This window comes from Brachybacterium sp. GPGPB12, assembly GCF_038396325.1.
GTDB lineage: Bacteria > Actinomycetota > Actinomycetes > Actinomycetales > Dermabacteraceae > Brachybacterium > Brachybacterium conglomeratum.
The window spans coordinates 57,672-115,342 of the sequence record NZ_CP149573.1; the positions used below are offsets into that span (position 1 = coordinate 57,672).

At 68.9% G+C, this 57,671-nt stretch carries 39 protein-coding genes, 22 pseudogenes and 1 other annotated feature (2 of these 62 cut by a window edge); of the genes and pseudogenes, 27 read left to right on the top strand and 34 right to left on the bottom strand.

The genetic code is table 11. The annotated features are described in order from the left end of the window. Positions 1-1,825 (top strand): annotated as a pseudogene (aspS, locus tag WKH84_RS00320) (aspartate--tRNA ligase) (it extends 4 nt beyond the left edge of the window). Between the two features lie 69 nt (positions 1,826-1,894). Here the strand turns inward: aspS and WKH84_RS00325 are convergent. Continuing rightward, positions 1,895-2,488 (bottom strand): DUF3043 domain-containing protein, encoded by a 594-nt coding sequence (locus tag WKH84_RS00325; protein ID WP_341855273.1) that lies wholly within the window; start codon positions 2,486-2,488, stop codon positions 1,895-1,897. Positions 2,489-2,612: 124 nt separating this feature from the next. On the opposite strand from WKH84_RS00325, the pseudogene WKH84_RS00330 reads away from it, so the two are divergent. The 7 genes and pseudogenes from WKH84_RS00330 to WKH84_RS00360 all read left to right on the top strand — a co-directional run. Next, positions 2,613-3,984: pseudogene (locus tag WKH84_RS00330) on the top strand (dipeptidase); the annotation flags it as partial. 140 nt (positions 3,985-4,124) lie between these two features. After that, positions 4,125-4,340 (top strand): hypothetical protein, encoded by a 216-nt coding sequence (locus WKH84_RS00335; protein ID WP_341855274.1) that lies wholly within the window; start codon positions 4,125-4,127, stop codon positions 4,338-4,340. A 163-nt stretch (positions 4,341-4,503) separates the two neighbouring features. Then, positions 4,504-4,862: pseudogene (locus tag WKH84_RS00340) on the top strand (iron-sulfur cluster assembly accessory protein). 396 nt (positions 4,863-5,258) lie between these two features. Beyond that, complete coding sequence (gene coxB, locus WKH84_RS00345) at positions 5,259-6,197, top strand: cytochrome c oxidase subunit II (protein WP_341855275.1); 939 nt, start codon at positions 5,259-5,261, stop codon at positions 6,195-6,197. A 68-nt stretch (positions 6,198-6,265) separates the two neighbouring features. Continuing rightward, positions 6,266-7,907, top strand: a pseudogene (gene ctaD, locus WKH84_RS00350) (cytochrome c oxidase subunit I). Between the two features lies 1 nt (position 7,908). Beyond that, complete coding sequence (locus WKH84_RS00355; protein ID WP_341855276.1) at positions 7,909-8,325, top strand: cytochrome c oxidase subunit 4; 417 nt, start codon at positions 7,909-7,911, stop codon at positions 8,323-8,325. 575 nt (positions 8,326-8,900) lie between these two features. Further along, the gene (locus tag WKH84_RS00360) at positions 8,901-9,155 is read left to right on the top strand and encodes a hypothetical protein (RefSeq protein WP_010552349.1); all 255 of its coding nucleotides are present in this window, start codon (positions 8,901-8,903) and stop codon (positions 9,153-9,155) included. 632 nt (positions 9,156-9,787) lie between these two features. Here the strand turns inward: WKH84_RS00360 and WKH84_RS00365 are convergent. Together WKH84_RS00365 and WKH84_RS00370 are read right to left on the bottom strand one after the other, a co-directional pair. Next, a complete protein-coding gene (locus WKH84_RS00365) occupies positions 9,788-10,966 on the bottom strand; it encodes an IS3 family transposase (protein WP_341855277.1) in 1,179 nt (392 codons plus the stop codon). A 61-nt stretch (positions 10,967-11,027) separates the two neighbouring features. After that, positions 11,028-11,493 (bottom strand): annotated as a pseudogene (locus tag WKH84_RS00370) (transposase); the annotation flags it as partial. Positions 11,494-11,692: 199 nt separating this feature from the next. On the opposite strand from WKH84_RS00370, the pseudogene WKH84_RS00375 reads away from it, so the two are divergent. Further along, positions 11,693-12,977: pseudogene (locus WKH84_RS00375) on the top strand (IS3 family transposase). Between the two features lie 30 nt (positions 12,978-13,007). Beyond that, positions 13,008-14,231 (top strand): annotated as a pseudogene (locus tag WKH84_RS00380) (IS3 family transposase). Further along, positions 13,278-13,411, top strand: a sequence feature (AL1L pseudoknot). Its footprint overlaps the pseudogene before it by 134 nt. A gap of 28 nt (positions 14,232-14,259) precedes the next feature. On the opposite strand, the gene WKH84_RS00385 reads toward WKH84_RS00380, so the two are convergent. Further along, positions 14,260-15,204 carry a cation diffusion facilitator family transporter gene (locus WKH84_RS00385; RefSeq protein ID WP_341856720.1) on the bottom strand — a complete coding sequence of 315 codons (945 nt, stop codon included), beginning with the start codon at positions 15,202-15,204 and terminating at the stop codon, positions 14,260-14,262. Positions 15,205-15,375: 171 nt separating this feature from the next. Between WKH84_RS00385 and WKH84_RS00390 the strand changes: the two genes are divergently transcribed. Continuing rightward, positions 15,376-15,744: a metalloregulator ArsR/SmtB family transcription factor gene (locus tag WKH84_RS00390; protein WP_029361046.1), complete on the top strand. Its 369-nt coding sequence runs from the start codon at positions 15,376-15,378 to the stop codon at positions 15,742-15,744. 366 nt (positions 15,745-16,110) lie between these two features. On the opposite strand, the gene WKH84_RS00395 is transcribed toward WKH84_RS00390, so the two are convergent. Continuing rightward, positions 16,111-17,334: an IS110 family transposase gene (locus tag WKH84_RS00395; RefSeq protein WP_341855278.1), complete on the bottom strand. Its 1,224-nt coding sequence runs from the start codon at positions 17,332-17,334 to the stop codon at positions 16,111-16,113. 232 nt (positions 17,335-17,566) lie between these two features. Here WKH84_RS00395 and WKH84_RS00400 point away from each other — a divergent pair. From WKH84_RS00400 to WKH84_RS00420, 5 genes and pseudogenes are all read left to right on the top strand, one after another. Then, positions 17,567-17,933: pseudogene (locus tag WKH84_RS00400) on the top strand (transposase); the annotation flags it as partial. Positions 17,934-18,093: 160 nt separating this feature from the next. Beyond that, positions 18,094-19,317: an IS21 family transposase gene (locus WKH84_RS00405; protein ID WP_341855279.1), complete on the top strand. Its 1,224-nt coding sequence runs from the start codon at positions 18,094-18,096 to the stop codon at positions 19,315-19,317. Positions 19,318-19,396: 79 nt separating this feature from the next. After that, a complete protein-coding gene (locus WKH84_RS00410; protein WP_341855280.1) occupies positions 19,397-19,756 on the top strand; it encodes an ATP-binding protein in 360 nt (119 codons plus the stop codon). Then, a complete protein-coding gene (locus tag WKH84_RS00415; RefSeq protein WP_341855281.1) occupies positions 19,749-20,201 on the top strand; it encodes an ATP-binding protein in 453 nt (150 codons plus the stop codon). The genes WKH84_RS00410 and WKH84_RS00415 overlap by 8 nt, the downstream gene beginning before the upstream one ends. 64 nt (positions 20,202-20,265) lie before the next feature. Next, positions 20,266-20,394 (top strand): annotated as a pseudogene (locus WKH84_RS00420) (IS256 family transposase); the annotation flags it as partial. A 345-nt stretch (positions 20,395-20,739) separates the two neighbouring features. Here WKH84_RS00420 and WKH84_RS00425 read toward each other — a convergent pair. The 11 genes and pseudogenes from WKH84_RS00425 to WKH84_RS00475 form a co-directional block, all read right to left on the bottom strand. Beyond that, on the bottom strand, positions 20,740-21,567 hold the full coding sequence (locus tag WKH84_RS00425; protein ID WP_341855282.1) for an NlpC/P60 family protein: 828 nt from the start codon (positions 21,565-21,567) through the stop codon (positions 20,740-20,742). Positions 21,568-21,903: 336 nt separating this feature from the next. Continuing rightward, positions 21,904-22,687: pseudogene (locus WKH84_RS00430) on the bottom strand (cytochrome c biogenesis protein CcdA). A gap of 53 nt (positions 22,688-22,740) precedes the next feature. Continuing rightward, entirely contained in the window at positions 22,741-23,340 is a 600-nt protein-coding gene (locus WKH84_RS00435; protein ID WP_341855283.1) for a TlpA disulfide reductase family protein, read from the bottom strand. Positions 23,341-23,389: 49 nt separating this feature from the next. Beyond that, positions 23,390-23,902 (bottom strand): vitamin K epoxide reductase family protein, encoded by a 513-nt coding sequence (locus WKH84_RS00440; protein WP_341856721.1) that lies wholly within the window; start codon positions 23,900-23,902, stop codon positions 23,390-23,392. A 140-nt stretch (positions 23,903-24,042) separates the two neighbouring features. Beyond that, positions 24,043-24,324, bottom strand: coding sequence for a DsbA family protein (locus WKH84_RS00445; RefSeq protein ID WP_341855284.1), 282 nt, complete (start codon positions 24,322-24,324; stop codon positions 24,043-24,045). A gap of 454 nt (positions 24,325-24,778) precedes the next feature. Then, positions 24,779-26,812, bottom strand: a pseudogene (locus WKH84_RS00450) (cation-translocating P-type ATPase); the annotation flags it as partial. Next, a complete protein-coding gene (locus WKH84_RS00455; RefSeq protein ID WP_341855285.1) occupies positions 26,809-27,186 on the bottom strand; it encodes a metalloregulator ArsR/SmtB family transcription factor in 378 nt (125 codons plus the stop codon). The gene WKH84_RS00455 and the pseudogene WKH84_RS00450, both read right to left, overlap by 4 nt. 207 nt (positions 27,187-27,393) lie before the next feature. Continuing rightward, on the bottom strand, positions 27,394-28,953 hold the full coding sequence (locus WKH84_RS00460) for a heavy metal translocating P-type ATPase (RefSeq protein WP_341855286.1): 1,560 nt from the start codon (positions 28,951-28,953) through the stop codon (positions 27,394-27,396). Between the two features lie 541 nt (positions 28,954-29,494). After that, a pseudogene (locus WKH84_RS00465) lies at positions 29,495-29,668 on the bottom strand (heavy metal-associated domain-containing protein); the annotation flags it as partial. Continuing rightward, positions 29,665-30,120: a cytochrome c oxidase assembly protein gene (locus WKH84_RS00470; RefSeq protein WP_341855287.1), complete on the bottom strand. Its 456-nt coding sequence runs from the start codon at positions 30,118-30,120 to the stop codon at positions 29,665-29,667. The pseudogene WKH84_RS00465 and the gene WKH84_RS00470, both read right to left, overlap by 4 nt. Further along, positions 30,117-31,142 carry a cytochrome c oxidase assembly protein gene (locus WKH84_RS00475; protein ID WP_341855288.1) on the bottom strand — a complete coding sequence of 342 codons (1,026 nt, stop codon included), beginning with the start codon at positions 31,140-31,142 and terminating at the stop codon, positions 30,117-30,119. Before WKH84_RS00475 ends, WKH84_RS00470 begins: the two co-directional genes overlap by 4 nt. Positions 31,143-31,756: 614 nt before the next feature. Between WKH84_RS00475 and WKH84_RS00480 the strand changes: the two genes are divergently transcribed. Together WKH84_RS00480 and WKH84_RS00485 are read left to right on the top strand one after the other, a co-directional pair. Next, on the top strand, positions 31,757-31,909 hold the full coding sequence (locus WKH84_RS00480; protein ID WP_341855289.1) for a hypothetical protein: 153 nt from the start codon (positions 31,757-31,759) through the stop codon (positions 31,907-31,909). A gap of 380 nt (positions 31,910-32,289) precedes the next feature. Beyond that, entirely contained in the window at positions 32,290-32,559 is a 270-nt protein-coding gene (locus WKH84_RS00485; RefSeq protein ID WP_341855290.1) for a hypothetical protein, read from the top strand. On the opposite strand, the gene WKH84_RS00490 is transcribed toward WKH84_RS00485, so the two are convergent. After that, positions 32,528-32,911: a BlaI/MecI/CopY family transcriptional regulator gene (locus tag WKH84_RS00490; RefSeq protein ID WP_029361023.1), complete on the bottom strand. Its 384-nt coding sequence runs from the start codon at positions 32,909-32,911 to the stop codon at positions 32,528-32,530. The two genes, WKH84_RS00485 and WKH84_RS00490, sit on opposite strands and share 32 nt — an antisense overlap. A gap of 103 nt (positions 32,912-33,014) precedes the next feature. Here WKH84_RS00490 and WKH84_RS00495 point away from each other — a divergent pair, with 103 nt between their 5' ends. Together WKH84_RS00495 and WKH84_RS00500 are read left to right on the top strand one after the other, a co-directional pair. Next, positions 33,015-33,647, top strand: a complete 633-nt coding sequence (locus tag WKH84_RS00495) for a DUF5134 domain-containing protein (protein WP_341855291.1) — start codon at positions 33,015-33,017, stop codon at positions 33,645-33,647. Between the two features lie 45 nt (positions 33,648-33,692). Further along, a pseudogene (locus WKH84_RS00500) lies at positions 33,693-35,035 on the top strand (PepSY-associated TM helix domain-containing protein). Between the two features lie 224 nt (positions 35,036-35,259). Here WKH84_RS00500 and WKH84_RS00505 read toward each other — a convergent pair. The 4 pseudogenes from WKH84_RS00505 to WKH84_RS00520 all read right to left on the bottom strand — a co-directional run. Continuing rightward, a pseudogene (locus WKH84_RS00505) lies at positions 35,260-35,457 on the bottom strand (IS3 family transposase); the annotation flags it as partial. 183 nt (positions 35,458-35,640) lie between these two features. Then, positions 35,641-36,615, bottom strand: a pseudogene (locus tag WKH84_RS00510) (IS1380 family transposase); the annotation flags it as partial. Positions 36,616-36,686: 71 nt separating this feature from the next. Then, positions 36,687-37,938, bottom strand: a pseudogene (locus WKH84_RS00515) (IS256 family transposase). Between the two features lie 123 nt (positions 37,939-38,061). After that, a pseudogene (locus tag WKH84_RS00520) lies at positions 38,062-38,454 on the bottom strand (transposase); the annotation flags it as partial. A gap of 220 nt (positions 38,455-38,674) precedes the next feature. Between WKH84_RS00520 and WKH84_RS00525 the strand changes: the two are divergent. Together WKH84_RS00525 and WKH84_RS00530 are read left to right on the top strand one after the other, a co-directional pair. Beyond that, on the top strand, positions 38,675-39,943 hold the full coding sequence (locus WKH84_RS00525; protein WP_341855292.1) for an IS256 family transposase: 1,269 nt from the start codon (positions 38,675-38,677) through the stop codon (positions 39,941-39,943). A gap of 104 nt (positions 39,944-40,047) precedes the next feature. Then, a complete protein-coding gene (locus tag WKH84_RS00530) occupies positions 40,048-40,221 on the top strand; it encodes a hypothetical protein (RefSeq protein WP_192808033.1) in 174 nt (57 codons plus the stop codon). 820 nt (positions 40,222-41,041) lie between these two features. On the opposite strand, the gene WKH84_RS00535 is transcribed toward WKH84_RS00530, so the two are convergent. From WKH84_RS00535 to WKH84_RS00555, 5 genes and pseudogenes are all read right to left on the bottom strand, one after another. After that, entirely contained in the window at positions 41,042-41,455 is a 414-nt protein-coding gene (locus WKH84_RS00535; RefSeq protein ID WP_341856722.1) for a cytochrome b N-terminal domain-containing protein, read from the bottom strand. Next, positions 41,451-42,065: pseudogene (locus tag WKH84_RS00540) on the bottom strand (cytochrome b N-terminal domain-containing protein); the annotation flags it as partial. The gene WKH84_RS00535 and the pseudogene WKH84_RS00540, both read right to left, overlap by 5 nt. Before the next feature lie 4 nt (positions 42,066-42,069). After that, positions 42,070-43,131: pseudogene (locus WKH84_RS00545) on the bottom strand (Rieske 2Fe-2S domain-containing protein). An 8-nt stretch (positions 43,132-43,139) separates the two neighbouring features. Next, positions 43,140-43,940, bottom strand: a complete 801-nt coding sequence (locus tag WKH84_RS00550) for a cytochrome c (protein WP_341855293.1) — start codon at positions 43,938-43,940, stop codon at positions 43,140-43,142. Between the two features lie 85 nt (positions 43,941-44,025). Beyond that, the gene (locus WKH84_RS00555; protein WP_341855294.1) at positions 44,026-44,652 is read right to left on the bottom strand and encodes a heme-copper oxidase subunit III; all 627 of its coding nucleotides are present in this window, start codon (positions 44,650-44,652) and stop codon (positions 44,026-44,028) included. A gap of 346 nt (positions 44,653-44,998) precedes the next feature. Here WKH84_RS00555 and trpD point away from each other — a divergent pair, with 346 nt between their 5' ends. Then, positions 44,999-46,081: an anthranilate phosphoribosyltransferase gene (trpD, locus tag WKH84_RS00560; RefSeq protein WP_341855295.1), complete on the top strand. Its 1,083-nt coding sequence runs from the start codon at positions 44,999-45,001 to the stop codon at positions 46,079-46,081. Positions 46,082-46,091: 10 nt separating this feature from the next. Here trpD and WKH84_RS00565 read toward each other — a convergent pair whose 3' ends face one another. The 4 genes and pseudogenes from WKH84_RS00565 to WKH84_RS00580 all read right to left on the bottom strand — a co-directional run bounded on the left by WKH84_RS00565 (position 46,092) and on the right by WKH84_RS00580 (position 50,076). Next, a complete protein-coding gene (locus tag WKH84_RS00565) occupies positions 46,092-46,373 on the bottom strand; it encodes an Lrp/AsnC ligand binding domain-containing protein (RefSeq protein ID WP_010550590.1) in 282 nt (93 codons plus the stop codon). 50 nt (positions 46,374-46,423) lie between these two features. Next, complete coding sequence (locus WKH84_RS00570; RefSeq protein WP_341855296.1) at positions 46,424-46,780, bottom strand: hypothetical protein; 357 nt, start codon at positions 46,778-46,780, stop codon at positions 46,424-46,426. Beyond that, positions 46,738-48,084 (bottom strand): DEDD exonuclease domain-containing protein, encoded by a 1,347-nt coding sequence (locus WKH84_RS00575; protein WP_341855297.1) that lies wholly within the window; start codon positions 48,082-48,084, stop codon positions 46,738-46,740. The genes WKH84_RS00570 and WKH84_RS00575 overlap by 43 nt, the downstream gene beginning before the upstream one ends. A gap of 181 nt (positions 48,085-48,265) precedes the next feature. Then, positions 48,266-50,076: pseudogene (locus WKH84_RS00580) on the bottom strand (long-chain fatty acid--CoA ligase). Between the two features lie 168 nt (positions 50,077-50,244). On the opposite strand from WKH84_RS00580, the pseudogene WKH84_RS00585 reads away from it, so the two are divergent. After that, positions 50,245-51,181, top strand: a pseudogene (locus tag WKH84_RS00585) (ROK family protein). A 102-nt stretch (positions 51,182-51,283) separates the two neighbouring features. On the opposite strand, the gene WKH84_RS00590 reads toward WKH84_RS00585, so the two are convergent. Together WKH84_RS00590 and WKH84_RS00595 are read right to left on the bottom strand one after the other, a co-directional pair. Next, positions 51,284-51,808, bottom strand: a complete 525-nt coding sequence (locus WKH84_RS00590) for a hypothetical protein (protein WP_341855298.1) — start codon at positions 51,806-51,808, stop codon at positions 51,284-51,286. Beyond that, entirely contained in the window at positions 51,805-52,578 is a 774-nt protein-coding gene (locus tag WKH84_RS00595; protein ID WP_341855299.1) for an alpha/beta fold hydrolase, read from the bottom strand. The genes WKH84_RS00590 and WKH84_RS00595 overlap by 4 nt, the downstream gene beginning before the upstream one ends. Before the next feature lie 72 nt (positions 52,579-52,650). On the opposite strand from WKH84_RS00595, the gene WKH84_RS00600 reads away from it, so the two are divergent. Further along, positions 52,651-53,391, top strand: coding sequence for a lysophospholipid acyltransferase family protein (locus tag WKH84_RS00600; RefSeq protein WP_341855300.1), 741 nt, complete (start codon positions 52,651-52,653; stop codon positions 53,389-53,391). A 149-nt stretch (positions 53,392-53,540) separates the two neighbouring features. Then, positions 53,541-54,889: pseudogene (locus WKH84_RS00605) on the top strand (3-deoxy-7-phosphoheptulonate synthase class II). Between the two features lie 113 nt (positions 54,890-55,002). Here WKH84_RS00605 and pknB read toward each other — a convergent pair. After that, the gene (pknB, locus tag WKH84_RS00610; RefSeq protein ID WP_341855301.1) at positions 55,003-57,057 is read right to left on the bottom strand and encodes a Stk1 family PASTA domain-containing Ser/Thr kinase; all 2,055 of its coding nucleotides are present in this window, start codon (positions 57,055-57,057) and stop codon (positions 55,003-55,005) included. Positions 57,058-57,173: 116 nt separating this feature from the next. On the opposite strand from pknB, the gene WKH84_RS00615 reads away from it, so the two are divergent. Continuing rightward, positions 57,174-57,527 (top strand): Rv2175c family DNA-binding protein, encoded by a 354-nt coding sequence (locus WKH84_RS00615; RefSeq protein WP_341855302.1) that lies wholly within the window; start codon positions 57,174-57,176, stop codon positions 57,525-57,527. Between the two features lie 51 nt (positions 57,528-57,578). On the opposite strand, the gene WKH84_RS00620 is transcribed toward WKH84_RS00615, so the two are convergent. Further along, positions 57,579-57,671: the 3' portion of a polyprenyl synthetase family protein gene (locus WKH84_RS00620; protein ID WP_341855303.1), read on the bottom strand. The gene runs 1,083 nt beyond the window's last position; the window shows 93 of its 1,176 coding nt (coding positions 1,084-1,176); its start codon lies off the right edge, out of view; its stop codon occupies positions 57,579-57,581.

The following is a 57,671-nucleotide window of genomic DNA, read 5'->3' on the forward strand; positions in this document are numbered from 1 at the left end:
CGCGCACCCACACCGCCGGTGAGCTCCGCCAGGAGCACATCGGACAGACCGTCACCCTCACCGGCTGGATCGGCCGTCGCCGTGACCACGGCGGCGTGACGTTCCTCGATCTGCGCGACGCCGCGGGCGTCACCCAGGTCGTCGTGCGCGAGGACGAGGCGATGCACCTGCGCAGCGAGTACGTGCTGAAGGTGACCGGCTCCGTCGACCGCCGCCCCGAGGGCAACGAGAACCCGCAGCCGCCCACCGGCGAGATCGAGGTCACCGCGACCGAGGTCGAGGTGCTCAGCACCTCCGCGCCGCCGCCGTTCCAGCTCGACGAGCACAGCGAGGTGGGCGAGGAGACCCGCCTGCGCTACCGCTACCTCGACCTGCGCCGGCAGGGTCCGGCCGCCGCGATGCGCCTGCGCTCCGAGGTCAACCGCGCCGCGCGCGACACCCTCCTGGACCAGGGCTTCGTCGAGGTCGAGACCCCGACCCTGACCCGCTCCACCCCCGAGGGCGCCCGCGACTTCCTGGTCCCCGCGCGCCTCGCCCCGGGCTCCTGGTACGCGTCGCCGCAGTCCCCGCGGCTGTTCAAGCAGCCGCTCATGGTGGGCGGCATCGAGAAGTACTTCCAGCTCGCCCGTCGCTACCGCGACGAGGACTTCCGCGCCGACCGCCAGCCCGAGTTCACCCAGCTCGACGTCGAGATGAGCTTCGTGGACCAGGAGGACGTGATCGCGCTGGCCGAGCAGATCCTCTCCGCCGTCTGGGCGAAGGCCGGCCACGAGATCTCCGGCCCCTTCCCGCGCCTCACCTACGCCGAGTCGATGCGCCGCTACGGCTCGGACAAGCCCGACCTGCGCTTCGACCTCGAGCTGGTCGAGATGACCGAGTACTTCTCGGACACGCCCTTCCGCGTGTTCCAGGCCCCCTACGTCGGCGCGGTCGTCATGGCCGGCGGCGCCTCCCAGCCCCGGCGCCAGCTCGACGCCTGGCAGGAGTGGGCCAAGCGGCGCGGCGCGAAGGGTCTCGCCTACGTGCTGGTCCAGGAGGACGGGACCCTCACCGGCCCCGTCTCCAAGAACATCTCCGAGCAGGAGAAGGCAGGTCTGCTCGAGAAGACCGGCGCGGCCCCCGGCGACTGCGTCTTCTTCGCCGCCGGCGAGCCGAAGAGCTCCCGTGCCCTGCTCGGCGCGGCCCGGAACGAGATCGCCGAGAAGCTCGGGCTCATCGACGAGGACGCCTTCGCCTTCGTGTGGGTCGTCGACGCGCCGATGTTCGAGCCCGCCGCGGACGCCCGCGCGGCCGGTGACGTCGCCGTGGGCGGCGGCGCCTGGACTGCGGTCCACCACGCCTTCACCTCGCCGAAGCCCGAGTTCCTCGGCACCTTCGACACGGACCCCGGCTCCGCGCTCGCCTACGCCTACGACATCGTCTGCAACGGCAACGAGATCGGCGGCGGCTCGATCCGCATCCACTCCCAGGACGTGCAGCGCAGCGCGTCTTCGAGGTGATGGGGATCGGCGCCGAGGAGGCGCAGGAGAAGTTCGGCTTCCTGCTGGACGCCTTCCAGTTCGGTGCCCCGCCGCACGGCGGCATCGCCTTCGGCTGGGACCGGATCGTGGCGCCGCTGGCCGGGGAGGAGTCGATCCGCGAGGTCATCGCCTTCCCCAAGACCGGCAACGGCTACGACCCCCTGACCGCGGCCCCCGCCCCGATCACGCCGCAGCGGCGCAAGGAGGCGGGCGTCGACGCGAAGCCGTCCGCGAAGGACGCGCCGAAGGATTCCTCGAAGGACGCGCCGCAGGGCGAGACGGGCCCCGCCTCCCCGAAGGCCTGAGCCCTCTGCACACGAGAACGGCCGACGCGAGCGATCGCGTCGGCCGTTCTCGTGGTCCCGGGGAGTCGCTCAGCGAGGCGCCTCGCCGTGCTTGATCTGCGGCTTCGGCAGGCGGAAGCGGCGGATCTGGATCGCTCGCATGATCCCGTAGCCGACCAGGCCCTGGCCCACCGAGCCGAAGCGCTCGGTGAGCTTCGCGCGCAGGGAGCGGCGCAGGACGAGGCTGTCGATCACGCACAGCGCGATGCCGCCCCACAGCACGACGATCATGCCCGTGCTCATCGCGGTGGTGATCTCCGGACGGATCAGCGGCGACGACCAGCGCCACCAGCATGAACACCAGCGCGATCGGGAAGAAGTACTCGGCGACGTTGCGGCGCGAGTCCACGACGTCGCGCACGTAGCGGCGCTCGGGGCCGCGGTGCGCGCCGGCATCTTCCGCTCGTCGCCGGTCACCAGCGCCTGCCGCGCCTCCATGCGCTCCTGGGAGGCGCGCTCGCGATCGCGCTTGCGCGCCTCCTTGCGGTCGTCGACGACCAGCGGACGGCGGCGCGCCGCCTCGGCCTCCTTGCGGGTGCGCGTGGGGCGACCCTTGGTGCCGGGGCGGGAGGGGGCCGGGGACTGCTCGGCGGGATGCGGGGGCTCGGACTTGCGGAAGATCACCGGGGCATTCTAGGCGACGGGGACGGGAGCCGCCTGGGACCCCTGCGAGGGCCTGCCCCGTACTCGGGTCCGTCGCCCGGCGTACTCGGGTCCGTCGCCCGGCCGCGGCGGTACCGTGAGGGCCATGAGCCTGAACGAAGACCCCGTCTCGCCCACCGCCGACGCCGCGTCCCCGGAGGAGGTGCAGGCGCCGCGCGAGCGCCTGGATCCCCTGCTCCCCGCCGCGATCGAGGACCTGAAGGATCTGGTGCGGATCCCGTCGATCGCCTTCGAGGGGTACGACCAGGAGCCCGTGCGCCGCGGCGCCGAGGCCGTCGCCGAGCCGCTGCGCGGCGCCGGCATGGAGCAGGTGGAGATCGAGTCCGTCGCGGGCGGGAGCCCCGCGGTCATCGGACGCGCCCGGCCGCCCCGGGTCGCCCGACGGTGTCGCTCTACGCGCACCACGACGTGCGCCCCACCGGCGAGGTCTCCGACTGGAGCAGCGACCCCTTCGAGCCCGTCGAGCGCGACGGCCGCCTCTACGGGCGCGGCGCGGCCGACGACAAGGCCGGCATCATGGCCCACGTCACCGCGCCGCGCCTGGTCGGGGAGGAGCTCGCGGCCGACGGCATCGGCGTGAGCGTCTTCGTCGAGGGGGAGGAGGAGGCGGGCTCCCCGACGTTCCGTCCCTTCATCGAGGCGCACCGCGACGCGCTCGCGGCGGACCTCATCATCGTCGCGGACTCCGCGAACTGGGCGGTGGGCACCCCCGCCCTGACCACGAGCCTGCGCGGACTGGTCGACCTCGTGGTCGAGGTGCGGGCCCTGGACCACGCCGTCCACTCCGGCCTCTTCGGCGGCCCCGTGCTCGACGCCCTCACCCAGCTCAGCCGCCTGCTCGCCACTCTGCACGACGAGAACGGCACGGTCGCCGTCGAAGGCCGCGCCGCGCTGAGGACCCGAGCGTCGAGATGGAGGAGGCCGACTACCGCCGCGACGCCGGCGTCGTCGAGGGGGCCGAGCTCTCCGGCGAGGGGCCGCTGACCGCGCGACTGTGGACCCGTCCGGCGCTGTCGGTGATCGGCATCGACGCCCCCTCCGTGCGCGACGCGTCGAACACTCTCGTGCCCGTGGCCCGCGCGAAGGTGTCGCTGCGGATCCCGCCGGGCGAGGACCCCGAGCGCGCCATGGAGGCGCTGACCGCCCACCTCGAGTCCCACGCCCCGTCCACGGCGAAGGTCACGATCCACCGCGGAGAGCTGGGCCGCCCCTTCAGCGCCGCGCAGAGCTCGGCCGCGATGGACCTCGCCCGCCGCTCCTTCGCACGAGCCTGGGACACCGAGGCGGTGGACACCGGGCTCGGCGGCTCCATCCCGTTCATCGCCGACCTGCTCGAGGTCTTCCCGCAGGCCGAGGTGCTGGTCACGGGGGTCGAGGACCCCGAGTCCCGTGCGCACGGCATCGACGAGTCCCTCCACCTCGGGGAGTTCGCGAAGGTCTGCCTGGCCGAGGCGCTGCGCTGCGCGGCGCCGGCGCGCTCGCGGAGAGCACCTCGCAGATCCGCGACGGGGACGGGGCATGAGCGGCCAGGGACCGGGCCGCCAGAGCGCCGGGGCCGGCCGGGGAGCGGGCAGCGCCCGCGCCGGTCTCCCCGCTGATGATCCCGCCGCTGGTGCTGGGCCTCGCGATCGGCTTCTTCTCCGGCTACTTCCTGCTGGGGTGGGGCGCGCTCGTGGTCCTCGGCGTGATCGTGGCGGCCGTCTCGCTCGTGCTCAGGGGCCGCAGCCGGGACGGCGCCACGGGCGCGATCGCCGGCGTGCTCCTCGGGTACGCGGGCGTGATCCTGGTGGCGCTCTTCCGCGGCGCGCTGTGACAGCGACCGGGAGGGGGAGCGGCTCCGCGCCCGCCGGCCGCGGCGGCAGGGGGCGTTCCCGTCGGCCGGTGCACGGACGTGAGGCGGCTCGCCGCCGGCGGTCCTCCCCGTTCCCGGCGGCCGAGGCGTATCCTGGGGGGAATCGAGCTTCGAGGAGGACCGCATGACCACGACCACCACCGAGCGTCCCGCCGCGGCGCACGGCGTCACCCTCACGTCCGGCGCCGCGCAGAAGGTCACGAGCCTGCTGGAGCAGGAGGGCCGTGACGACCTCCGCCTGCGGATCGCGGTGCGCCCGGCGGTCGCTCCGGGCTGATCTACCAGCTCTACTTCGACGAGCGCCTGATGGACGACGACCAGGTCGTCGACTTCGAGGGCGTCGAGGTGATCGTCGACAAGATGAGCGACCCCTACCTCAGCGGTGCCGTCATCGACTTCTCCGACACCATCGAGAAGCAGGGCTTCACGATCGACAATCCCAACGCGGGCGACTCCTGCGCCTGCGGCGACTCCTTCTCCTGAGTCCCGCCCCGCCGCGCCGAAGGGCCCGGGCCACGTCCTGACGACGTGGCCCGGGCCCTTCCGCATGCGCTCCGCGCCCGGTGACCCCGCCCTCCCGGGGCGCCGCGGGTGTGATCGTCGCGACGTGCAGATCACGGACCGGTCACGGCGCCGCGAAAGGGGAGGTCCACGGTGGGTCGAAGTGCCCGCACCACCCGTCGGACGCCGTATGATGACGAGGTGCCGTCAAGTGACGGGCCTTCCCGGGTCCGCCACGGCTCGCTCCTCAGGGGCGGGCGCGGCACTGTGGGTGTGTTCAGCCCACGTCAGTACCAGCTCCGCGCCGCGGAGCCGCCCCGGATCCTCCGTCCGGGTCGGCGACGAGGGCAGGAGACGACGAGCGGAAGGTCATTCCCTGTGATCCCCCAGGTCCCCAAGCGCGCGCGGCGCGGCCGCCGCGCGCGGCGACCGGCCTCGCCCTGGCCACACTGGTCCTCGCCGGTTGCACCCAGGCGCAGCGAGCGCGGGTTCCTCCCCGGCCCCGACGACGGCCAGGAGGTCACCAACCAGACCGAGAGGATCACGAACCTCTGGGTCGGCTCCTGGTCCGTGCTGATCCTCGTCGGCCTCATCATCTGGGGCCTGACCATCTGGTGCGCGGTGGCCTACCGCCGCCGGAAGAACGACAAGGGCTTCCCGATCCAGCCGCGCTACCACGTGCCGCTCGAGCTGATGTTCACCCTCGTGCCCGTGGTGATGGTGCTGACGCTCTTCTACTTCACCCAGCGAGATACGCGCGAGGTGGAGATGCACGTCGCCGAGCCTGATGTGACCGTCAACGTCGTCGCCAAGCAGTGGAGCTGGGACTTCAACTACGTCGACGACAACGTCCACGAGCCCGCTGGGGTGCAGTCCTTCGCCACCGGCGAACCGGGCGCCGAGGAGTCGCTGCCCGTGCTGTGGGTGCCCGTCGACCAGACCGTCGAGTTCCGCCTCGACTCGCGCGACGTCATCCACTCGTTCTGGGTCGTGGACTTCCTGTACAAGAAGGACATGATCCCGGGGCGCACCACGAGCTTCCAGGTCACGCCGACACGCATCGGCGAGTACTCCGGCAAGTGCGCCGAGCTGTGCGGCGAGTACCATTCGGACATGCTCTTCACGCTGAAGGTCGTGTCCCAGGAGGACTACGACGCGCACATGGAGGAGTCGCGCCAGCAGGGCAATGAGGGCCAGCTCGGCGTGGACCTCAACCGCAACGAGGAGGAGTGGAGCATGCGCGAGAAGGTTGACGACGCCGGTCCTCGCTACACCGAGGAGACCGCGACCCGCGGCAACGAGGGAGACGACCAGTGAGCACCGACGTCACCGCCTCGCCGAGCACCACGGCGCCCGCGCGGTTCCAGGAGGAGCGCCCCACCAACCTGGGGAGCCAGTTCTTCAAGCTCCTGACCACCACCGATCACAAGCTGATCGGCATGATGTACATGGGCATGGCGTTCGCGTTCTTCGCGTTCGGCGGCCTGCTCGCGCTCGGCATCCGCGCCGAGCTGTGGGAGCCCGGGCCGCAGGTCGTGGTCTCCAAGGACCAGTACAACCAGCTGTTCACCATGCACGGCACGATCATGTCGCTGATGTTCGGCACGCCGCTGTTCAACGGCTTCGCGAACTACCTCGTGCCGCTCCAGATCGGCGCCGTGGACATGGCCTTCCCGCGGCTGAACATGTTCGCCTTCTGGATCACGCTGTTCGGCTCGCTCATCGTGGTGGCCGGCTTCCTCACCCCGCAGGGCGCCGCGTCCTTCGGGTGGTTCGCCTACGCGCCGCTGTCGGACACGACGTTCTCGCCCGGCCTGGGCGGTGACCTGTGGGTCTTCGGCTTGGCGTTGCAGGGCTTCGGCACGATCCTGGGCGCGGTCAACTTCATCACCACGATCATCTGCATGCGCATGCCCGGCATGACCATGTTCCGCATGCCGATCTTCACCTGGAACGCCCTGATCACCGGTGTGCTGGTGCTCATGGCCTTCCCTACGCTCGCCTCGGCCCTGCTGGCGCTCGGCGCCGACCGCCGCTTCGACGCGAACATCTTCGATCCCGCCAACGGCGGTCCGATCCTGTGGCGAAGACCTGTTCTGGTTCTTCGGCCACCCCGAGGTGTACATCCTCGCACTGCCCTTCTTCGGCATCGCCTCGGAGATCATCCCGGTGTTCTCGCGCAAGCCGATCTTCGGCTACAAGACCCTGGTGGGCGCGACGATCTCGATCGCGGCGCTGTCGGTCACCGTGTGGGCGCACCACATGTACACCACCGGCGCCGTGATGCTGGACTTCTTCGCCTTCATGACGATGCTGATCGCGGTCCCGACGGGCGTGAAGTTCTTCAACTGGATCGGGACCATGTGGCGGGGCTCGCTCACGTTCGAGACGCCGATGCTGTTTACCCTCGGCTTCCTCACCACCTTCATCTTCGGCGGTCTGACCGGCGTCATCCTGTCCTCGCCGGTGCTGGACTTCCCCCTCTCCGACACCTACTTCGTGGTCGCGCACTTCCACTACGTGATGGCCGGCACCGTGGTGTTCGAGATGTTCGCGGGCTTCTACTTCTGGTGGCCCAAGATGTTCGGCTACAAGCTCAGCGAGGGCATCGGCAAGCTCCACTTCTGGTCGCTGACCATCGGCTTCCACATGACCTTCCTGATCCAGCACTGGCTGGGCGTGGCCGGCGCACCGCGTCGGTACGTGAACTACCTCGCCGAGGACGGCTTCGACTGGATGAACCAGATCTCGACCGTCGGCGCGTTCATCATGGGCGTCTCCACCCTGCCCTTCCTCCTCAACGTGGTCCTGACCCACCTGAAGGGGAAGAAGGTCGAGGTCGACGATCCGTGGGGCTACGGCGCCTCGCTCGAGTGGGCGACGTCCTGCCCGCCGCCGCGCCACAACTTCCACTCGCTGCCCCGCGTGCGCTCCGAGCGCCCTGCCTTCGACCTCCACCACCCCGAGGTCGCGCCGCAGGACCACATGCTCGCGGAGGAGCCCGCCAAGAACCCGAGGACGAACTGACATGAGAGCAACCGCAAAGATCTTCTGGATCCTGGGCGCCTTCTTCCTGGCCGTCACGATTGCCTACGGACTGCTTACCGGTACCTTCGATCCGCTAGGCGTTGAGACGGTTGGCTTCCCTGTGATGGTTGCTCTTACGGGCTTGGCGTTCATGATCGGGATGGCTATGAGCCTCGCGGTGCGCAAGAACGACCTGGGCCCTTCAGAGGACATGTATGGCGAGGTCGAGGCGGACGCCGGTGTGCAGGGCGACTTCAGCCCTTACAGCTGGGCGCCGCTGTGGGTCGCGGTCGGAGCGGGTCTCTGCTTCCTTGGCGTCGCCGCCGGCTGGTGGATCTTCGCCTTCGGCGTCATCTTCGCGATCTACGGCATCCTTCTCTGGGTGCTCGAGTTCTCGCGGGGCCAGCATGCCCACTGACTGCTTTTCGGGGTACTTTCACTGATAGGTGACATCTGTTTTGGCTTCCCTGTTGGATCGCTTGGAGGGGTTTGCACTACGCCCGCTCCCTGCCCGGTAGAGCTCCACGCACATCTCGTGCGGGTGGCCCGTTCCGGTAAGGACGGAGTCAAGATCGCGACGAAGGGGACTGGTGCACGTGGGTGGCACATCATCTGTGGCGCTGAGCAGCATCGCAGGGAAGGATGTACATCATGCCTGCGCCCTATCTCCAGGAGTTCCGTGACAAGGTCCTGCGCGTCGGGAAGAATCGTGAACCTGGCTAGAAGCTTTCTCAGATCCCTCACGACTTCGGGATCCCCGAGTTTTGCCTGACGAACTGGGTGCGCCAGGCCGATGTCGAGGATAGAAACCGTTCGGGGAGGACTCGGGAAGAGTCGAGCGAACTGCGCGACCTTCGTCGTTGGAACCGGTAGCTCGAGCGAGAGAACGAGATCCTCCGCCACGTCGCGGCCTACCTCTCCCAGGCGAACCTGCCGGGAATAGGTTCTGCCTGCTCGTGAGCGAGCTTCGCTGGCGACGGGATTCCTGTCGCGGTGCCCCTTCGGGCCCTGAAGGGCTCTCGCCGACCCTACTACCGCTGGCGGAATCAGCAGGTCACCGAGGCTGAGCTGGTCGAGGCCTACCGCGCCAACGCCCTGTTCAACGAGCACCCCGACGATCGGACCTTCGGCTATCGACCTCTGGCGGACGAGGCCGCGGTCGCCGGGGAGGTGATGTGTCGGCGGACCGTGTGGCGGATTTGCCGGGACAACCAGTGGTTCTTGGCCTTCGGGAAGAAGCGGGGCTAGAGCGGCAGTCGCCCTGACCGCCCCACGATGGCCTCGTCCAACGCGATATCGCCGCCGATGATGTCAGGGAACTATGGATGACTGACATCACGGAACACTCGACCAACGAGGGCAAACTCTACCTCTGCGCAGTCAAGGACGTGTTCTCCGGCCGGATCGTTGGCTACTCGATCAGCGACCGGATGAAGGTCCGCCTCGTGATGAACACCCAACGTCACATCCCACCGTGGAGATGTTGCTGTGTGTACCGTACATTCGGACCGCGGGAGCCAGTTCCGGCTACTGGAGTTCGGGCATGCTCCGAACCGTCATCACCTCATCGGATCGATGGGGAAAAGTTGGTGTTGCCGGGGGCAACGCCGCAATGGAATCCTTTTTCGCACTCCTCTGGAAGGACGCCCTGCACCGCAAGCGGAGGCGGACCCGGGAAGAGTCGCGGATCGCGATCATCACTTGGAGCGAGCGGACCTACCACCGCCGTCGCCGACAGGCCCGCCTGGGCCGATTTCCCCGTTACCTTCCTCGTAGCCCCGATCGGAGGCAGGATCGGGGTGGCTGGCCTGTCGGGCCCGGCATGGTTCTTGCCTCCAGTCGTTGAGGGACTGCCGCACCAATAGGTGACAGTTGAGGTTTCAGGCCGCGAGGCTCACGGCCGGGTTCATAATGGTCTCGTATTCGGTGGGGGTCAATTGGCCCAGGCGGGCCTGTCGGCGACGGCGATGGTAGGTGCGTTCGACCCAAGTGATGATCGCGATCCGCGGCTCCTCCCGGGTCCGCCAACGCTTGCGGTTCAGGACGTTCTTCTGGAGCAGAGCGAAGAACGATTCCATCGCGGCGTTGTCGCCTGCAAGACCGACCTGACCCATCGACCCGATGAGGTGGTGACGGTTCAGGGCATGCACGAATTTCCGTGACCTGAACTGAGATCCGCGGTCCGAATGGACGATGCAACCGGCCGTCTCCCGGCGTCGAGATATCGCATTGTCCAGGGCATTCACCGCGAGACGGGCCTTCATCCGATCACTCATCGAGTAGCCGACGATCCGACCCGAGAACACGTCCTTGATCGCGCAGAGGTAGAGCTTGCCCTCATCAGTCCAGTGCTCGGTGATGTCGGTCAGCCACAGCTCGTTGACGTCGTCGGCGGTGAAGTCCCGCTGGACCAGGTCGTCGTGGACCGGTGGTCCTGGGCGCTTCCCGTTCTTGGCGCGCTTCTTGCCGAAGGCCGACCACCACTGGTTGTCGCGGCAAAACCGCCACGCGGTCCGCTCGCACATCACCTCGCCCGCTTCTGCGGCTTCCCCGACGAGGAACCGGTAGCCGAACTCGGGGTCGTCGCGGTGTGCGTCGAGCAAGCCGCGTTGGCTCGGTAGGCCTCGGCGAGCTCGGCCTCGGTGACCTGGTGTTTGCGCCAGCGGTAGTAGGGCTGGCGGGAGAGCTTCAGGACCCGCAGGGACACCGCGACGGGGATCCCGTCGCCGGCGAGCTCGCTCACGAGCGGGTAGAACCTTTTCCCGGCAGGTTCGCCTGCGAGAGGTAGGCGGCGCGCGACGGCGCAGGACCTCGTTCTCCTGCTCGAGCGACCGGTTTCGGCGGCGGAGCTCGCGCAACTCCGTGGAGTCCTCGCGTGTCTTGCCAGGACGGTTTCCGTCGTCGATGTCGGCTTGGCGGATCCACTTGTGGAGTGTCATCTCGTGGACGCCGAAGTCCTTCGCGATCTGCGCGATCGTGACGCCGTCCTCACGGGACCGGGCCACTCGCACGACATCGTCGCGGAACTCCTGGGGGTAGGGAGCGGGCATAGTGCACATCCTTCCAGGCCGCCCTACGGGCAAGCCAGATCAGATGTCACCTATCGGTGCGGCAGTCCGCATCCCCGTTCACTCCGGTCGCGAGCAGGACGACGGCGTTGATCACGCGCCTACCCTCACGGACCTTCATCGTCAGCGCGTCGGCGGAGACGAACGTGAACGGCCCGGCCTCGTTCCGGGGGACGGTGGCGGAACTGCTCGACGTGCTCGGCCAACGACTCCGCCATCCTGCTGACCTGCGACTACGAGAGACTGTTGATGCCCAGGGTCTTCACGAGCTTATTCATGCGACGCGTGGAGACACCGGCGAGATAGCAGTCCGCGACGACCGTGATTGGCGCGGTCTCGGCGCGCTTGCGCCGCTCGAGCGACCACTCGGGGAAGTAGGTGCCAGTGCGAAGCTTAGGAACGGCGACATCGCTCGTGCCGACGCGAGTGTCGAGATCGCGGTGGCGAAAGCCATTGTGTCGCGCAGAACGACCGGCGCTGGGCCGGTCGTACTCCGCGCCGGCAACAGCGTCTGCGTCCGAGACGATCACGACGGGCCACCGCGCTACACCACTATGCGGGACCCAACTACCCGCCTAGCCACTACGCCATCGCACGTCGGTGGCTGACGCGCCGCCAGCAGTCCACCGGAGCAAGAGCCCCCGTCTCCGCTTCAGCCAAGGTGAATCGGCCCAGGGTTTGATGCCGCCGCTGTTTGAGTCCGGAAGGATGGACAGCATGCCGAAGAAGATCGATCCCAGCGCGCGCGAGGTGCGTGCGGCTCGTGCGAGAGCACCAGCAGGAGTACCCCACCCTCACGGCGGCCACCGCCGCGGTGGCGCGCCAGGAGGCGTCTCGCGGGGGTCCGTGCGGCGCTGGCTGGCGCAGGCCGAGGTCGACGACGGGTCCCGTCCCGGCGTCACGAGCGAGGAGTCTGCCGAGGTCAAACGCCTCAAGAGCGAGGTCAAAAGGTTGCGGGAGGACAACGAGATCCTGCGCCGGGCGTCGATTCTCTTCGCGGGGGAGCTCGACCCCCGCAACCGCTGATCTGCGCGTTCATCGATGAGATGAGAGCCGACGGGTATGCAGTCGAGTCGATCCTCCGCGTCCTGCGCCAGCAGGGCTTGAGAGTTGCTGCACGCACCTACCGGGCGTGGAAACGTCCGGCCCGCATCGCAGAGCGCACGGTCACAGACGCCCTGGTGGAGGACAAGATCCGCGACCTCGCCTGGACAGTCAACCTCGTCACCGGGCGGCTGCAGATGACGCCGGAGGGCCTGTATGGGCGGAGGAAATGGGTCGCTCTGCTTCGCCGTCGCCCCGGCCTCGCTGGGACGTCTCGCGGGGCGGTGGACCGGGCGATGCACACTCTCCGCCTGGAGGGTGTGCGGCGGTCGAAGAAGCGCGCACCACGATCTCCGATCCGGACGGGAAGCGGGCTGGTGACCTGCTGAATCGGGACTTCACCGCTGCGGCTCCGAACCGGGTGTGGGTCACCGACTTCACCTACGTCCGCACCTGGGCGGGGTTCGTCTACGTCGCGTTCGTCGTGGACGTGTTCGCCCAACGAATCGTCGGCTGGCACGCCTCGACGAGCAGGAAGGTCGACCTCGTCATGACGCCGCTGCGCATCGCGCTCTGGCAACGCGAGAGGGAAGGAAACCCAGTCTCACCAGGGAACTTGATCCATCACAGCGACGCTGGGTCGCAATACACCGCCATTCGACTGACCGAGCACCTCGCCCTCGAGAGCATCGCCCCGTCGATCGGGACCGTCGGCGACGCGTATGACAACGCCCTGATGGAGACGATCAACGGGCTCTACAAGACCGAGTGCATCCGCACCACCGTCTTCCACTCAGACCCGTTCCGGACCCTCGCGGACGTCGAGTACGCGACCGCCGGCTGGGTCGACTGGTACAACAACCGGCGCCTCCACGGCTCCCTCGGGATGCTCACCCCGGTAGAGTCCGAGACGCTCCACTACGAGGCCCTCACCCGAGAGCCCGAACCCGCAAAGTAGCGGCAGAGAACCTGGGCCGATTCACGGAGCATGCCCAAGAAGTTCAGCCCAGAGTCGCGTGACCGCGCTGTGCGCATGGTCTACGACCGCCAAGCTCGAGAGGGTGGTCCCCGCGCAGCATCGATCCGCGCCGTCGCACCACAGCTCGGCGTCGGCACCGAAACCCTGCGGATCTGGTGCAACCATTACAGCCCCCACGGAACCGACCGGCTCCGGAGAGCCGCTCGAGGAGGAGAACCACCGCCTCCGGCGGAAACTCGCCGAGGCGAGACGCGCTAACGAGATCCTGAAAGCCGCCTCAGCGTTCTTCGCGGCGGAACTCGACCGCCCCACAACGAAATGACCGCGTTCATCGACATACATCGTGAGAAGTTCGGGGTCGAGGCCATCTGTCACATCCTTGGTGCGACAGAATGTGGGTTCATCACGTCCCGCGGTCGCCGCGTAACGAAAACGCGTCCCACCTCAGCCCGCGATCTCAGAGACGCCACCTTGCTCACCGAGTTCACGAAGATCCATCAGGAGAAATACGGTGTCTACGGGGTGAGGAAGATGTGGCATGCCAAGCGCCGGGCCGGCTGGGACGTGGGCCAAGACCAGGTCGCCCGACTGATGCGCCTCGCCCGACTGCACGGTGTTCCGCGAGGCAGTAAGCCAGTCACGACCTGCCCATCGGGGGAGCCGGGCCATCACCCGGACCTCGTGGAGCGGAAGTTCGCGGCCGAGAGCCCGCACCAGTTGTGGGTCGCGGACATCACCTATGTTCACCTTCCGACGGGATTCTGTTACACCGCGTTCATCACCGACGTGTGCACGCGCAGAATCGTGGGCTGGGCGGTAGCATCCAGCCTGCATACGGAATCACTTCCGCTCCTCGCGTTGGAGCAAGCGCTGATCTCCACCGGTGCTCATCGGGCACGGGATGGACTCATTCATCACTCGGACCGTGGCGTTCAATATTTTTCTCTCGCCTACTCCGACGCTCTCACGACTGCTGGCGTGAAGGCGTCAGTCGGAACCGCGAGAGGTAGCTACGATAATGCGCTGGCTGACGCGGTGGATGGTCTCTACAAGACCGAGCTCATCTACTCAAGGCGCGTCTGGGGCTCAGTCTCGGACGTGGAGATCGCGACGATGGCCTGGGCCCACTGGTGGAGCACACGCCGGATCCACGAAGTTCTCGGCTACCGCACCCCGGCCGAGGTCGAAGCGACCTACACTCACCCCGCGGCGACCGCGCCCGCGACCGTCTAACCACGGAACGAAACCCAGGGCGCTTCAGCTACGGATGTCTCACCGCGGCCTGCTCGTGATCACTGATGTGAGCGGTCTCGACTTGGAAGGTCGAGTGGTGCACGGCGATGTCGAAGTGGCTGGCGACGCATTCCTTGATGTCGTGGAGCACGTCGGCGGCATGGCCGTCGGTGAAGCATTCGTCCTCCACGACGATGTGCGCGGTGATCGTGGGTAGCCCCGTGGCGACCGTGGAGGCGTGCACGTCGTGGACGTCGGTGACGTGCTCCAGCTCCAGGATGTGCTGGCGGACCTGGTCAAGGTCGAGCCCTTTCGGGGTGAACTCCATGAGCACAGCCGTGGTCTCGCGCATGAGAGTGAAGGCACGCGGGACGATGAGGGCGGCGATGAACAATCCTGCGATGGCGTCGGCCTGCTGAAAGCCTGTGGTGGCGATCACGATCGCCGCGACGATCACACCGAGAGACCCCAAAGCGTCGTTGAGGACTTCGAGGAACGCCGCGCGCATGTTGAAGTTCGCGCCCCTACTGGAGGACAGGACGGCGATGGCGACGATGTTCGCGAGCAGGCCGACGATGCCGAAGATCAGCGGCTCGGTGGCGGGCACCTCCGGCGGCTCGAACAAGCGGCGGATGCCTTCGATCGCGGCGTAGGTGCCGACCACGAGCAGCAGGGTCGCCTGCCCCAGTGCGGCGATGACCTCGATCCGGCGGAAGCCCCACGTGCGCCGTGAGGTGGTGGGCTTGAGCATCAACGTGGCGGCGATGAGCGCGACGAGCAGGCCCGAGGCGTCAGTGATCGCATGCGCGGTGTCCGTCAGCAGTGCGAGGCTCCCGGTGAGGATCGAACCCGCGACCTGGGCCACGACGATAGTCGCGGTGATGCCGAAGGCGATCCACAGTCGCGCACGGAAGTCGCCGGGGTGTCCTCCCACCTCCTCGACTGCGGGCCCGTGACTGTGTCCAGTACTCATCTGGCACCCACTCCCGGAGTGAAGGCGAGAATGATTGTCATGCTGCTCGATGTCATCGTCATACAGCGATGTTACATAGACAACCCAACCATGCGCAACGTGCTCGACTTGGTGAACAGTCGTGACTATTATTGCCGAATGGCGATGACATCCCTGGAGGACCAGGTGCGGATGCACGGCATCGACCCCGGAGCCGTCACGGCGGATGCGATGATGCCGGCGGCGAGCCTTTTCCATAGCTTCAGCGACCCGAACCGGCTGATCATCCTCCATCATTTGCAGCTCGGTGAGCACCGCGTGGTTGACCTCACCCAGCACTTGGGTCTGTCGCAGAGCACGGTCTCGAAGCATCTGATATGTCTACGCGACACCGGTATGGTCACCGTCCGCCCCGAGGGGCGCGCCTCGGTCTATTCCCTCGCGCACTCGGAGGCGCTGATCGATCTGCTCTCCGCGGCCGAGAGGCTTCTCGGACTCACCGGCGACGGCGTGATTCTGTGCACGCTACACGGCTCGGATATCGTTTCGCCGCGCTCGTAGTCGGTACGCACGCGATCTGCCAAGCCGACGAGACCCCTGCTGTCGGCATGGCCTTTCGGCATCCCCGGGCCGAAGTGGGAGAACCACGGCATGAAGTGGAGGCGGCGACCATGTGGCGCTCTTCGAAAGGCGATCGGAGGCGCCCGGCGCCGAGGCGACGTCGTGGGACTGCGCATAGTCGGGCGCGGACCCGCTCTCGTCGCGGCGGCCGTCACGTTCGGCGCTCTCCGCGCCCGCAGCGATGCTCGTGCCAGTGAGAGTAGACCCGTTGGGACGGGACTGATGTCAGCTGGGGTTAGGTCGCCAGGCTGACGGTCGGGTTCATGATGGTCTCGTACTCGATGGGGGGTGTCCCTATGTTCCGAGTCAAGCCGCGAGGGCGGCTGGCTCGGGTGTCGGGGCGTTGGTGGGTGGCTGGTAGTAGGTGCCGTCGCGGAGCATGGCGAAGATGACGTTGCAGCGGCGGCGTGCCAGGCAGATCACGGCGGCGTTGTGGCGCTTGCCCTGGGCTCGTTTCCGATCGTAGTAAGCCTTGGAGATCGGGTCGTGGTTCGAGGCGACCCAGGCGGAGTAGAACCGTGCGTTCTTCAGTCGTTTGTTGCCTGATCGAGCGGGAAACTCCCCGCGGATCGAGGTTCCGGATCTTCGCGTGACCGGCGCGATGCCGGCATAGGCCGCGAGGTGGCCCGGGGTCTCGAACGCGGAACCGTCGCCAATGTTCAAGAGGATCTGAGCGGCGGTCTTGATGCCGATCCCCGGCATACTCATCAAGACCGAGGCGAGAGGGAAGTCCTCCAACATGCCCTCGACCTCCCTGGCCACGGTCGCTCGCTGTTCCTTGAGTTCCTTGACCTGACCAGCGACTCTGGGGATCACGAGCTCCACTGCTGCGGTCGCAGGAACGATGACGGTCTGCTCTCCGAGCGCCGTGAAGATCTGATCGACCAGTGCTTCGGGACTCCGGCGGGAATGGGACCGGGCGAACCGGAGAACCTTGCCACGGCCAGCAGTCTTGAGCCCGGTGGGGCCGCCGAACTTCTCCAGCAGATCCAGCACCAGTGTCGTGGAAAAGCCGCCACCGACGAAGACGCGCTCGAGTGCGGGATGGATCTGCGTGAGCAGCGACCGGATCCGATTCAGCGCCCTCGTGGTCTCGTGCGCGAGGTCTTCATCGAAGCCGGCCAGGACTTTCAGGGCGGAGAGGATCTCGTTGTCTCGATCGACCTGCCGCAACGTGTGAGGCATAGTCCGAGCGGTGTCGGCGATGATGAACGCGTCGCGTGCATCGGTCTTTGACCTGCCGGGATACAGATCCGCGGCTTTCTTCATCGCCAACCCGGCGAGGTAGGCGACGGTGCGACCAGTGTCTCGGGCGACGGCGATCGGTAGCGTCCCGATGGTGTTGGGCTGATCGACCACCATCAACACTTCGCCGTGGTTCTGCGGCTGAGTGAACAGCTCGCGGAGCTTGGTCTCGTCCTGCGGGAGGGGCTTATCGAACAGCTTGTTCCCCTCCGGGTCGAGCGCGCACGCGTGGTGAGCGGTCTTCCCGACGTCCAGGCCGACGACGACCGCGAATCGTGTGTTCATGATGCTGTCCTTCCTTGGAGCATCATCGCTGGTCGCAGTCCTGACACCCGATGCCGGCACCCACGTTACAAAGAGACCTCAGCAGTGCTGGGCCGTGTCCCTATCAGCGGTCAACGCGTGTCTCTCGACCGGGCGGCAACACCCCCGGACCATTGATGGCAGGGCAACATAGCCATACCCGGCCGAGCGACCAGACCCCGTCCATCGGGGTGCTCACAAGGTAACGGGCTTGCAGCGGTGCCGCAGGCACTACGCCGCGAACCTCGTGGCCGTGGCGCCGAAGAGCATGTGGTCGGCGGTGAAAGCGATCTTCGCACGGCGTCTATGACCAGCCCGACGCCGCAATGGTGAACGCCCAGTTCGACCGACTGCTGGACTATGTCAGCGAGAAGCTTTCGGCCGTGGCAGAGCGCCTCGACGCGGCCCGCGCGGACCTCCTCGCGTTCACAGTGTTCCCCAAGGACGTGTGGGGCCAGATCTGGTCGAACAACCCCACCGAACGGCTGAACAAGGAGATCCGCCGCCGCACGGACTCTGTCGGCATCTTCCCCACCCGCGAGGCGATCGTCCGTCTTGTCGGCGCGGTCCTGGCCGAACAGGTGATGACGCTCGCTGAAATTCCCCAGTTGTGCTCACCGAAATTCCCCAGTCTGGGTCGCTCCGTCGCATGAGGCGGGCCTCCCTGGATGCTGGTGGTCTCTGACCACTCACCAGCCTTCCAGGGAGGCCCAACGCTCATGCTCTCAGAGAGGAGCGAGCGTGGACATCCACGCTCTGCACCGGCAGGGAATCACGATCAGCGAGATCGCCCGACGCACCGGCCACGACCGCAAGACCATCCGTTCCTACCTCCGCGGCGACCGCGAACCGGGCGTCCGCAAACCCGCCGTCCCGGACGCATTCGGGCCCTTCACCGACTACGTCACCGCCAGGCTGATCGAGGATCCTCACCTCTGGGCCGTGACGCCGCTGGACGAGCCGCGGCCGCTGGGGTTCGAGGGCTCTTACCAGTCCCTGACCCGGCAGATCCGTGACCGGTCGTTGCGGCCGGCTTGCCAGGCCTGCGCCCACGTCACGAAGCGTCCCAACGCGGTGATCGACCATCCGCCCGGGGAGGAGACTCAGTTCGACTGGCTCGAGTCGCCCGACGCACCCGAGCAGTGGGCCTACCCCACGAAGCGAGCGTTCCTGCTGGTCGGCTCGCTCGCCCACTCCGGCGTCTGGCGGGCCGCGATCGCGCCCTCGATGGACCTGCCCCACCTGCTGGCCGCGATGACGACCGTGCTTTCCCTCCTCGGAGGGCTGACCAGGGTGTGGCGGTTCGATCGGATGCGGACCGTGCTGGACCCCGCCACCGGGGACCTGACCGCGATGTTCTCCGCGTTCGCGAAGCACCACGGAGTCCAGGCCGTCGCCTGCCGACCCCGCTCAGGCAACCGCAAGGGCGTGGTCGAGAAGAACAACCACACCGCCGCCCAACGCTGGTGGCGAACCCTGCCCGACGAGATCACGGCCGAGCAGGCCCAGACCTCCCTCGAACAGTTCGCGGCCCGGCAGGACGGCAGGCGCCGCGAGAGCCCGACCGGGACCACGACCGCCGCCCAGATGCGTGCTCAAGAGCGTCTCCGGCCACTACCGCCGATGGCGTTCCCGGTGGTGGTGACCGAACACCGGACTGTCTCGCGGCAAGCGCTGATCCACTGGCGCGGCAACCGATACTCCGTCCCACCCGAACTCGCGATGGCCACGGTCAATGTTCACCAGCACCTCGGCAAGGACCACATCGAGATCACCACCACCTCCGGCGCTGCGGTTGCTCGTCACCGCCTGGCCGAGCCCGGTCTGGGCATCACCCAGCGCACCGATCAGCACGTCACCGCGCTGGAGACCATCGCGCTGGCCTCGGCCCCGCCGGGACGGCCCCACCGCCGTAAGGAACGCATCCCACCCGGTGCCGCGGCGCTGGCCGCGCCCAGGTCTTGACCGGGCCGCCGGCCCCGAACGCCACCGTGATCGACCTGGCCGCCTATGAGCAGGCCGCGAAGAACAGGAACACCCTGACATGACCACCACACCCACTACCGCGACCGTCTATCAGCGACTCAAGGGCCACCTGGACGAGCTGAAGCTCGCCGACGCCGCCGAAGCCCTCCCCGGCATCCTGGACCAAGCCCAGGCCGAAGACTGGACCCTCACCCACGCCCTGGAGCAGCTACTGGCGATCGAGGTGAGCGCCACCGAGAAACGTCGCCTCGCGGGCCGGTTCCGGTTCGCGAACCTGCCCACCGGAGCGACGCTGAGCAACTTCGACCACGACGCCGCCTCCGGCATCGACCCCAACCTCCTCGCAGAGATCGGGACCTGCCGGTTCCTGGAGAACGCGACGAACGTCTTCGCTCATCGGCCCGCCCGGCGTGGGTAAAACCCACATCGCCACCGGCCTCGGCCACGCCGCGGTCAATGCTGGCTATCGGGTCTACTTCACCTCCGCCGCTGACCTCGCCGCCCGCCGCCACCGCGCCGCGATCGAGGGCAAATGGTCCACGATGATGCGGTTCTTCGCCGGCCCCACCCTGCTGATCATCGACGAGCTCGGCTATCTGCCACTGCCGGCCGAAGCGGCATCAGCACTGTTCCAAGTCATCAACCAGCGCTACCTGAAGACCTCGATCGTGATCACCACGAACAGGCCCGTGGGGGCCTGGGGAGAGATCCTCGGCGACACCACCGTCGCCGCCGCGATGCTCGATCGGCTTCTCCACCGCTCCGTCGTGGTGACCCTCGACGGCGCCTCCTACAGGCTCCGTCACCACGCCACCGCCGCCGAAGAAATCCGCCGCGCCACCACCGGCACCAACCTCCGCTAACCTAACCCCGCGACCCTGGGGAACTTCACCGAGCAACTCTGGGGAAAATCGATGAGCGCCATCACAGGCCGACGAGTGGGCCGAAGGACCCCGCTATCTCGGCCTCGACGTTCTCACTCGCTGCCGCCTCACTCTCGTCCCTGACACCAGCACCGAGGAGGTCACCACTAACCCCCTGCCCGCACTGACCGCCTGCCCTCTCAGCAAAGGATCGCTACACCACTTCCAGGGACTTGACCCGGCGGGTCCATAGTTGCACGGAGTTGGACGCGCTCGTCCGCGCTGAGGACACCAGGTGTGCGCTGGTCGGCACCGCCACCTTCATCAGGGCAAGAGCCCATTGGCGCGCCTTCGCTGGATCGAACGCCGCACCGCGATCGCCGGAGGCGTCTTCGCTGCATGCTTCCCGTTGCGTTGCCCGCGCCATGAACAGCCGCGATGGAGGCGCTGGACTTCCGCGTCTTCACCACCCGCAGAACCACGAGCGACGTACAGCCCGTCGTCGAAGGGGACTGCACGTCGCTCAGCGCTGTTGGGGTCAGCGGAAGGTGATGAAGGTGGGGTTGCCCCAGATCGTGCGCTCGGTGACGGCGCCGGGGGATCGACCCGCATCGACGACCTTGTCGCCGCCTGCGTAGATTCCCATGTGGCCGGGCCACACGACGATGTCGCCTGGCTGGGCCTCGGACTTGGAGATCTGGGTCGCCGCGGCGACCTGCTGGCCGGAGGTGCGGGGGAGGTCGATGCCGACCTGCTTGTAGGCGTACTGGGTCAGGCCGGAGCAGTCGAAGCTCACGCCCGGCTTGCTCGAGCCCCAGGAGTAGGAGGCGCCGATCTGGGTGCGCGCGGCGTCGACGATCGCCTCACCACTGCTGGAGGACGAGGATGCGCCCTGGGTCGGGACGGAGGTGCCTGCGCCGCCGACGGACGCGCCGCCATTGAGTGAGCCGCGGGTTTCGGGGCCTACGACGCCGTCGACCTGGAGGCCGTTGTCTCGCTGGTAGTCCTTCACCGCGCCGTGGGTGAGCTTCCCGAACTTGCCGTCCACAGCAAGCGAGGCGCCCTCCTTGTTCAGCGCGGACTGGAGCTTCTCGACCGAAGATCCCTGGGAGCCCCAGCGGAGCTTCTTCGAGGAATGGAGCGCCTTGGCCGGGGTCGGGGCGGCGGGCGCAGCGACCGGCGAGGCCACGGCGGGGGTGGACGCGGGGACAGCAGGGGTCGCCTGGGCGGTGCCGCCAGCGAAGGCGGAGCCGAGCGACGACGGTGCCGAGGACGGCCGCGCCTCCGGTGCCACGCAGGGCGCGTCCGCTGTGGCGGAGGGGGTGATTGCGCGGCCAGGCGCGCGGTGGGAATTGCTCGTGGCCATGAATGTTCTCCGTGATGATCCCCGAAGTGTTCGGGGAGATTCGGGCATTGGGTCGCGGCAACGCAAAAGCAGTGCAAGTATCGGGAAGAAACTCTCGTACCTCGTAACCGGTAAGACCAACATACCGACGGGCGCGGGCTTGGGGAACACTCGAGGGAGACCTTGGCTGATGACTTCACCAGTTCTTGAACCGAGGACGCATCGGCCCGAGTCTCCATACGTTCTCTTTACTTGAGTCCGGCGTCTCGGTGGTGTGTGTGTCACGTCGGTCGTCCGACGCCCGGGCTCTGTACTGCGAAACGTTCTCGGCAGGTGGCGCCAAAGGCTCCGCGGGGTTCACACGGCTGGCTGGAACGTGGCGATGGAGCCTTGCAGGTGATCCATCCAGGTGGCCCACGTCCCGGTGAGAAGAAGGAGTCCGATGGTGATCAACAGCGCGCCGGAGAGAATCCCGAGGAGTCGTCGGTGTCGCGAAAGGGCCCTGCTCACGCCCATCGCCTTGTCGAGAAGGAGGGCGCTGATCACGAAGGGGATGCCTAGGCCAAGGGAGTACGCGAGAGCTAGGACGGCACCGCGTGTCGCTCCGGAGCCCTCTGCTCCTGAGTCGAGGGAGAGGGCGATGATCGCGGCGTACGTGGGGCCGATGCACGGGGTCCAGCTGAGCCCGAAGACGAACCCGAGCAGCGGGGCGCCCAGGAGGCCTGCGTCGGGCCGTCTCTTCGTGACCCGGATGTTCCCTGAAAACCGAGGCAGGGCACCCATGAAAATGATTCCCATGAAGATGACGATGAGGCCGGCGATGCGGTTGATCCATTCGGCGTGAGCTTGAAGCAGGTATCCCATCGCCCCGGCGAATCCGCCGAGAGCCATGAAAACTACTGTGAATCCCGCAACAAATAGAGCAGCGCCTCCCAGCATTCGTCCAGTTCCCGCTCGGTAAGCCTCACCTCGAGCGGTTTTCCGGCCAGTACCTGGATCCTTGCGGGGTGATGCAGATATCCCCGTGTTCTGGCCCGCGAGCCCGGAGACGTAGCCGAGGTAGCCGGGCACGATTGGCGACGACGCACGGTGAGAGGAACGCGATCAGTCCCGCGATCGCCGCCACCGCGACTGCCAGCATGAGAGAGCCCGACAGGGCGATCGACTGGAAGGTCTCAGCGAGTCCGCCCCCGCTCACTCGGCGACCTCTTCGAGAACGCCGTCGAGCATCGCACGCAGGATCGAGGGATCGATCGCTCCGGAGATCCGGCCAGCGACCCGCCCATCGTGATCGAGGACGAGGGTCGTGGGGACGGCATTGGGTGCGACATGTCCACGAAGCTGGTACAGGATCTCGGACTGCTGATCGGGGATTGAGGGGTAGGTGATGCCGTAGTTCTCCTCGAAGGCCTGGGCGGGCCCCGCCTCGTCGCGGAGGTTGATGCCGATGAATACGACGCCCTGGTCGGTGTACTCCTCATGGATGGCTTGGAGGTCAGGTGCCTCGACCCGGCACGGTGGGCAGGAGGCATACCATACGTTCACCACGAGCACGTTGCCGAGGTGCTCGATCGAGTCGAACTCGTCGCCGTCGTAGGTGGTCCCGGAGAACTCCACTGGCTCCGTACGGTCGGCGGGAGCGATCTCTGTGGTGACACCGTTGCCGGAGACGTATCCGGAGTTCTCGGAGTCGTAGCGGTCGCTGGTGTCCTCGCTGCTGCAGGCCGTGGCCAGGCCGATGGGCGCAGCGAGCCCTGTGGCATGGAGCAGCCGCCGCCGAGAGCGGGAGCGCATGGACGTACTCCTTCCGGTCGAGGGGGACGGACAGATGAGTGGGGAGGGGTCAGAGCACCGTGGACCAGTAGTCCCAGAATCTCATTGCGATGAGAGACAAGATCACGAGGTACCAGGCCACGAGCACCGGGAGCCGGAACTCGATCAGTAGCGAAACGGTTCGACGCGTGACGGGTGCGGCCCCGCGGGTCCAGCGGCGCAGGTGGTGGAGGGTGGTGAACCAGAACAGGGGGATCGTCACCGCCCACACGACCATGCAGTAGGGGCATAGCGCCCCGATCTCGTACAGGCTCTGGCCGATCAGCCAATGCACGAACAGCATCGCGAACGTGACACCGACCTGAATGACCACGCTCATCCAGCGCGCCATGCGGGCACCAGCCAGGAAAGCTGTGCCTAGGGCCAAGACGGCGGAGAATCCGGCGATGCCGAGGATCGGATTGGGAATGCCGAAGGCCGAGGCCTGAGGGGTGGACATCACTGATCCGCAGGACAGGACCGGGTTGAGGTCGCAGGAGGGGACGTAGGCGGGGTCCTCGATCAGCGCGATCTTCTCGACCAGCGGCGACGACGGCCATCACCAGGCCTATTCCCCCGGTGATCGTGAACAACAGGCCGAGACCGAGGCGCGGCCGAGTTTCTGCATCGGTCACGATGTCCCCCCGTGACGCCTCTCCGGCGCCAGACGCGGTCGACACCGCCTCAGCCCTCGAGAGCGGTATCGAGAGGGTTCGTGAGGTCCTCGACACGGGTGGGCTCCAGCGGCTTCCCGTCGACGAAGAACGTGGGGGTGCCGGTCACGCCGAGAGCCTCGGCGTCCGCGGCGCTCTGTTCAATGCGCTGGGTCGTGGCGGGGTCGTCGTAGACCTGCTCGAACCGCTCCATGTCCAGCCCGATCTCCTCCGCGTAGGAGAAGAAGAGTTCACGCTGGGACGTCTCCTGGTGTCCCCACTCGGTAGCATTGTCGAACAGGGCCTTGTACATCGCCTCGAACTCGCCCTGCTCCTTCGCAGACCTCCGCGGCCTGGGCGACCTCGACAGAGTTTCCATGCAGTGGCAGGTACCGCACCACAAAGGTGACACGGTCTCCATACTCGGCGCGGAGCTCCTCGACGGTGGGGTACAGGGAAAGGCATGCTTCGCACTCGAAATCGAGGTACTCCACGAAGACGACGTCGCTGCTTCCCTCCGAGAGTCGGGGGCTGTCCTCTCGAACGAGCTGAGAGGTCGGTGCATCCGACGCGTCTTCATCCGCTGTCGTGTCGCGCCCGGTGTCGGGGACGATGAGGAATCCCGCGAGCATCAGCGCCGCGACGGCAAGCAGTCCGATGGTCAGTTTTGTCTTCGCGGCGCATTCGGCGGCCTCTCGGGTGGGGGGCGTCTCGCGGTTATCCTGCCCGGCGCGGCTGGGTGTCCCCTGCGAGTGCACTCCCTCGGCCCGCGCGGCGCGCATGCCGTTCGCGATGACGACCACCTCGGCCACCTCGTGCACAAGCACCACGGCAGCGAGTCCCAGCACTCCGAAGAGGGCCAGCGGGAACAGCACCACGATGATCGCCAGCGCGAGGCCGATGTTCCCCGTCATGATGCGACGTCCCCGACGAGCATGGGCCAAGGTCGCGGGGAGCTGGCGCAGGTCCGTGCCGGTGAACGCGACGTCGGCCGACTCCACCGCAGCGGCCGTCCCGGTCACTCCCATGGCGATGCCGACGCTTGCTGAAGCGAGCGCGGGAGCATCGTTGATGCCGTCGCCGATCATCGCGGTTGGGCTCTGTGCGGTCAGATGGCGGATATGGGAGGCCTTATCGGTGGGCGGCTGCTCTGCGTGGACCTCGTCGATCCCGGCTTCTGCGGCGATCGCCCGGGCCGTCAGCTCATTGTCGCCGGTGAGCATCACGGTGCGGATCCCCTGGGCGTGCAGGGCGGCAACGGCCTCGGCCGCATCAGCGCGCAACTCGTCGCGGATCCCGATCGCGCCGATCACCTGGGAGTCCTCCTCGACCATGACCACGCTCATGCCCTGGGAGGCCATGTCTCGAGTCTGGTCCCCGAGAGCACCTGGGGTGATCCAGCGAGGACTTCCCGCGCGCACCACGCCTCCCCGGATCGTGCCGGTGATGCCGTGACCGGGAATCTCCTGGACGTCGTCGGCCTGCACCGACGAACCGGAAGCGGCAGTGAGGATTGCGGTGGCCAGCGGGTGGGTGCTGACGGACTCAAGTGCCGCGGCGATTGCGAGAACATCAAGATCGCTGTGCCCCTCGGTGACGGCGACATCCACTACGCACGGCTGGTTGCGGGTGAGGGTGCCTGTCTTGTCCAGGGCCACGGTGCGGATCGTGCCGAGTCGCTCGAAAGCGGCGCCGGACTTGATGACCACACCGAGCTTGCTGGCAGAGCCGATCGAGGAAATGACGGTCACCGGGACGGCGATCGCGAGAGCGCAGGGAGAAGCGGCCACCAGCACCACCAGAGCGCGTTCGACCCAGGTCATCGGATCACCTGTGACGACGCCGACGAGGGCGACGAGCACGGCGACCACGAGCACCGTGGGAACCAGGGGCCGAGCGATGCGGTCGGCGAGGCGTGCCCGCTCGCCCTTGGCGGCGTGGGCCTGGTCGACCAGGCGCACGATCTGGGTGAGGGAGTTGTCGCGTCCGTCTGCCGTGGCCCGTAGCGAGATCGAGCCGGAGCCGTTCACGGAGCCGGCATGAACTTCATCCCCGGGCCCCACCTCGACGGGGATGGATTCCCCAGTGATCGCCGAGGTGTCCACCCATGAGCGACCGGTCTCGACAACGCCGTCAGTGGCCACGCGATCGCCGGCACCCAGCAGGAGCACATCCCCGGCGCTGACCTCTGCGGCGGGAACGGTCCGAGGCCCGTCGGGCCGCCGGACCCGGGCGGTCTCCGGCATCAGGGCGAGCAACGCGCGGAGACCCTGCTTCGCACGGTCCATCGAACGGTCCTCGAGCGCCTCGGCCAGGGAGAACAGGAACGCGAGAGCCGCCGCCTCACCGACGTGACCGAGCAAGACAGCCCCGCTTGCAGCGATCGTCATCAGCAGACCCACACCAAGCCGGCCCCGGCCGCGACCCTGCACAAGGCGCCGCAACGTGCCGGGCACGAACGTCCAGGCCCCGGCAAGGAGGGCCAGGACATGCACGACCAGGGCCGCCAGCTCGAAGTTCGCCCAGTCGATTAGCAGACCGGCGACCCACAGGACCCCGGCAGTAACGGGAAGCAGAAGGGAGCGGTCGCGCCACCAAGGCGTCGAACGCTCTACCTCAAGCGGCTCGCCGATTGGTGCCGGGGCAGTGCTCCCACAGCACGCATCCCCGTCCTCCGCTGGTTGCGACGCCGTTGCGGGGCCGCAGCAGGGTTCCCCATCGGGGGCCGGAGGTGGTGAGAAAGCAAGCGGAGTCCGGGTAGTAGCGGCGGGACGGGCGGGGCCGCAAGACTCATCGCTCATCTGGCGATCTCCTCAGCGGCGGGGATAGGGGAGTTGCAGCACAGAGGGACGTCACAGTCCGAGTCGGTGCAAGGGGCGCCGTCGTCGACGGCGAGCACGGTCTCGACCAGCGCGGAAAGCGCCCGGGAGAGGTGCCCATCGGCGATCTCGTAGCGGGTGCGCCGACCCTCAGGTGTCGCCACCACGATCCCGCATCCACGCAGGCAGGAGAGGTGATTGGAGACGTTCGTGCGGCTCAGCGACAGCTCATCGGCGAGGGTCGCTGGATAGCTCGGACGATCGAGAAGAAAGAGCAGGATGCGCGATCTCGTGGGGTCGGCCATGGCGCGGCCAAGCCGATTCATCACATCGAGCTGCGTAGCTATAGTCAGCATGCGGTGACCATACAGTGTGCAGTGACCAGTCAGCAAGCGATGACCAGTAGTGGCGACCTCTCTCCCCGCCGCCGCAGTTCTCATGTAGATGGCCGTGTTGCTGCGGCCCTCTAGCTTGGCCGGGCGATTCTCAGGATGAGCACGGTACACCGCGGCGGGTTACTCGCATGAATGATCGGATCTGGTGGAGTGGTCTAGTGCCCTTCCTTACCTTCGTGTCGGCCGGAGTGAGGTGACGTTCTGGAGTCGGAGGCTGTTGTGGACCACGAAGACGGAGGAGAGGGACATTGCAGCGGCAGCGATCAGGGGGTTCAGCAGACCGGCGGCGGCGATCGGGATGGCCGCGATGTTGTAGGCGAAGGCCCAGATCAGGTTGGTGCGGATGGTGCGGTGGGTGGCGCGGGCGAGGGTGATGGCGTCGGCGATCGAGTAGAGATCATCCCGGACGAGGATGATGTCGGCCGACTTCAGGGCGACGTCGGTGCCGGTGACGATCCCGAGCCCGAGGTCGGCGGCCGCGAGGGCGGGAGCGTCGTTGATGCCGTCGCCGACCATGGCGACCCGGTGCCCCTCGTCCTGGAGTCGCTCGATCACGGCGACCTTCTCCGTGGGGAGGACGCCGGCACGGACTTCCGGGATCCCGAGAGAGTCGGCGACCCGCTCGGCGGGCGCCGGAGTGTCTCCCGTCAGCAGTACAGTTCGCAGCCCGAGCTCGTGCGCCGCGGCGACGGCCTCCGCGGCGTCCTCCTTCATCACGTCGGAGAGCGTGATCACCCCGATCGCCTCCGTGCCCCGTGCGACCAGCGCGGTGGAGTGCCCTGCCCTTTCGGCATCTGCGACGGTCTGCGCCAGCGCTTCGCCGACGTGGGCGCCGAGCTCGCGCAGGAAGGCCCGGTCGCCGACAGCGATGCTCTCCCCGTCGATCGTGGCGCTAATCCCGTGGCCGGGGGAAACGATGTGATCGGTAGCTGTCGGGATGTCGGCGACCATGGTCGCGGCGCGGGTGCGGAGTGCTTCGGCGACGGCATGTTCGGAAGCCGCTTCGACGCCGGCGACCAGGCGCATGAGTCGCTCTGCGGTGACCCCGTCTGCATGGATGCTGACGACGCGCGGGGCGCCGAGCGTGAGGGTTCCGGTCTTGTCCAGGACGACGGTGGTGACCTTGCCGCTGGCTTCCAGCGCGTCCTGTCCCTTGACCAGGACCCCAAGCGGCGCGCCGCGCCCGACGCCGACCATGAGCGCGGTAGGGGTGGCGAGGCCGAGGGCGCAGGGACAGGCGATGATCAGCACGCTGATCCCGTTGGTCACCGCAGTGGACACGTCAGCGCCGGCGAGGAGCCAGGCGAGTGCGACGAGCACGGTGAGGATGAGGACGACGGGGACGAACACGCGCACCACCGCGTCGACGAGGTGCTGGACCTGGGCCTTGCGGATCTGCGCTTGCTCTGCGATCGCGGCCATCTGCGCGAGCTGTGTGTGGGCACCCACTCGAGTCGCCTCGAGGGCGAGGATCCCGTCCGTGGAGACGGAGCCGCCGATGACCTCGTCGCCCGGACCGACCGTGCGGTGGAGGGATTCTCCGGTCATGGCGCCCGTGTCGAGGGAGGCGGTGCCCTCGATGACCCGGCCGTCGGCGGCGATCGTCTCGCCGGGGCGTACGAGCACGATGTCGCCGGTGCGGAGCTCCTCGACCGGCACCATCGTCTCGACCCCGTCTCGTCGGCGGCGGGCCTCTCGTGCCCCGAGGGCGGACAGCGCGCTGAGCACGTCGCCGGCGCGGCGCCGGCGCGCGGGTCTCGAAGTAGCGGCCTGCGAGCTGGAAGGTCGTCAGTCCCGCGGCGACGTCGAGGTACAGGGCGTTGGCGCCGTCGGGGACCTCTCCGATGCCGAGCCACACGCCGTCGCTGGGCTCGATCCCGGCGATCATCGCGACGAGGGCCCAGCCGAACGAGGTGACGATGCCGAGGGAGACCAGGGTGTCCATGCTGACGGAGCGGTTCTGCAGGTTCCGCCAGGCGGCCCGGTGGAAGGGCCAGGCCGCCCACGTGACCACGGGGACCGCGAGGAGGACGCACAGCGGCTCCCAGCCGGGGAACCGCCACTGCTCCACGAGTGCGAGGGCGATGGTGAGGTCCATCAGCGGAACGGTGAGCAAAGCTGCGGTGATGAGCCTGCGCCGCAGGGTCACGATGCGATTCTCGTTGGCGCGGCGCGACCACTCGTCGTCCTGGTCGTCGTGCTCGGCCGCGTCGTAGCCGGCGCCGCGGATGACCTCGACCGCCTGAGCCGGGGAGGCGATGCCCGTGACGACGGCGCGCTCGGTGGCGTAGTTGACGGTGGCGCTGACGCCGTCGAGCTTGTTGAGCTTCCGCTCGATGCGGTTCGCGCACGCCGCGCAGGTCATCCCGGAGATGTCGAAGGTGTACCGCTCCTCCAGGGAGAGGGCTGGCGGGGCGGCCAGGGCGGTGGGGGTGTGGTTCATCGTGTGCGCTCCCTGTCCGAGAGTTTCTTGAGCATGTCGTTGTAGGCGTCGAACTCGGTGTCCAGGCCGCGGTCGAGGTGCCGATCCCGTCGGCGGGCCTCCTTGTCGTCCTGACGCGCCCATTGGATGCACAGTGCGACGATTGCGATGATCAGAGGGATCTCCCCGCCTGCCCAGGCCACCGCGCCTGCTGTCTGCTGGGAGCGCTCGAGGTCCGCCCAGGGCAGAGCCAGAGATCGGTAGTAGTTCTCTGCGAACAACGAAGGGGCCGAGATGATCGCGACGCCGAAGAAGGCGTGGAAGGGCATCGCAGCGAAGGTGTAGCCGAGCTTCCCGATGTGCGGCAGGGGCCGCGGGGGACGGTCCACGCCGATGATCAGGCTGTAGTACGCGTACCCCGTGGCCAGGAAGTGGAGGTTCATCAGCTGGTGTGCCCAGTGAACACTCATCATCGTCTCGAACAGGGGGTAAAGTACAGGCCGTAGTAGGAGCCGATGAAGATAATGAACACGAACGCCGGGTGGTACAGGACGCGCAGCAGTCGCCAGTGCAGGATCTGCGTCACCCAGGAGTGCACGCCCGCCCGCCGTCGATCCACGCGCGCGGTACGCAGGACCAGAGTGATCACCCCGCCCTGGACCAGGAGGATCGGAGCGAGCATGGACAGGCTCATATGCACCACCATGTGCACGCCGAAGTCCGGGGCGGAGTACTTCCCGAACCCGGAGCTCGTGGCCGCGAGGACGACCAGCCAGCCGCCGCACCACAACAGCACGCGGCTGATCGGCCAGCTCGTGCCGCGCCGGCGCAGGGCGATCACCATCGCGAGATAGAACGCGATACCGGCGACCGCGAGGACGGCGAACAGCAGGTTGAGCCGCCACGTGCTCATCAGCGTCCCGAGGGTTGGCGCATCCGGGACTTCGAACCCCATGAACACCTGCGGGATGCTCGTGGGCACGAAGTACTGCGGCGGCGGAATGCGAGTCATCGCCGCACCGATCGCCACCCACATGATGATCAGCAGGGCCGGGACCGCCATCCTGTGCACGCTCCGGCGCCGCATGACCACGAGCGCCACTATGAGCGCGACCAGCGGCGCCAAACGCACTAGAGCGAGGACACCGGTCACTGAGCCCCAAGGGGTGGTGCCGGCGAGCTTGAACCACGTCACCACCAGCTCCGTCACAAGCACGACAGCCGCCCCCACCAAGCCCATGCGGGAAACGCGTCCCACTAACAGGGGCGACCGTCCACCCTCGTCATGACGGATGACCTGCAATGCCGCAGTGACGAGGATCGGGCCCAGCAACACCCCACCCGCGATGACCTGAAGTGCACCAGCATCTCCACCGATGTCGTGGTCCGGGCCGACGAGGATCTGCCCCACCACCACCGGCGCCAATGCGCCGACGATTCCCGCCCACAGACCCGGCAAAGCAGCGTTGTCCAGCGTGTACCCCAGTAGGAGCACAGCCACAGGACCAGGGCCCCGACCAGTGTGACGGTCCATGCCCGGGGCATGTAGCCGAACATGTAGAGCGGCCCAAACGATCCCGGCTCCAAGAGACGGCCCATCCCGAGGCCGTTGGACTCGGGCGCCGAGACGATCACGTTCGCCGCCGCCAGTACGACCCACGCGCCCGAAGCCCAGGTAAGGAGGGTCAGGTCGGGGCCGAACCGCACACTGCTTGCCGAGCGGATAGAGCGCGGATGCAGAAACAGCACCGCGACGACGGCGCCCAGGGAGACCAGTGCTGCGAGATCGGCCGCGCCACGCAGACCTGCAGCTACCACGGCTGTCCCGAGCCCGGGGAACTCCCGGTGTATGTCCTCATAGACGGCCGGGCCGCTGAGCAGGTTCGCTGCCACCGCGGGTAGCGCCGCTAGGAGGAGCGAGCCCACCGCCAGGAGTACTACTCTCTGCTTCACCTCACCGAATCTACAAGATGTCGAGTACGCGAGACGAGATGGCCGCTCATGCTGTTGCTGACGTCTCCCGCACGCATCTCAACAGCGCTTTCGCTGCAGTCTCTGCCCCGGAAGGGAAGCCACCAGTACCCTCCCCTGCGGCAGAGGGTAAGTCCTGTGGAGCGCTCGAACGCGAGCGGCACGAACTTCCAGCTCGCGGGAGGGGGCGAGGTGATGGAGTGCGACGAGGGCGTCGTGCAGATGGGCGGGGCCGACCTTCTCGGCAGCGACATCGTCGGCCGCCAGCTCGGTGAGCGGCATGATCCGTGAAGCAAGCTCTCGTCGCAGCCGGGACCTCTTGGGCAGGCACGCTACGTGCCACGCTCCGACCCCCCTCACCAGCGCGTGAAGCTGATCGAGATGTCTTCGCTTCGTGGGCGAGAACCGCGGACAGGTAGGAGGGCGGAAGCGCGTGCCGAACGGCGCGCGAGACGAAGATCGACGGCGTCGCGCCCGGGACGGCCACCGCGACATAGCGAGAATCCTCGATCTCGACCACGGCAACAGCGCCGACCTGCCAGGAGTCCGTTCGGCGGCGCGAGAGCATTTCCGCGACGCTCGGCCGCTCGTCATCATCCTTGCCGGGATCGACCCTGCCCAGGTGGGCGAGCGATCCCACGATCCCTAGCCCCTCGAGACCGGCCCAGGCGATGAACGTGAGAGCAAGCCCCTCGGCCGCGGCGCTCGCGGAGCTCGCCGACAGGGAGAGCGCGGCCGCCAGGAGAATGGACGCGATCGCGATGACCAGCCCAACAACACCAACCGAGGCCCACACCATCAGCGCCCGCCGGGGATGGCGGATCTGCCACCTCCCACGGGATACGAGGTACGCGGAGAGCGGGCATGCAATCAGGCCAGCCAGCAACGGCCCGACCACGGTCCAGACCATCAGCGACCTCGGCGAGACCGCCGTGACGTGATCGCATCCATCACCAGATCAAGGTCGGACTCAGAGAGGTTGTCGGTGAACGCCATCAGCGCATCCTCACGATCGTGAGCGTCATCGAGGACCTCAACCATGTCCGCGGCATGCGCCTGCGCACTGCTCACGACCGCTTCGAAGGTCACGCGCCGAGGTGACCGGGCTCGGCGAGAAACCATCCCCTTCGCCTCGAGCCGGGAGAGCACTGTCAGAACCGTGGTCTGCGCTGGCGCGGGATCCTCAAAAGATGCCTGGATCGCTCTCGCGCTAAGGGAGCCGGTGGAAGTCCATAAAGCTCGCATCACCAGTGCCTCCAGTGCGCCGGAGGATCGAGACCTCACTCCCGCCATCTCGTCACCACTCCCTCCCCGTGTAACGCCTCAGTCCGAGTACCGTACCGCGCACGGGTGTCGCCGTACATCTCTAATTCTACTTCCTGTAGAGTCCAGTGCTGTGATCGAGTCTCCCTGGTCATTCGTGCTGACCGCCATCTTCCTCGCAACGGCCGTGTTCTGCGCAGTTCACCTCGCACAGAGCCGCGGCGCTTCCGCCGCAGTGATCACTGGGTCAGTGCATTCCTCCCATCATGGGCCGGTGGCGACGGCGGTGCACGTCAACCATCTCGTGATGAGCCTGGCGATCTTGCTGATGGTGTGGCGGCCGGTCGGCACGGCCGGGACCTGGATCCAGGTCGCCCTCTTCGCGCTCTTCACCGTCGTGATCTTGCTCGGCCTCCCCACTGTCCACGGGGTGAGTGAGCGCGTGGGGGTGGTTAACCACGTGGTGCTCAACTCCGTGATGATCTGGATCTTGCTGGCGATGCCCCTGCTGATGGGCCACGCCATGGGCGGCTCCGCCGATGCGCACGCCGGACACCACGGCGGCGGGACCGGGGACGAGATGGCGATGGAGATGGCGCCGGCCCCTGCCTGGGCGGAGGCAGTCAACTGGGGGGCCGTCGTGCTCAGCGCCGTGATCACCACGTGGTGGCTCGTGCGCTTGCTCCGCGATCCGGGGCACCGCGCCCACTCGGCCTGCCACCTCCTGATGGCCGCAGGAATGGCGCTCATGCTCGCCCTCATGTGAACCCGGCCCACGCCACCTCTCCGTCACAGCGAAAGGCTCGACCCGATGGCCACCCAAGCCTCGCCCCGCCCCACCGGTGGCAACACCTCTCGCCCGCGCCGACTGCGCGATGAGCCGCGAGAGCTCACGCTCCGCCTGCACTTCTACGTGGGGCTGTTCATTGCGCCGTTCCTCCTGGTCGCCGCGGCGACCGGGATCCTGTACGCGCTGACCCCGCAGATCGAACAGGTCGTCTACGACAAGGAACTCCACGCCAGTGCCCCGGCCGGGCGGCGCGGAGCGAGGTCACAGACGGCACGATCACGCAGATCCGTCCGCCCAAGGATGCCGAGTCCACCACGCGCGTCACGTTCGATTCCCCCTCGGCTCGCGAGGATCGCCAGCTCACCGCGTTCGTCGACCCCTATACCGGGGAGGTGACCGGCGTGCTGAACACCTTCGGGGAGTGGTCGCCGCTGCGGACCTGGTTCGACGATCTCCACCGCAATCTCCACCTCGGGGACGCCGGCCGCTGGTACAGCGAAGTCGCGGCCAGCTGGCTGTGGGTCCTCGCCCTCAGCGGACTCACCCTCTGGGTCACACGTAAAGTCCGCACTCGCTCTGCACGCGCCTACCTCCTGCCCCAGCGTAAGGGACCGCAGCGCCAACGCTCCATAAGCCTCCACGCCACCATCGGCGTCTGGGCCGCTATCGGAACGTTCTTCCTCTCCGCCACCGGACTGACCTGGTCCCAATTCGCGGGCGGCAACGTCAGCGCACTGCGCCAGAGCCTGAGCTGGTCAACGCCCTACCTCTCCTCCGAGGCGGCAACCACCACCCCGATCGCAGAAACCGAAGTGCCTGCCACCGCGCAGAGCGTGCTCGAGGCGGCCCGCCAAGAGGGCCTGACCGACCCGGTAGCGATCACCCCCAGCACCGACGGAGGAGCGTGGCTCGTCTCCCAGGTGCAGCGATCATGGCCCCTGAAGCAGGACTCCATGGCGATCGACCCCACCTCCGAAGCTGTCGTCGGGAGCGTGCGCTTCGCCGACTGGCCCGTTGCCGGGAAGCTCGCCGAAGCTGGGATTTCCTTCCACATGGGCATCCTTTTCGGCTGGCCCAACCAGCTCCTGCTCATCGCCATCGCCGGTGCGGTAATCGCGCTCATCGTGATCGGGTACCGCATGTGGTGGCGACGCCGCCCCAAGCCGCCACGCACAGGCCTCCCTCGCCCTCTCGGTCGTCGCGTCGACACCGCGGCGGCCTACGGCATCCTCATCGCGATCGCTGCGGTCGTCGGCCCCGCCCTCCCCCTCCTCGGAGTCACGCTCCTCGCCTTCATCGCGCTCGACCTCACCCGAAGGATCGTCCCGGGAATGGACAGCGCGAGAAAGAATGAGTCCGCATGAGCTCGCTCCCGGCGCGTTAGGACGTAGTCCGCACGCCCCATCCGCAGTCTGAGGGGATCTCACAGTGAATCGGCCCAGGTCTGGTGCCGCCGCTGTTTGAGTCCGGAAGGATGGACAGGCACCCGTGGAAGATCGATCCCCAGTCGCGCGCGAGGTGCGTTCGGCTCGTCAGGGAGCACCTCCAGGAGTACCGGGACTGATGCGCGATCAGGTGTCAGCTGGGGTTAGGCCGCCAGTCTGACGGTCGGGTTCATGATGGTCTCGTACTCGATAGGGGTCAATCGGCTCAGGCGGGCCTGTCGGCGACGACGGTGGTAGGTCCGCTCGATCCAGGTGATGATCGCGATCCGCAGTTCCTCTCTGGTCCTCCAGCGCTTTCGATCCAAGACGTTCTTCTGGAGCAGTGCGAAGAAGGATTCCATGGGTGTGTCCCTTAGCCTCGATCTTTCACGGTGCTCGCTGAGCGGCAGTGTCGGGCGTCGTGGCCGATGTCCGTAGCTGATTCTGGCATCGGGGTGTGACGGTCCGCCGCGTGTCGGTCGCGGTGGTCGGGCGTCCAGTGCCAGAGGTCCTCCGGGAGGGTGGTCAGTGACGAGTCGCGGGGTCTATCCAGCGGGGGCGCGCAAGTCAGCGAGGCGGGCGTGGCCGGCCTGGACGATCCCGGCCCAGATCGACCGGTCCGAGAGGTGCAGGACCCGCTGACGGGCATGACGTGCGATAGCCGCGGGGATCTGGAACAGGCGGTGGCGCAAACGCTTGGGCTCCCACCGCCGAGCGGGCTGGTCGGCGTAGCCGAGCGGCCCCATCCAGGCAGTGATCTCGCTGGCCAGAGCCACGATCTGGCACCAGATCCGGTTCTGCGCGAAGGACGTCAGGGGCAGGTTCCGCAGGCCCATATCCTTCGCGACGCGGATCCTGTCCTCGCAGCGGGCACGGCGGCGGTGCCGGACTTCGAGGTCCGCCAGCTGACCTTGCGTGGTGTTGGTCGCGAACGCCGTGAGCCGGTATCCATCGACGTCATCGAACCGTAGCTGAGCACCGGGATGCGGGCGCTCGCGACGGACAATCACTCGCATCCCCTCCGGCCAGTCCTCATCAAGATCGAGCGGCCTGGTCAGTTCAGCGACGTCCGCTCCCTCCCGCACCTCGCCATCAGAGTTGTAGGCGGGTTCCCAGACGTGCTTGGGGATCAGGCCGAACAGCTCCGGCGTGTTCGCGGGCAAGGTGAACCCGACCGAGTACGAGACCCGCCGCTTCACCAGCTCCTGGAGCGTCTTCTTCGTCCCGCCGGCCCCATCGATCCGGACCAGCACCTTCCGCCCCGGCCGGGATCCCATCCCCACCTGCGTCAGTGCATCGGCGATCACGCTCTTATGGTCCGCTGCGGTGTTCGAGCCAGCATTCCCGGGACGCAGGAGGCAGGTCAGCATCTCCCCGGACCCGTCGGTGCCATGGTCGACGAACGCGAGCAACGGATGGAATCCGAAGCCCTTCTTGAACGTTGGCCGCGCGAATTCCTTCTCGCTGTGAGACGTCACCAGCGATGCGTCCAGGTCTATGACCAGGGGATTCTTTGCCGTCGCGCCAGCGCCAGGCGCATGATCGCCGGGTCAAGTCCCTGGAAGTGGTGTAGCGATCCTTCGCTGATTGGTCAGGCGGTGAGGGCGGGCAGGGCGTCGGTGGCGACCTCCTCGGGGCTGGTGTCGGGGACGATGCTGAGGCGGCGGCGGGCGAGGACGTCGAGGCCGAGGTAGCGGCGTCCTTCGGCCCACTCGTCGGTCTGTTCGGCCAGGACCGCGCCGACGAGGCGGACGATCGCTTCGCGGGTCGGGAAGATCCCCACGGAGTCGGTGCGGCGGCGGATCTCCTTGTTCAGCCGTTCGGTGGGGTTGTTCGACCAGATCTGGACCCACACGTCTTTCGGGAACGCCGTGAACGCGAGGAGATCGGCGCGGGCCGCGTCGAGGTGGTCGGCCACGGCCGGGAGCTTCTCGCTGACGTAGTCCAGCGGCCGCTCGAACTGGCCGTTCACCGCTGCTGCGTCGGGCTGGTCATAGACGCTGTGCAGCATCGCTTTCACCGCCGGCCACATGCTCTTCGGCGTCACGGCCATGAGGTTCGCGGCGTAGTGGGTGCGGCACCGCTGCCAGGCCGCGCCAGGCAGGTGCGCAGCGATCGCCTCGACTAGGCCGGCGTGCGCGTCGCTGGTGACCAGGCGGACTCCGGCGAGGCCGCGAGCGACGAGGTCAGCGAAGAAGCTGTTCCAGGCCGCTCCGGTCTCGCTGGTCGCGACCCTCATTCCCAGGACCTCGCGGTGCCCGTCTCCGTTGACGCCGGTGGCGAGCAGGACGACGGCGTTGGTCACGCGCCCGCCCTCACGCACTTTCATGGTCAGGGCGTCGGCGGAGACGAACGTGAACGGCCCGGCCTCGTCCAGGGGGCGGTGGCGGAACTGCTCGACGTGCTCGTCCAACGACTCCGCCATCCTGCTGACCTGCGACTTCGAGAGCGAGTTGATGCCGAGAGTCTTCACGAGCTTGTCCATGCGGCGGGTGGAGACGCCGGCGAGGTAGCAGTCTGCAACGACCGTGATCAGCGCGGACTCGGCGCGTTTGCGCCGCTCGAGCGACCAGTCGGGGAAGTAGGTGCCGGTGCGGAGCTTGGGGACTGCGACGTCGATCGTGCCAACTCGGGTGTCGAGGTCGCGGTGGCGGTAGCCGTTGCGGCCGCGCGACCCGGCCGCCGCTGGGGCGGCCGTACTCCGCGCCGGCAACGGCATCAGCGTCCGCGGAGAGCAGGGTATTGATCACGTCCTGGAGCAGGTCGCGCATCAGATCCGGGGACGCCTCGGCCAGGGCTTCACCAAGCAGGCCGGAAGGGTCGACAATATGGGGTGCGGTCATCGTGATGACTCCGTTCGAGAGTGCTGTGGAAGGTTCACTCGAAGGATCACACGGTGGCCGCGCCCACGTCCGAGACGATCACGGGGCCACCGCGCTACACCACTATGCGGGACTCAACTGATCGCCGGCCAGGGCCCAAGCGTTCTTACGGGCTCTGCGACGGGCGCCGCTGATGGCCTGTTCGACCTTGTCGACGTCACCGGCCAGGGTCGTGAGCGACCTGGAGATTGTCGGATCCGAGGCCACGGGTCCATACACATCCGGCTCCGCTCGGAGCGTCGCGACGTCGGCCAGGCAGTCTCCACAGACCGCGAGCATGAGCGCGAGATCCGTGAGGATCTTCCCCGGATCATGACGCGAGAACTGCTTCCGCCACGGCGCCAGCGCCCTCGACAGCTCGGCAACCAGACCCGTCGCGCGGACGGTCTCGGTCAGCAACATACCGCCGGCCTGACCGACCGCGGACACCGGCGCGACGTCAACATGAGGACGTGGATACAACCCGGTAGTATTCATCCTGAAGGTGCTCCTTGAACTGCGACGAACTGGACTCTAGACAAGCCCTATTCTTCCAGCTCAGGAGCACCTTCACCCATCCCGACCCGCCCCTCGGACACCTCAACGATGAAAGCCCGAGGTTAGCGTGGTGGCAATCCCGGGGTGGCGTGGAGTCGCTGGTAGGCGATGAAGGGTCATCGCGGGACCTCCCAAATCGACCAAGAAATAGGGACCCGCGATGACCCACCACCAGTCTGCACTCTCGACCCTCGTCAGTGAACTGCTCCAGGACCCCGACCTCGCTCATGAGGAGCTGTTCCGCCGGCTTCTCCAGGCCGGACTCCAGGACCTCATCGATGCCGAAGCGTCCGTCAAGATCGGTGCGGAGCGTTACGAACGTTCCCCGTCCCGCTCGACCCGTCGCAATTGCACCAGGGCAAAGCGCCTGGCTACCCCGGCGGGAGAGCTGGATCTGGCGATCCCGAAGCTAAGGGCCGGCTCGTTTTATCCCGCGCTGCTGCATCCTCGTCGCCGGGTCGACAAAGCGCTCTGGGCGGTGATCTGCACGGCCTGGATCGACGGCGTCTCCACCAGGAAGGTCGAGGACCTCGTGCGGGCGCTGGGCAACGAGTCCGGGATCAGCAAGTCCCAGGTCTCGAGGATCTGCGGCGAGATCGACGAGGTCGTCGCGGAGTTCCTCCACCGCCGCCTGGACCACACTTGGTTCCCCTACTTGTTCCTGGACGCGACCTATCTCGACATCCGCCAGGGCGGCCGGGTCGTCTCCCAAGCCGTCGTCGTCGCCACGGGCGTGGCCGCGACCGGTCACCGAGAAGTGCTCGGGATGGCGATCGGTGACGCGGAGACCACCGGCTTCTGGACCGAGTTCCTCCGCAGCCTGCGCGAACGCGGGTTGAGGGTCTCCACCCCCGCCGCACCGGAAGGCGTCTCGCTGGTGACCAGTGACGCGCACGCGGGGCTGAAGCATGCGATCAAGGCAGTGCTTCCGGGAGCGTCATGGCGCGGCCGCCGGGTCCACTTCGCACGCAACATCACCCAGGCGCTCGGCTCGGCGCGCTCCAAGCCCGTCAACGCCCTGGTCTCCACGATCTTCGCCCAGACCAGCCCGGAAACGGTCCGCGAGGCCTATCAGCAGGTCACGGCCTCGCTCGAGGCCTCCTTCCCGAAGATCGCGGCCATGCTCAAGGACGCCGAGGCAGACCTGACCGCATTCGCGGCGTTCCCCATCGAGCACTGGCGAAAGATCTGGTCGAACAACCCCATCGAGCGGGTGAACAGGGAGATCAAGCGCCGAGCAGACGTCGTCCAGATCTTCCCGAACCGGGACTCTGCGACCAGACTCGTCGGCGCAGTCCTCCAGGACCAGCACGAGGAATGGCAATACGGCGAACGCCGCTACATCAGCGACATCTCCCTACGCCGACTCGCCGACATGCTCACCAACGACACCCCCGAGACCACCAGCCGGCTCCTCATGACCGCCTGACCCAAAAGCCACCACACAACGGGACTTGACCGGGATGAGCGCAGCTAGCGCGGCTCTTCCACAGCGCCGAGGGGGAGGAGCATGCCGTCGCCTGGGCTCGTGACGTGCTCACCAAGGACAGACTGGACGCCGCCCGGAGCCCGTTGCGCTCGCTGCGCGCCCTCCGCCGTGCCGAGCGGCGCCTCGGTCTGATCACCGCCCGCTATCTCGTCGACGCCGTCGCAGGTCGCGGGGAGCGGGGCGATGGGGGAATGCGGCGCAGTCGCCTGATGCACTGACGGTGCACCCACCGCCGACGGGGGCTCGGCAGATTAGGACGGTCCGAGCCCGTGCCCGCCGACGTGCGTACGCGCTCCGCCGAGCGACTCCTCCCGCGACACACAGGGAAGAGCCCCGAAGATCGATCTTCGGGGCCCTTCTCGCGTACTCCGCTGCGGTGGTCAGTGAACGGTCAGTGCACGACCTTCTCGGCCGGGGTGCGGTAGTCGCCGCCCGTGGCCTCGTCGATGACGTGCTTCTCGTGGCCGGCATGCTCGAGCGCCTCGCGGAGCGACGCCGGGGTGACCGGCTCGATGCGGTCCTTGAAGAAGAAGCTGGTGGCCTTGGCACGCAGGGAGGAGACTCCCTTGCCCGCCTTGAGCGGACGGTAGTCGTCGTGGGCGACGAGCTCCCAGCGCTCGTACTCGTCCAGCGGCTCGTGGATCTCGATCATGTCACCGGAGCCGGTGCGGACGATGCGGGAGGTCTCCCGGCCGTGCGGCACGAGATCGCGCTTCTGACGCTGGATCGAGAGGCACAGGCGCTTCGTGATGTAGAAGGCGAGCACCGGGGCCACGAAGAACGACACACGGAACAGCCAGGTGAGGTCGTTGATCGAGAGCCGCAGGGCGATCGCGATCAGGTCGTTGGTCGCCGCCAGCGCGAGGATCAGGTACGAGACGATCCAGGCGACGCCGATGCCGGTGCGCACCGGCGCGTTGTACGGCTTGTCCGCGAGGTGGTGCTCGCGATCGTCACCGGTGACCCAGGCCTCGATGAAGGGGAACAGGGCGAGGAACGCCAGCATCGCGCCGTAGATCGCCATCGGGATCAGCATGTTCAGCGAGAGGACGTACCCGAAGACCGTGATCTCCCAGCCCGGGATGAGGCGGAGGCCACCGTCGGTCCAGAGCATGTACCAGTCCGGCCGCGAGCCGGCCGAGACGGGGAGGGGTCGTACGGGCCGTAGACCCACATCGCGTTGATCGACGTGGTCGCCGAGATCAGCGTGATGATGCCGAAGACGAGGAAGAAGAAGCCGCCGGCCTTCGCTCCGAACACCGGCAGGACCGGGTGCCCGACCACGTTGCGGTTCGTGCGGCCCGGGCCCGCGTACTGGGTGTGCTTGTGCACGACCACGAGCACGAGGTGGATCGCGATGAGTCCGAGGATCGCAGCAGGCACGAGCAGGATGTGGATCGTGAACAGGCGCGGGATGATGTCCGTGCCCGGGAACTCGCCGCCGAAGAGCAAGCATCGACAGGTAGGTGCCGACGATCGGGATCGCCTTCATCAGCCCATCGGCGATGCGCAGGCCGTTGCCGGAGAGCACGTCGTCCGGGAGCGAGTAGCCGGAGAAGCCGGCCGCCATGCCCAGGATCATCAGCGAGAAGCCGATGAGCCAGTTGAGCTCGCGGGGCTTGCGGAAGGCGCCGGTGAAGAAGACGCGGAACATGTGCACGAAGATCGAGACCATGAACACGAGCGCCGCCCAGTGGTGCATCTGGCGGAACAGCAGTCCGCCCTTCACCTCGAAGGCGATCTCCATCGTCGACTCGAAGGCGCGGGAGACCGTGGCGCCCTGGAGCGCCTCGTACGGGCCGTTGTAGATGACCTCCTCCATGGAGGGGTCGAAGAACATCGTCAGGAAGACGCCGGAGATCAGCAGGATGACGAAGCTGTACAGCGCCATCTCGCCGAACATGAAGGACCAGTGGTCCGGGAAGACCTTGCGCGCGAAGAACTTCACGAAGCCGGCGCCGGAGAGGCGCTGGTCGAGGAAGTCTCCGCCCACCGCGCCGAGCTTGAGCAGGCGGGAGTCGTCGGAAGACTGCTTCCGGGAGCTGGGAGTCGTGGTCGTCATGAGATCACTTGTCCTTGTGGATGTTCCAGAAGCTGGGACCGATCGGCTCGGTGAAGTCACCAGGGGCCACGAGATACCCCTCGGCGTCGACCTCGATCGGCGGCTGCGGCGACGGACGGTGGGCCGGGCCGAAGATCACCTTGGCGCCGTCGGTGACGTCGAAGGTGGACTGGTGGCACGGGCAGAGCATGTGGTGCGTCTGCTTGCTCGAACAGCGCGACCGGGCGACCGACGTGCGTGCAGATCTTCGAGAACGCGAGCACGCCCTCCACGCCCATCGACATCGACTCGTCGTTCTTCGCGAGCTTGGGGTCGATGCGCACGATCACGGCCGCGGCCTTCGCGCGCTCCTCGAGGTGGTGCGGGGTCTCGTCGGTGAGGCCCTCGGGCATGACGTGGAAGATCGAGTTCATCGCGACGTCGGAGAGCTTGATCGGCGTGCCGTCGTGGTCCCGGGCGAGGCGCTGGCCCGGGTTCTGGCCCCAGAAGGTGTGGTGGAGCTTGTTGCCCGGGAGCGGGCCCAGCGTCGACAGCGGGGCGAGCACGGCGATGGGCAGGGCCGCGAGAGCCGCCACCATCGCGGTGACCATGACGGGACGACGGCCGATGCCGGTCTCCGCCAGACCGCTGGTGATCATCTCGGCGGCGGCCTTGCGCGTCTCGTCGGAGCCGCGGACGTCATGGCGCTCCTCGACCCACTCCTCGTCGGGCATGAGCGTCTTGGCCCAGTGCACCGCTGCGGCGCCGATGAAGAACACCGCGATCGCGAGACCGAGGCCCGTGACGAGGTTGGACCACCACAGCGCGCGGGGAGTGCCCTTCTCCGCGAAGATGTTGGTGTCCAGCGGCGTGACGAGGAAGTACGCCGCGATGAAGATGACCGTCCCGACCACGCTGAGGAGGAACATGAAGGCGACGAGTCGCTCGGCGCGCTTCTCCGCGGGCTTGGAGATGTCGGTCTGACGGGGGGTGTGGGGAGGCAGACCCGGGTTCGGGAACCCGCCGCCCTCCTTGGGGGCGAGGGTGCTGACCCGGGTGGGGGAGCGCCGTCGGTGTTGGTGTTCATGCTCGCATTCACTTGGCCTTCGCCCCCAGCCACACGGCGGCGCCGAGGAGCAGGGACAGGATGATCGTCCAGGCGTACAGGCCCTCGGTCACGGGGCCGAGGGAGCCCAGGGAGATGCCGCCGGGGGAGCCGGTCTCCTCGAGGGTCTCGAGGTAGGTGATGACGTCCCGCTTGTCCTCGGGCGAGAGGTTGGTCTCGTTGAAGACCGGCATGTTCTGGGGACCGGTGTCCATGGCCTCGTAGACGTGCTTGCCCTCGACGCCCACGACCGGCGGGGCGTACTTGCCTCGGGTCAGCGCACCGCCGGCACCGGCGGCGTTGTGGCACATGGCGCAGTTCATGCGGAAGATCTCGCCGCCGCGCTCGGCGTTGCCCTTGCTGGTGTCCAGCCACTCCTCGTCCGGCACCGACGGGCCGGGGCCGAGCGAGGCCACGTACGCGGCGAGCTGACGGGTCTGCTCCTCGTTCATCTGTCGCGGCTTCTGGCGGGCCTGGGCGCCGGAGGCCTGCATGGGCATGCGGCCCGTGCCGACCTGGAAGTCGACGGCGGCGGCGCCCACGCCGATCAGCGAGGGGCCGAGGGTCTGACCGTCGGGGTCGCTGAGACCCGCGGCATCAAGTCCATGGCAGGTCGCGCAGTTGGCGAGGAAGAGGGCACGACCTTGCTCGACTTCGCTGTCGGTGTAGGCCTCGGCCTGGGCCGCCTGCGGCCGCAGGGCCGCGTACAGCCCGCCGGTCGCGACGAGCGCGAGCAGCAGGATCACGAGTAGCGCCATCGGGTGATGACGACGTGCGGCGAGAGCCTTCACGGTTCGGACCTCGATTCGTGGAGGGGGCGGGCGGGGAGGGACAGGAGTTCGGGGGTGCGTTGGGGCCCGGGGGCCGCTGCGCGGATCAGAAGATCGTCCAGTCGAAGTCGACCGGGACCACGTGGCCGGAGGAGGTGCCGGTCAGGATCGGGTCGAGCATGTACACGACGAAGAAGAGCACGATCCAGACCACGTCGACGAAGTGCCAGTAATAGGAGACGCAGATCGCGGAGATTTGCTCGTGCGCTGTGAACTTCTCCGCGACGTAGGCCCGCATCAGCACCATCAGGAAGGCGATCAGGCCGCCGACGACGTGGATGCCGTGGAAGCCGGTGGCGAGGTAGAAGACCGAGCTGAACGGCGAGGACGACATCGTGACGCCACTGTGGATGAGCTCGGCGTACTCGTAGGCCTGGCCCGAGACGAAGATCGCGCCGAGGATGAAGGTGAGCGTGTACCACTCGATCATCCCCCAGCCGGCGATGTTGAAGATCGAGCCCTCGCGGCGCTTGCGCGGCGAGAAGGACTGCCCCCAGGGGAAGCGGCCCTCGGCGACGAAGACGCCGATCTGGCAGGTGACGGAGCTGAAGACCAGGATCGAGGTGTTCAGCGGCGCGAAGCCATGGGTGAAGTTCGACTGGCCCTCGGCGAAGGTCTCCGGTGCCAACGACCGCAGCGTGAAGTACATCGCGAACAGGCCGCCGAAGAACATGAGCTCGCTGGCGAGCCAGACGAGGGTGCCGATCTGCGTCGGGTTCGGGCGGCCGACCGCTGGGGCGGCGCGCGGGGGAGGAGCGCACAGGCAGAGTCGCAGTAGTCACGTCACCATTATGTCGTGTCGTCAGATTCGGTGTGTCGGTTCACGACGACCGAGCACATCGCGGGGCCTGCGCCCCGGGCGGACCGTGCCAGCATAGCCCTCCTGACGGCCTGTCACGAACCAGGACACGCGTCGATACGCCCAGGTGATCGACCATGTGCGTGCGTCGTGACCGTTCCGTGATCCGATCCGTGACCAGGGCGACGGTGCACCCGCTCGCAGGTGCGATGATCGAGGCATGAGCGAGCAGACCCCGACCTGGTCCCGGCTCACCGCGCGCCTGGTGCGCGGCGAGCATCTCGAGCACGCCGAGGCGAGCTGGGCGATGGACGAGATCATGACCGGAGAGGCGGGTCCCGTCCCGCTGGCGGGCTTCCTCGTGGCGCTCCAGGCCAAGGGCGTCAGCAAGACGGAGCTCGAGGCTCTGGCCGATTCGATGGTCGCCCATGCCCGTCCCGTCGCGGTGGAGCGGCATGCGATCGACATCGTCGGCACCGGGGGCGACCTCGCGCAGACTGTGAACATCTCCACGATGGCCTCGGTCGTGATCGCCGCGTCCGGCCGCACCGTCGTCAAGCACGGCAACCGCGCCTCGACCTCGCGCTCGGGCTCGGCCGACGTGCTCGAGGCGCTCGGCGTCCGGCTGGACCTCCCCGTGCCCGAGGTCGAGCGCCTGGTCGGCGAGGTCGGCATGACCTTCCTCTTCGCGCAGGTGTTCCATCCCTCCATGCGCTTCGCCGCCGAGGCGCGCAAGGGCCTGGGCATCCCCACCGTGATGAACATCCTGGGACCGATCACGAACCCCGCGCGGCCGCTCGCGAGCGCCGTCGGGGTCGCCGATCCGGCCATCGCCCCGACCGTCGCCGGCGTGTTCGCCTCGCGCGGCACCAGCGCCCTCGTCTTCCGCGGTCAGGACGGCCTGGACGAGCTCACGGTGAGCGTCTCCTCGGACGTCTGGGAGGTCCGCGGCGGGGAGGTGCGCTCGCACCTGCTGGACCCGACGGCGCCGCTGAGCATCCCCCGCGGCCCCCACGACGCGCTCCGCGGCGGCACGGCCGAGGAGAACGCACAGGTGGCCCGTGACCTCTACGCGGGCGCGAAGGACGGGCGGATGGGCCCGATCCGGGATGCGGTGTCGCTGAACGCCGCGGCGGGCATCCTCGCCCACGACGGCATCGGACAGCCGGCCGCCGACGGCTTCGAGGACCGCTTCCGCGCCGCCCACGCGGAGGCGGTCTCCACGCTCGACAGCGGGGCGCCGGCGACGCCGCTCGCGCGCTGGGCGGCGGCGTCCCAGGAGTCGCTCGCCGCGAACGGCTGAGCGCGCTCCCTCAGCCCTCGAGACCCAGGTCGAAGGCGGCGTCGAGGTCCCGCTTCGAGTAGGTCTTGAAGGCGATGTTGGTGGTGGTGTCCCGGACGCCCTCGACCCGGCTGAGCGAGCCGGCGATCACGCCGGCGAGGTCCTCGTGGTTCCGCACACGGGCCACCGCGATCAGGTCCACGTCGCCCGTGACGGAGTAGACCTGCTCGATCCCGTCGATGTCGACGATCGCCTCGGCGACCTCGGGGATGCGCTGGGGGTCGACGACGATCGAGACGATGGCGGTGATCATGGATTCTCCTTCGACGGGCGCGGGGGCGCCGAGCGGCTTCTCCCGTGAGCCTATTCCCCCGGAGCGGTCGAGGTCATGGCGAAGCGCCGGGAGAGGTGCTCCGCCTCGAAGCGGGCCCGGGCCGGCACCTGCCACGACCCCTCGCACAGCACCGTGCGCACGCCCTCGCCCTCGAGCCACCCCAGCAGGATCTCGGCCTCCTGGTGATACCCCTGGCACAGGGGCGCGGCGAGCTCGGCCTCGCCGGTCCCCGTCATCGCCAGGGAACGCGCGAAGGGCAGGGGGTCCTTCGCCGCCGGCACCAGGGTGGTCCCGGAGAACCGTCCGTGGCGCACGGCCAGCGGCTCCCAGCCGCGTCCGCCGATCACGGCCTCGGTGCTGGGCCGGGCCGCGATGAGCGGCGGCACCTCCGCGAGGGCGCGGCCGGGAGGCGCGACGGGCGGCGTCCAGATAGGCGAGAGCCAGTCGGCGCGGCTTCTCCGCCTCCTCGTAGCGTCCCGCGTCGACGTGGACGCGCGACCGGGAGGCGGCATGGTCGAGCACCTCGCGCGGGTCGGCGACCATGGCGCGGCGCGCCGCTCGTGATGCCCGCTCGACGGGGCGGCGCGCGCGCGGGATCGGCCTCCAGCGCGGCACCGCGCCCCATGACCGCGTCGGTGAGCGGCCCGCGCGGCCGGCTGGGCGTCGTGCCGGGAGGCGAGGGGACCGATGTGCGCCGAGCCGTCGGCCTCCGTACGGGCCAGCCGCGCCCCGCGCGCCCCTCGCCCGTCGGCCCGAGCCGCGACCAGTGCGCCGCCTCCGGGCGCGACCCGCGCCGGTTCGAGGGCGGCTTCTCCTGCGCGATCAGCCGCGGCTCGCGCACGGCGGCCTCGGTGGCGGTGGCGCACTCGATCACGCGCAGCGACTCCGCGCGCGGCGAGATGTCCAGGATCGCGCGGCGCGTCTCGCTCGCGGTGAAGTAGGTGCGCACCCGGGAGCGCAGGTTCCGGGAGGTGCCGACGTACAGCACCGAGCCGTGCGCATCGAGGAACTGGTAGACGCCGGGGACCGAGGGGACGTCGGCCGCGAGATGCTTCTTGCGCAGCTGCACGGGCTTGGCCCGGCGGTGGGCCGTGCCGAGGTCCTCGAGCGTCGAGGCGCCGGTCGGGCCCAGCCGGGCGATGATCGCGTGGAGCACGTCGACCGTCGCGCGGGCATCCGAGAGGGCACGGTGGTCCGGGGTGACCGCCGCCCCGACATGGGCGGCGAGGGTCGAGAGCTTGTGATCGCGCACCTCGTCGCGGCGGAAGACCGTCCGGGCGAGTGCGAGGGTGTCCAGCACGGTCGGCGCGGGCCACTCCAGCGCGCACTCGGCGCCGCGGGCGCGCAGGAAGCCGATGTCGAAGCGGGCGTTGTGGGCCACCAGCGCGGCCTCGGGCCCGACGAAGTCCAGGAACATCGGCGCGACGGTCCGGATCGAGGGGGCGCCGCGCACGGTCGCATCGGAGATGCCGGTGAGGGAGGCGATGTAGGCCGGGATCGGACGCTCCGGGTCCACGAAGGTGCGGAACTCGCCGAGCACCTCGCCGCCGCGCACCTTCACCGCGCCGATCTCGGTGATCGCGTCCGCGGCGGGATCCGTCCCGGTGGTCTCGAGATCGACCACCACCAGCGTCGCCTCCGCGAGCGGGGTGCCCAGGTCCTCGAAGCTGAGCTGACGGCGTGCGGGCATGGGGGACAGGCTACGACGCGGCCCCGACAGCCGGACGTCGGGAGGTCGCGCGGGCACCGGTCCGCGACGAGCCCGGACGCACGACGGGCCCCGCGATGCGCGACGGGCCCCACGACGCACGACGGGCCCCGGCACCGCCGGGGTGCCGGGGCCCGTCGGCCGTCGGGAGGCGCGCCCGCGCTCAGCCCTGGGGCTTGGGCGCGGAGTAGATCTTCTCGATGATCGGGGCGAGGTCCTTCACGACCACGTTGCGCTTGAGCTTCAGCGAGGGCGTGAGATAGCCGTTCTCCTCGGTGAAGTCGGAGTCGATGACCACGAAGGAGCGGATCGACTCGGCCCGGGAGACCGACTCGTTCGCCCGGTCCACCACCTTCTGCGGCTCGGCGCGGATCTCCGCGTCCTCCGCGGCCTGGGTGAGGCTCATCTCCGGCTTGCCGTTGTTCTTCAGCCAGGTCGGGAGCATCTCGGCGTCCAGCGTGAGGATCGCGGCGACGAAGGGCTTCTGGTCGCCGATCACCACGCACTGGCTGACCAGGGGGTGGGAGCGCAGCTGGTCCTCGAGTCGCGCCGGGGAGACGTTCTTGCCGCCCGCGGTGACGATGACCTCCTTGCGGCGTCCGGTGATCGTGATCGATCCGTCGTCGGCGAGGGAGCCGAGGTCACCGGTGTGGAACCAGCCGTCCTTCAGGGACTCGGCGGTGGCCTCGGGGTTGTTGTGATAGCCCTTGAACACCATCACGCCCTTGACCAGCGGCTCCCCGCTGTCGTCGATCGCGACGGAGGAGCCGGGCAGGGGCGGTCCCACGGTGCCGGGGCGGACGTCCCAGGGCAGGTTCACGCAGATCGGCGCCGTGGTCTCGGTGAGGCCGTAGCCCTCGAGCACGGTCACGCCGATGCCGCGGAAGAAGTGGGACAGCCGCGCGCCCAGCGGGGCGCCGCCGGAGACCGCCCACCTGACCTGACCGCCCATCGCCTCGCGCGCGCGTGCCGTAGACGAGACGGTCGAAGAGCTTGTGCTTGAGCGAGAGGGTGAGCGGGACTTTCCCGTCGGCCAGCGCCGTGGAGTAGTCGATCGCGGTCTTCGCGGCGGCGCCGAAGATCCTGCCCTTGCCGCCGGCGATCGCCTTGGCCTCGGCGCCGTTGTAGACCTTCTCGAACACGCGCGGCACGGCGAGCAGGAAGGTGGGCTTGAAGGCGGCGAGGTCGGGCAGGAGGTTCTTGGTGTCCGGGGTGAAGGCCGTGGTGACCGGCCAGGCCGCGGCGAGCACTGTGATCAGACGGGCGAAGACGTGCGCCATGGGCAGGAACATCAGCAGGCGCGAGCCGCTGGGCGACACCTTCTCGCCCAGCGGCGTCACCGCGCCGCGGGTGGTGTCGACGAAGTTCGCGTGCGTGAGCTCGGCGCCCTTGGGACGGCCGGTCGTGCCGGAGGTGTAGATGATGGTGGCGACGTCGTCGAGACGGCGCGCGGTGCGCCGGGACTCGAGCTCCTCGTCGCTGATCCCTGCGCCGCGGCGCCTGAGGTCCTCGAGGATCCCGTCCTCCATCACGCCGATGCGCCGCAGAGCCGGCGGCTCGCCGCGCACCGACTCCATGTCCTCCTTGTGGCGCGTGGACTCGACGAGGGCGAACTTCGCCGCGGAGTCCGAGGCGATCCACTGGATCTGGCTCGGGGAGGAGGACTCGTAGATCGGGACGCTGACGCCGCCGGCCCACCAGATCGCCCAGTCCGCCAGCGCCCACTCGTAGCGGGTGCGGGAGAGGATCGCGACGACGTCGCCGGGGGCGACCTCGGAGGCGATCAGCCCCTTCGCGACCGCCTTGACGTCCTCGACGAAGTCGGCGGTCCGCATCGGACGGTAGCCGCCGCCCTCCTGGGCGAGCTCGAAGATCGGCACGGAGGGATCGGCTCTGAGGCGTCCCAGCAAGCAGGTCCGTGGTGTTCTCGTCGGGGCCGCTGTGATGCTGGGGCGGCGTGGTGTACTGCTTCATCGAATCTCCTTCGATCCGGCGGGGTGCACGTGACCGGCGTACCGGACGACCTGGCCGGAAGCGCTGGTGGGGTCGTGCCGAGTCTACGGCAGTGCGCCACTACGATGAGCGCGACAGCCGCGCGACGACCGGATGCGCGCGGCGCGCAGGGGAACGAGGCAGGGACGGATGCTCTCCATCGGAGTCGACATCGGCGGCACGAAGATCGCGGCAGGGGTCGTGGACGAGGACGGCGAGATCATCGCCGCGACCACGCGCGCAAGACGCCGGCGACGGACCCGGCGCCGCTCGAGGCCGCGGTCGCCGATGCGGTCGCGGAGTAGCGCGGCGAGCACGCCGTCGGCGGGATCGGCGTCGGCGCGGCCGGGTTCATCGGCGCGGACCGGCGCACCGTGACCTTCGCCGCGAACCTGGCCTGGCGCGATCATCCCCTCGCCGACGAGCTCGAGCGCCTCACAGGGCTCCCGGTCGTCGTCGAGAACGACGCGAACGCCGCCGGCTGGGCGGAGTTCCGCTTCGGCGCGGCCCGGGAGGCGCGCCACATGCTGATGCTCACCGTCGGCACGGGACTCGGCGGCGCGGCCGTGATGGAGGGCGTCCTCGCGCGCGGCGCCGGGGCTTCGCCGGCGAGGTCGCCCACATGACCGCGGTGCCCGACGGGCAGTGGTGCGGGTGCGGGTCGCGCGGGCGCCTCGAGCAGTACACGGCCGGCACCGCGCTCGTGCGCGCCGCGAAGCGCCGGGCCGCGAGCGGCGACCCGCTGCTCGGTCCGCTGGTGCAGGCCGCGGGCGGGGACCGGCGTGCGATCGACGGCCCGCTCGTCACGCGACTGGCCCAGCAGGGGGACCCGGGCGCGCGGGAGCTCATCGCTGAGATCGGGACCTGGCTCGGACGCGGTGCGGCGACGATCTCCGCGTTGCTGGACCCCGACGTGATCGTCGTCGGCGGCGGGGTCTCGGCCGCCGGGGACCTGCTGCTGGATCCCGCCCGACAGGCGTACTCCGTCAGCCTCACCGCGCGCGCGCACCGGCCCCTGGCACCCTTCGTGCTCGCCGGCATGGGGAACCGTGCCGGGATCGTCGGCGCCGCGGACCTCGCCCGCTGAGCCGCGCAGGCGGGGAGCGCGACCGCGCAGGCGGGGAGCGCGACCGCGCAGGCGGGGCGCCGCCGCGCAGGCGGGGAGCGCGCCGGGCCGGCGGGGGCCGGCTCAGACCTCGGCGCCGTCGTCCCCCTCGTCGCGAGGGCGGCGCGGCGACCGCAGCAGCAGCGAGACCATCCCGCCGAGCGCCGCGGCGCCGCCGGCCCATCCGAGCACGGAGGGCAGCGAGGCCGAGAGCGTCACGGCGAGCAGGAGCCCGAAGCCGCCGAGCGGCCGCGGTCCACGACCACAGCACCGCGGAGGAGGGCTGGGGGAGGTCCGGGTCCGGCGGGTCGAAGTCGCCGTAGAGCACCTCGTCGTCGTCCAGCTCGCGCGGCGGGGCGTCCCGCGGCCCCCTCGAGGGATGCGCCTCCCGGGCACGTCGGCGGGACTCCTGCAGGCTCTCCTCGGTCGGCGGCCCGTCCTCGTCCTCCTCGGCGGCGAAGCGGCCGGGGCCGTCCTCGTCCTCCGGCGCGGCCGGCTCGCGCGGCGCCCTGCCGGGGCCGAGCGCGAGCCCCTCGTCGCGCAAAGCATCCGGGCGAACTCCGCGTCGACGTCGCGGGGCTCGGGGGAGCGGCCGTCCTCCCCGCTCATCGGGACCCCTCGGGGACGGGGACGTGGGCGTCCAGGAACCGGGCCGAGGTCTCGAACAGCGGCGGGGCGTCGTGGTCGAGCGTCGCGAGATGGTGGCTCCGGGTGAGCGAGAGCCGTTCGACGGGCCCGCGGACCCGTGCGGCGACGAGGTCGCTGTCGGAGGGCGGGACGGTGTGGTCGACGCGGGAGGTCGCCAGCAGCAGCGGCGCCTGGACGGCGCCGAGACCCTCGCGGGTGCGGCGGAACAGCCGGCGCAGATGGCCGACGGCGCGCACCGGCATCCGCTCGTACGCCTCCTCGGAGGCGTCCTCGCGCGCGATGTCCGACCCGATCCCGGGCAGGGTGCGCACCACCGGGGCGATCAGATCGGCCGCGGCCGCGATCCGGGGCGGCGTCATCCCCGGGTTCACCGCGACCACGGCGCAGATCGCCCCGGCGAGCTCCTCGTCCTCGGCGAGGGCGAGGGCGAGGTTCCCGCCCATCGACAGCCCGCCCACCGCGATCGGCCCGAGCTCGCCGGACAGCTCCAGCGCCGCCTCGCGCACGCACCCGTACCAGTCCTGCCAGCTGGTGCGCGCGAGGTCCTGCTCCGTGCGCGCGTGGCCGGGCAGCAGCGGCGACTCGACCTCCCAGCCGAGCGCGGCGTGGTGCTCCGCCCAGGGACGCATCGACTGCGGCGAGCCGGTGAACCCGTGGCACAGGAGGAGCCCGCCGCGCGGGTTAGAGTGACCCCGCGCGCGCCACGGCCGGGACAGTTCGCTGAACGCCATGGGGACATCGTCGCATCCGCTTCCGTCCGGGGCATCCTCGCCCCGTCCTCGAGCGCCCGCAGGAGGGCCGACGTGCTGTACGAGATCGCCAAGCCCTTCGTCATGGGGGTGGTGAGGGCCGTGTGGGCACCGACGCTCAGCGGCCACGAGAACATCCCCGTGCAGGGACCGGTCATCCTGGCGTCGAACCATCTCACCTACGCCGACACCGTGTTCCTCCCCGGACAGGTGCGGCGCGGCGTGCATTTCCTGGGCAAGTCCGACATCTTCTCCGGCCGCTCGCCGATCGCGCGGCTGGCCGGCGCGGTGATGCGAGGGTCGCACGTGATGCCCGTGGACCGCAGCGGCGGCGGGGCCGCGCGCACGGCGATCCAGGCGGGGCTCGAGGTGCTCTCCCGCGGCGACGTGCTCGGCATCTATCCCGAGGGGACCCGGAGCCCCGACGGCCGGTCGCATCGCGGGAAGACGGGGGTGGCGCGCTTCGCCCTCGCGGCGGAGGCGCCGATCGTGCCGGTCGCGATGATCGGCGCCTTCGAGGGCGCGCGGGGGCGGAAGTACTTCCCGCGCCGTCGACCCCGCATACATGTGGAGGTCGGGTCGCCGATCGATCCCGCGGATGTTCTCGCGCGCCATCCCGGAGCCGACGAGGCGACACGCGCGCGCCGTGACCGACGAGGTCATGGACCGCATCGCCGCGCTCTCCGGGCAGGAGCGGGCCCCGGAGTACGCGAGCGACGTGAAGCGCAGGTCGCGCGCGGAGCAGGCCGCCTCCAACCCCTCCGGCACCCGGCGCCGACGGCGCTGAGCCCGTGACGGACTCCCGCCGGGCCTGCGCCGTGCCCGCGACGGGCCGCGCACTGCCCAGCGACCGGTCCCTTGGCACGCACCCGTGCGGAACTGGCTACCCTGTCGGCGTGACTCCATTCAGCCCCGACGCCCCCGCCCGCGCCCACGACTTCTCGCTGTCCTCGGCCGATGACGGCCTGGCGGCGCTCGGCGCCTGGCGCGAGCTCCCGCGCGTGCAGCGGCCCGTGTGGCCCGACGAGGGGTCCCGCGCCCAGGTCTTCGACGACCTGCGCGCCGCGCCGCCGCTGGTCTTCGCCGGCGAGGTCGACGTCGCGCGCGAGCGCGTCGCCGCCGCGGCCCGCGGCGAGGCCTTCCTGCTCGCCGGGGGCGACTGCGCCGAGACCTTCGCGGACTCCACCGCGGATCGCATCCGCAACAAGATCCGCACCATCCTCCAGATGGCGGCCGTGCTCACCTACGGCGCCTCCGTGCCGGTGGTGAAGATGGGCCGGATGGCCGGACAGTTCGCCAAGCCCCGCTCCGCCGACGAGGAGACCCGTGACGGCGTGACCCTGCCCACCTATCGCGGCGACGCGGTCAACGAGTACGCCTTCACCGAGGAGGCCCGGATCCCGGATCCGCGCCGCCTGTGGAAGACGTACACCACCAGCGCCTCCACACTGAACCTCCTGCGCGCCTTCACGAACGGCGGCTTCGCGGACCTCCGCGAGGTCCACTCCTGGAACCGCGGCTTCACCTCCTCGGGCGTCGGCTACGACCGCTACGAGGAGCTCGCGGGACAGATCGACAGGGCCGTGCGCTTCATGGACGCCATCGGCGCGGACTTCGACGCGCTGAAGGTCGTGGAGTTCTACGCCTCCCACGAGGCGCCGCTGCTGGACTACGAGGAGGCGCTCTCGCGCATCGACTCCCGCACCGGCGAGATCTACGGTCGCTCGGGCCACTTCCTGTGGATCGGCGAGCGCACCCGCCAGCTCGACGGCGCGCACGTGGAGTTCATGTCCCGTCTGCGCAACCCGATCGGTGTGAAGCTCGGCCCCGACGCCTCCCTCGACGACGCGCGCGCCTGATCGACCGCCTCGACCCCGAGCGCGAGCCGGGCCGTCTCACCTTCATCACCCGCATGGGCGCCGGGAAGATCCGTGACCGACTCCCGGCGCTGGTCGAGGGCGTGCGGGACTCCGGCGCCCAGGTCGCCTGGGTGACGGACCCGATGCACGGCAACACCATCACCTCCTCCAACGGCTACAAGACCCGCCGCTTCGAGGACATCCTCGACGAGGTCGTGGGCTTCTTCGAGGTGCACCAGGAGCTCGGAACCGTCCCGGCGGGCCTGCACATGGAGCTCACCGGCGACGACGTCACCGAGGTCCTGGGCGGCACCGGAGAGATCGACGAGGAGGGCCTCACCCGCCGCTACGAGACCCTCGTGGACCCGCGACTGAACCATCAGCAGTCCCTCGAGCTCGCCTTCCTCGTCGCGGAGATGCTCTCCCGCCGCTGAGCGGTTCCGCACCTCCGGCGGCCGACGACGACGGCGCCGCCCCGATCGGGGCGGCGCCGTCGTCGTGCGCGGGAGGCGCGAGCGCCGGACCTTCGACGCCCCGGCTCCGGGGCTCAGAAGACCTTGATCGTGATCGTCGAGCCCTTGGCCTGCTGGCTTCCCGCCGCGGCCGTCTGCTCGTAGACCTGGCCGAAGACCGGCTCGCCCTTGTCATGGACGACCTCGACCGTGAACCCGGCCGCCTCGAGGGCGGAGCGGGCCTCGGCCTCGGGCTTCTTGAAGACGTCCGGGACCGTGACCATCTCGGGGCCGAGCGAGGTGACGATGTGGACGGTGTCCCCGCGGTGCAGGGTGCCGGAGGCGGGGGACTGCGAGATCACCGAGCCCTTCGGGACCGACGGGGAGTGCGCCTCCGCGCTCGTGACCCGGAACCCGGCCGCCTCGAGGGTGGAGCGCGCCGAGGCCGCGGGGGCGCCGGTCTGGTCCGGCACGGACAGCGGCTGACGGCCCTGCGAGACGACCACGTGGACCTCGCCGCCCTCGGGAAGCGCCTCGGCGTCGGCCGACTGGGAGATCACCACGCCCTGGGGGACGGTCTCGGAGTACTCCGCCTCGTCCTCGACCAGCTCGAGCCCGAGCGCCTCGACCTGCTCGCGCGCCTCCTCGAGGCCGGTGCCCTCGAGCGCGGGGACGGGGAAGGTCTCCACCCCCTTGGAGACCACGAGGTGGACGTCGCTGCCCTTCTTCAGGGTGGTGCCGGTCGAGGGCTCCGCGGAGATCACGTGCCCGGCCGGGACCGTGTCGTCGAAGCGCTCCTGGGTCCGCACGGTCAGATCGGAGGCGGTCAGCTCCGCCTCCGCGTCCTGCAGCGGGGTGCCGGTCACGAGCGGGACGGTCCGGTCGGCCCCGGGGCCGGTCTCGAGATACCAGTCGGCGCCGGTCCACGCCCCGCCCGCCAGCACGGCCACGAGGCTCAGCGCGGCGAGCGCGGCCATCGGCCGGGAGCGGCGGCGCGCGCCGACGGGCAGGTGCCGTCCGCGCCGGGCGCGGGGAGCGCGCACGACGAGGTCGCGCGTCCTCTCGTCCTCCTCGGCGGCGGCGCCCTCGGGCTCCTCGGCGTCCGTCCCGTCCTCGTCCTCCGCCTCCCGGCCGGGGTCGGCGTCCGGCGCGGTGGTCTCGGCATCGGCGCCGCCGGGCGCGAAGACGCGCGGGCCGCGGGAGATCTCGGCCGCGACCTCGTCCAGCGAGGAGGTGGGGCGGGGGACGTCGCCGGTGTCGCTCGGCTCGATCTCCTCGGGCCGGGCGGCGAGCGCCGACGCGGGGAGCGTGCGGAGGAGCTCCCGGACCGCCTTCAGCAGGTCCGCAGCGGAGGCGGGTCGCTGCTCGACCCCGCGCGCGCAGGCCCAGGTGATCAGGGAGTCCAGAGGGCGGGGGATGCCGGTGACCAGCGTCGAGGGCGCGGGGATGTCCTCATGGACGTGCTGGAAGGCGATGTGCACCGGCCGCTCGCCGCGGAAGGGTCGCCGTCCGGTCAGCATCTCGAACAGGACCACGCCGAGGGAGTAGAGGTCGCTGCGCTCGTCGGCCTCGCCGCGGGTGACCACCTCGGGGCTGATGTAGGCGACGGTGCCGAGCAGGGCGGCGCCGGTGGAGGAGTTGTTCGCGCCGATCGCGCGGGCGAGCCCGAAGTCGGCGACCTTCACTGTGTCCTGCCGGTCCAGCAGGATGTTCTCGGGCTTGATGTCCCGATGGACGATCCCGGCCCCGTGCGCGGCGACCAGCGCCTCCAGCACCTGCGCCGTGATCTCGAGGGACTCGCCGACGGTGAGGCGGCCGCGCTCCACGATCCGGGCGCGCGGCGTCTCGCCCTCGATGAGCTCCATGGCGAGGTAGATGCGGTCCTCGTCCTCGCCCTGGTCGAAGACGCCGACGACGTTGCGGTGGGCGAGACGGGCGGCGGAGCGCGCCTCCCGTCCGAAGCGACGGCGGAAGTCCTCGTCCATCGCGAGGTGGGGATGCATGATCTTCAGGGCCACGACGCGGTCCAGCCGCTGGTCGTGCCCGCGGTGCACGGTCGCCATTCCGCCGCGCGCGATCGGCTCCTCGACCCGGTAGCGGTCGTCGAGGAGCAGGCTGATGCCGGGGGAAGTCGACGTCGCCGAGCTCACGGGTCCGAATCTATGGGGCGAGGGGCCCCGGAACGGGGAACGACACACGCGGCGCGCGGCACAGTGACGAGGTCGACGGGATGCGCGGGCCGCCGGAGCCGTGGCACTCTGGTCCCGTGAACGACCTGGACACCCTCATCACCGAATGGCTCACCCTCCCCGACGTCGCCGAGCATCTCGACGTCGAGGTCTCGCGCGTCCGCCGCCTCATCGAGGAGGGCCAGCTGGTCGCCGTGCGGCGCGGGGATCCCGTGGTGCGCATGGTGCCGGCGATCTTGCTCAAGGACGGCGAGATCACCCCGCACCTGCCCGGCACGATCACCGTCGCGCGCGACGGCGGCTTCGAGGACGCGGAGCCGCTGGCCTGGCTGTTCGAGGGGGACGACTCGCTCCCCGGCCGTCCCATCGACCACCTCCGCCGGGGCCAGCGCGGCGAGGTGCGCCGCCGGGCGCTCGCCCTCGCCCTCTGAGTCGCCGCCTGGCAGGCCGACCGGGATGTCCCGTCCCGGTCGGCGCCGGACTCAGGCCCGCAGCGAGTCGACGTCCGTCGCACGCACTGCGAGGGCCTCGAGCCCGGCGCGGCCCAGCTCTCCCAGCCCCTCGGCGGCCTCCAG

Excerpts from the sequence above, each read along its gene's own strand:
- WKH84_RS00565 (WP_010550590.1), bottom strand. The coding sequence starts at position 46,373 with ATGATCACCGCCATCGTCTCGATCGTCGTCGACCCCCAGCGCATCCCC.
- WKH84_RS00365 (WP_341855277.1), bottom strand. The coding sequence starts at position 10,966 with ATGTGCACTATGCCCGCTCCCTACCCCCAGGAGTTCCGCGACGATGTC.
- WKH84_RS00390 (WP_029361046.1), top strand. The coding sequence starts at position 15,376 with ATGCACGGCATCGACCCCGGAGCCGTCACGGCGGATGCGATGATGCCG.
- WKH84_RS00335 (WP_341855274.1), top strand. The coding sequence starts at position 4,125 with ATGATCCCGCCGCTGGTGCTGGGCCTCGCGATCGGCTTCTTCTCCGGC.
- WKH84_RS00385 (WP_341856720.1), bottom strand. The coding sequence starts at position 15,204 with ATGAGTACTGGACACAGTCACGGGCCCGCAGTCGAGGAGGTGGGAGGA.
- WKH84_RS00575 (WP_341855297.1), bottom strand. The coding sequence starts at position 48,084 with ATGCCCGCACGCCGTCAGCTCAGCTTCGAGGACCTGGGCACCCCGCTC.
- WKH84_RS00525 (WP_341855292.1), top strand. The coding sequence starts at position 38,675 with ATGACCCACCACCAGTCTGCACTCTCGACCCTCGTCAGTGAACTGCTC.
- WKH84_RS00595 (WP_341855299.1), bottom strand. The coding sequence starts at position 52,578 with ATGGCGTTCAGCGAACTGTCCCGGCCGTGGCGCGCGCGGGGTCACTCT.
- WKH84_RS00425 (WP_341855282.1), bottom strand. The coding sequence starts at position 21,567 with ATGGCCACGAGCAATTCCCACCGCGCGCCTGGCCGCGCAATCACCCCC.
- WKH84_RS00555 (WP_341855294.1), bottom strand. The coding sequence starts at position 44,652 with ATGTTCTTCGGCGGCCTGTTCGCGATGTACTTCACGCTGCGGTCGTTG.
- WKH84_RS00410 (WP_341855280.1), top strand. The coding sequence starts at position 19,397 with ATGACCACCACACCCACTACCGCGACCGTCTATCAGCGACTCAAGGGC.
- WKH84_RS00395 (WP_341855278.1), bottom strand. The coding sequence starts at position 17,334 with ATGAACACACGATTCGCGGTCGTCGTCGGCCTGGACGTCGGGAAGACC.
- WKH84_RS00470 (WP_341855287.1), bottom strand. The coding sequence starts at position 30,120 with ATGATGAGTGTTCACTGGGCACACCAGCTGATGAACCTCCACTTCCTG.
- WKH84_RS00355 (WP_341855276.1), top strand. The coding sequence starts at position 7,909 with ATGAGAGCAACCGCAAAGATCTTCTGGATCCTGGGCGCCTTCTTCCTG.
- trpD (WP_341855295.1), top strand. The coding sequence starts at position 44,999 with ATGAGCGAGCAGACCCCGACCTGGTCCCGGCTCACCGCGCGCCTGGTG.
- WKH84_RS00435 (WP_341855283.1), bottom strand. The coding sequence starts at position 23,340 with ATGCGCTCCCGCTCTCGGCGGCGGCTGCTCCATGCCACAGGGCTCGCT.
- WKH84_RS00445 (WP_341855284.1), bottom strand. The coding sequence starts at position 24,324 with ATGTACAAGGCCCTGTTCGACAATGCTACCGAGTGGGGACACCAGGAG.
- WKH84_RS00490 (WP_029361023.1), bottom strand. The coding sequence starts at position 32,911 with ATGGCGGGAGTGAGGTCTCGATCCTCCGGCGCACTGGAGGCACTGGTG.
- WKH84_RS00455 (WP_341855285.1), bottom strand. The coding sequence starts at position 27,186 with ATGCTGACTATAGCTACGCAGCTCGATGTGATGAATCGGCTTGGCCGC.
- WKH84_RS00485 (WP_341855290.1), top strand. The coding sequence starts at position 32,290 with ATGAACGTGAGAGCAAGCCCCTCGGCCGCGGCGCTCGCGGAGCTCGCC.
- WKH84_RS00590 (WP_341855298.1), bottom strand. The coding sequence starts at position 51,808 with ATGAGCGGGGAGGACGGCCGCTCCCCCGAGCCCCGCGACGTCGACGCG.